Annotated in this window: 58 protein-coding genes and 1 tRNA gene (2 of these 59 only partly in view); 35 read left to right on the forward strand and 24 right to left on the reverse strand. The window is 70.3% G+C overall.

All coding sequences use genetic code 11. The annotated features are described in order from the left end of the window. Window positions 1-467, reverse strand: partial view of a phosphoserine transaminase gene (gene serC / locus JOF37_RS14800; RefSeq protein WP_210007522.1) — the 5' portion only. The gene continues 646 nt to the left of window position 1, outside the view; only the first 467 of its 1,113 coding nucleotides appear in the window; its start codon is at window positions 465-467; its stop codon lies off the left edge, out of view. Window positions 468-600: 133 nt separating this feature from the next. On the opposite strand from serC, the gene JOF37_RS14805 reads away from it, so the two are divergent. From JOF37_RS14805 to JOF37_RS14835, 7 genes are all read left to right on the forward strand, one after another. Next, window positions 601-1,299, forward strand: coding sequence for an iron-dependent transcriptional repressor DtxR (locus JOF37_RS14805; RefSeq protein ID WP_210007523.1), 699 nt, complete (start codon window positions 601-603; stop codon window positions 1,297-1,299). A 253-nt stretch (window positions 1,300-1,552) separates the two neighbouring features. Beyond that, complete coding sequence (locus JOF37_RS14810; RefSeq protein ID WP_271174947.1) at window positions 1,553-2,434, forward strand: M23 family metallopeptidase; 882 nt, start codon at window positions 1,553-1,555, stop codon at window positions 2,432-2,434. Window positions 2,435-2,740: 306 nt separating this feature from the next. Further along, window positions 2,741-3,238, forward strand: coding sequence for an HNH endonuclease (locus JOF37_RS14815; protein ID WP_210007525.1), 498 nt, complete (start codon window positions 2,741-2,743; stop codon window positions 3,236-3,238). Window positions 3,239-3,372: 134 nt separating this feature from the next. After that, a complete protein-coding gene (locus JOF37_RS14820) occupies window positions 3,373-4,176 on the forward strand; it encodes a hemerythrin domain-containing protein (RefSeq protein ID WP_210007526.1) in 804 nt (267 codons plus the stop codon). Window positions 4,177-4,281: 105 nt separating this feature from the next. Further along, complete coding sequence (gene imuA', locus JOF37_RS14825) at window positions 4,282-5,007, forward strand: DnaE2-dependent mutagenesis accessory factor ImuA' (protein WP_245338824.1); 726 nt, start codon at window positions 4,282-4,284, stop codon at window positions 5,005-5,007. Window position 5,008: 1 nt separating this feature from the next. Next, window positions 5,009-6,550, forward strand: coding sequence for a DNA polymerase Y family protein (locus JOF37_RS14830; RefSeq protein WP_210007527.1), 1,542 nt, complete (start codon window positions 5,009-5,011; stop codon window positions 6,548-6,550). Then, on the forward strand, window positions 6,550-9,960 hold the full coding sequence (locus tag JOF37_RS14835; protein ID WP_210007528.1) for an error-prone DNA polymerase: 3,411 nt from the start codon (window positions 6,550-6,552) through the stop codon (window positions 9,958-9,960). The genes JOF37_RS14830 and JOF37_RS14835 overlap by 1 nt, the downstream gene beginning before the upstream one ends. 40 nt (window positions 9,961-10,000) lie before the next feature. Here JOF37_RS14835 and JOF37_RS14840 read toward each other — a convergent pair whose 3' ends face one another. After that, window positions 10,001-11,326 (reverse strand): alpha-amylase family glycosyl hydrolase, encoded by a 1,326-nt coding sequence (locus tag JOF37_RS14840; protein WP_210007529.1) that lies wholly within the window; start codon window positions 11,324-11,326, stop codon window positions 10,001-10,003. A gap of 115 nt (window positions 11,327-11,441) precedes the next feature. Between JOF37_RS14840 and JOF37_RS14845 the strand changes: the two genes are divergently transcribed. Then, a complete protein-coding gene (locus tag JOF37_RS14845) occupies window positions 11,442-12,686 on the forward strand; it encodes an MFS transporter (protein ID WP_210007530.1) in 1,245 nt (414 codons plus the stop codon). A gap of 1 nt (window position 12,687) precedes the next feature. On the opposite strand, the gene JOF37_RS14850 is transcribed toward JOF37_RS14845, so the two are convergent. From JOF37_RS14850 to JOF37_RS14865, 4 genes are read right to left on the reverse strand one after another with little or no spacing between them, the layout of a single operon-like run. Then, window positions 12,688-13,377: a response regulator gene (locus tag JOF37_RS14850; protein ID WP_210007531.1), complete on the reverse strand. Its 690-nt coding sequence runs from the start codon at window positions 13,375-13,377 to the stop codon at window positions 12,688-12,690. Next, entirely contained in the window at window positions 13,374-14,573 is a 1,200-nt protein-coding gene (locus tag JOF37_RS14855; RefSeq protein ID WP_210007532.1) for a sensor histidine kinase, read from the reverse strand. Before JOF37_RS14855 ends, JOF37_RS14850 begins: the two co-directional genes overlap by 4 nt. Then, entirely contained in the window at window positions 14,570-15,412 is an 843-nt protein-coding gene (locus JOF37_RS14860) for a hypothetical protein (protein WP_210007533.1), read from the reverse strand. Before JOF37_RS14860 ends, JOF37_RS14855 begins: the two co-directional genes overlap by 4 nt. Then, window positions 15,412-16,338, reverse strand: a complete 927-nt coding sequence (locus tag JOF37_RS14865; protein WP_210007534.1) for an ABC transporter ATP-binding protein — start codon at window positions 16,336-16,338, stop codon at window positions 15,412-15,414. Before JOF37_RS14865 ends, JOF37_RS14860 begins: the two co-directional genes overlap by 1 nt. Window positions 16,339-16,500: 162 nt before the next feature. Here JOF37_RS14865 and JOF37_RS14870 point away from each other — a divergent pair, with 162 nt between their 5' ends. Together JOF37_RS14870 and JOF37_RS14875 are read left to right on the forward strand one after the other, a co-directional pair. Beyond that, window positions 16,501-16,980 (forward strand): DUF2087 domain-containing protein, encoded by a 480-nt coding sequence (locus JOF37_RS14870; protein ID WP_210007535.1) that lies wholly within the window; start codon window positions 16,501-16,503, stop codon window positions 16,978-16,980. 66 nt (window positions 16,981-17,046) lie between these two features. After that, window positions 17,047-17,385, forward strand: coding sequence for a DUF4333 domain-containing protein (locus tag JOF37_RS14875; RefSeq protein ID WP_210007536.1), 339 nt, complete (start codon window positions 17,047-17,049; stop codon window positions 17,383-17,385). 49 nt (window positions 17,386-17,434) lie between these two features. Here the strand turns inward: JOF37_RS14875 and JOF37_RS14880 are convergent, their stop codons facing one another. The 4 genes from JOF37_RS14880 to JOF37_RS14895 all read right to left on the reverse strand — a co-directional run bounded on the left by JOF37_RS14880 (window position 17,435) and on the right by JOF37_RS14895 (window position 19,515). Further along, on the reverse strand, window positions 17,435-17,608 hold the full coding sequence (locus JOF37_RS14880) for a DUF805 domain-containing protein (protein WP_271174946.1): 174 nt from the start codon (window positions 17,606-17,608) through the stop codon (window positions 17,435-17,437). A 166-nt stretch (window positions 17,609-17,774) separates the two neighbouring features. After that, on the reverse strand, window positions 17,775-18,344 hold the full coding sequence (locus JOF37_RS14885; protein WP_210007537.1) for a hypothetical protein: 570 nt from the start codon (window positions 18,342-18,344) through the stop codon (window positions 17,775-17,777). Next, window positions 18,317-19,042, reverse strand: a complete 726-nt coding sequence (locus tag JOF37_RS14890) for a hypothetical protein (protein ID WP_245338181.1) — start codon at window positions 19,040-19,042, stop codon at window positions 18,317-18,319. The genes JOF37_RS14885 and JOF37_RS14890 overlap by 28 nt, the downstream gene beginning before the upstream one ends. A 191-nt stretch (window positions 19,043-19,233) precedes the next feature. Next, window positions 19,234-19,515: a HesB/IscA family protein gene (locus JOF37_RS14895; protein WP_210007538.1), complete on the reverse strand. Its 282-nt coding sequence runs from the start codon at window positions 19,513-19,515 to the stop codon at window positions 19,234-19,236. 127 nt (window positions 19,516-19,642) lie between these two features. Here JOF37_RS14895 and JOF37_RS14900 point away from each other — a divergent pair. From JOF37_RS14900 to JOF37_RS14935, 8 genes are all read left to right on the forward strand, one after another. Next, window positions 19,643-19,714, forward strand: a tRNA-Arg gene (locus tag JOF37_RS14900). Window positions 19,715-19,822: 108 nt separating this feature from the next. Next, complete coding sequence (locus JOF37_RS14905) at window positions 19,823-20,851, forward strand: restriction endonuclease (RefSeq protein WP_210007539.1); 1,029 nt, start codon at window positions 19,823-19,825, stop codon at window positions 20,849-20,851. A 43-nt stretch (window positions 20,852-20,894) separates the two neighbouring features. Beyond that, complete coding sequence (locus JOF37_RS14910; protein ID WP_210007540.1) at window positions 20,895-21,377, forward strand: DUF6650 family protein; 483 nt, start codon at window positions 20,895-20,897, stop codon at window positions 21,375-21,377. A gap of 123 nt (window positions 21,378-21,500) precedes the next feature. Further along, window positions 21,501-22,052: a LysM peptidoglycan-binding domain-containing protein gene (locus JOF37_RS14915; RefSeq protein ID WP_210007541.1), complete on the forward strand. Its 552-nt coding sequence runs from the start codon at window positions 21,501-21,503 to the stop codon at window positions 22,050-22,052. A 20-nt stretch (window positions 22,053-22,072) separates the two neighbouring features. Continuing rightward, window positions 22,073-22,300: an RNA-binding S4 domain-containing protein gene (locus JOF37_RS14920; protein WP_210007542.1), complete on the forward strand. Its 228-nt coding sequence runs from the start codon at window positions 22,073-22,075 to the stop codon at window positions 22,298-22,300. A gap of 40 nt (window positions 22,301-22,340) precedes the next feature. Next, window positions 22,341-23,984, forward strand: coding sequence for an ABC-F family ATP-binding cassette domain-containing protein (locus JOF37_RS14925; protein WP_210007543.1), 1,644 nt, complete (start codon window positions 22,341-22,343; stop codon window positions 23,982-23,984). 45 nt (window positions 23,985-24,029) lie between these two features. Further along, window positions 24,030-24,485, forward strand: coding sequence for a DUF805 domain-containing protein (locus JOF37_RS14930; RefSeq protein WP_210007544.1), 456 nt, complete (start codon window positions 24,030-24,032; stop codon window positions 24,483-24,485). Between the two features lie 89 nt (window positions 24,486-24,574). Next, window positions 24,575-25,096, forward strand: a complete 522-nt coding sequence (locus tag JOF37_RS14935; RefSeq protein ID WP_210007545.1) for a hypothetical protein — start codon at window positions 24,575-24,577, stop codon at window positions 25,094-25,096. Window positions 25,097-25,138: 42 nt separating this feature from the next. Here JOF37_RS14935 and JOF37_RS14940 read toward each other — a convergent pair whose 3' ends face one another. Further along, window positions 25,139-25,507, reverse strand: a complete 369-nt coding sequence (locus JOF37_RS14940) for a hypothetical protein (protein WP_210007546.1) — start codon at window positions 25,505-25,507, stop codon at window positions 25,139-25,141. Window positions 25,508-25,663: 156 nt separating this feature from the next. Between JOF37_RS14940 and JOF37_RS14945 the strand changes: the two genes are divergently transcribed. Further along, window positions 25,664-26,254 carry a VanZ family protein gene (locus JOF37_RS14945; RefSeq protein ID WP_210007547.1) on the forward strand — a complete coding sequence of 197 codons (591 nt, stop codon included), beginning with the start codon at window positions 25,664-25,666 and terminating at the stop codon, window positions 26,252-26,254. 3 nt (window positions 26,255-26,257) lie between these two features. Here JOF37_RS14945 and JOF37_RS14950 read toward each other — a convergent pair whose 3' ends face one another. From JOF37_RS14950 to JOF37_RS14960, 3 genes are all read right to left on the reverse strand, one after another. Further along, window positions 26,258-26,605, reverse strand: a complete 348-nt coding sequence (locus JOF37_RS14950; RefSeq protein WP_210007548.1) for a LysR family transcriptional regulator — start codon at window positions 26,603-26,605, stop codon at window positions 26,258-26,260. Beyond that, on the reverse strand, window positions 26,602-27,129 hold the full coding sequence (locus tag JOF37_RS14955) for a MarR family winged helix-turn-helix transcriptional regulator (RefSeq protein WP_210007549.1): 528 nt from the start codon (window positions 27,127-27,129) through the stop codon (window positions 26,602-26,604). Before JOF37_RS14955 ends, JOF37_RS14950 begins: the two co-directional genes overlap by 4 nt. 115 nt (window positions 27,130-27,244) lie before the next feature. Next, window positions 27,245-29,440 (reverse strand): MMPL family transporter, encoded by a 2,196-nt coding sequence (locus JOF37_RS14960; RefSeq protein WP_210007550.1) that lies wholly within the window; start codon window positions 29,438-29,440, stop codon window positions 27,245-27,247. A 212-nt stretch (window positions 29,441-29,652) separates the two neighbouring features. On the opposite strand from JOF37_RS14960, the gene ribB reads away from it, so the two are divergent. The 3 genes from ribB to JOF37_RS14975 are packed head-to-tail and all read left to right on the forward strand — an operon-like array spanning window position 29,653 to window position 32,074. Beyond that, window positions 29,653-30,300, forward strand: a complete 648-nt coding sequence (gene ribB, locus JOF37_RS14965; protein WP_210007551.1) for a 3,4-dihydroxy-2-butanone-4-phosphate synthase — start codon at window positions 29,653-29,655, stop codon at window positions 30,298-30,300. Window positions 30,301-30,341: 41 nt separating this feature from the next. Further along, a complete protein-coding gene (locus tag JOF37_RS14970) occupies window positions 30,342-31,523 on the forward strand; it encodes a lysophospholipid acyltransferase family protein (protein ID WP_210007552.1) in 1,182 nt (393 codons plus the stop codon). Then, window positions 31,520-32,074: a hypothetical protein gene (locus JOF37_RS14975; RefSeq protein WP_210007553.1), complete on the forward strand. Its 555-nt coding sequence runs from the start codon at window positions 31,520-31,522 to the stop codon at window positions 32,072-32,074. The genes JOF37_RS14970 and JOF37_RS14975 overlap by 4 nt, the downstream gene beginning before the upstream one ends. Before the next feature lie 417 nt (window positions 32,075-32,491). Here JOF37_RS14975 and JOF37_RS14980 read toward each other — a convergent pair whose 3' ends face one another. Beyond that, on the reverse strand, window positions 32,492-32,848 hold the full coding sequence (locus JOF37_RS14980) for a hypothetical protein (protein ID WP_210007554.1): 357 nt from the start codon (window positions 32,846-32,848) through the stop codon (window positions 32,492-32,494). An 86-nt stretch (window positions 32,849-32,934) separates the two neighbouring features. Then, window positions 32,935-34,911, reverse strand: coding sequence for an ABC1 kinase family protein (locus JOF37_RS14985; RefSeq protein WP_210007555.1), 1,977 nt, complete (start codon window positions 34,909-34,911; stop codon window positions 32,935-32,937). A 102-nt stretch (window positions 34,912-35,013) separates the two neighbouring features. On the opposite strand from JOF37_RS14985, the gene JOF37_RS14990 reads away from it, so the two are divergent. From JOF37_RS14990 to JOF37_RS15000, 3 genes are all read left to right on the forward strand, one after another. Continuing rightward, complete coding sequence (locus JOF37_RS14990) at window positions 35,014-36,822, forward strand: DEAD/DEAH box helicase (RefSeq protein ID WP_210007556.1); 1,809 nt, start codon at window positions 35,014-35,016, stop codon at window positions 36,820-36,822. 143 nt (window positions 36,823-36,965) lie between these two features. Then, window positions 36,966-37,103 carry a hypothetical protein gene (locus JOF37_RS14995; RefSeq protein ID WP_210007557.1) on the forward strand — a complete coding sequence of 46 codons (138 nt, stop codon included), beginning with the start codon at window positions 36,966-36,968 and terminating at the stop codon, window positions 37,101-37,103. Window positions 37,104-37,185: 82 nt separating this feature from the next. Beyond that, a complete protein-coding gene (locus JOF37_RS15000) occupies window positions 37,186-38,088 on the forward strand; it encodes an SDR family NAD(P)-dependent oxidoreductase (protein ID WP_210007558.1) in 903 nt (300 codons plus the stop codon). Between the two features lie 35 nt (window positions 38,089-38,123). Here the strand turns inward: JOF37_RS15000 and JOF37_RS15005 are convergent, their stop codons facing one another. Together JOF37_RS15005 and JOF37_RS15010 are read right to left on the reverse strand one after the other, a co-directional pair. After that, entirely contained in the window at window positions 38,124-38,687 is a 564-nt protein-coding gene (locus JOF37_RS15005; RefSeq protein ID WP_210007842.1) for a hypothetical protein, read from the reverse strand. Window positions 38,688-38,717: 30 nt separating this feature from the next. Further along, entirely contained in the window at window positions 38,718-39,860 is a 1,143-nt protein-coding gene (locus JOF37_RS15010) for a zinc-dependent alcohol dehydrogenase (RefSeq protein ID WP_210007559.1), read from the reverse strand. A 211-nt stretch (window positions 39,861-40,071) separates the two neighbouring features. On the opposite strand from JOF37_RS15010, the gene JOF37_RS15015 reads away from it, so the two are divergent. Genes JOF37_RS15015 through JOF37_RS15025 form a run of 3 tightly spaced genes read left to right on the forward strand, consistent with a single transcriptional unit; the run spans window position 40,072 to window position 42,307 of the window. After that, complete coding sequence (locus JOF37_RS15015; RefSeq protein WP_210007560.1) at window positions 40,072-41,148, forward strand: iron-containing redox enzyme family protein; 1,077 nt, start codon at window positions 40,072-40,074, stop codon at window positions 41,146-41,148. Further along, a complete protein-coding gene (locus tag JOF37_RS15020) occupies window positions 41,145-42,104 on the forward strand; it encodes a glycosyltransferase family 2 protein (protein WP_210007561.1) in 960 nt (319 codons plus the stop codon). The genes JOF37_RS15015 and JOF37_RS15020 overlap by 4 nt, the downstream gene beginning before the upstream one ends. Beyond that, window positions 42,101-42,307 carry a CDGSH iron-sulfur domain-containing protein gene (locus tag JOF37_RS15025; protein WP_210007562.1) on the forward strand — a complete coding sequence of 69 codons (207 nt, stop codon included), beginning with the start codon at window positions 42,101-42,103 and terminating at the stop codon, window positions 42,305-42,307. The genes JOF37_RS15020 and JOF37_RS15025 overlap by 4 nt, the downstream gene beginning before the upstream one ends. Window positions 42,308-42,372: 65 nt before the next feature. On the opposite strand, the gene JOF37_RS15030 is transcribed toward JOF37_RS15025, so the two are convergent. Next, window positions 42,373-43,245 carry a manganese catalase gene (locus JOF37_RS15030; RefSeq protein WP_210007563.1) on the reverse strand — a complete coding sequence of 291 codons (873 nt, stop codon included), beginning with the start codon at window positions 43,243-43,245 and terminating at the stop codon, window positions 42,373-42,375. A gap of 208 nt (window positions 43,246-43,453) precedes the next feature. Here JOF37_RS15030 and JOF37_RS15035 point away from each other — a divergent pair, with 208 nt between their 5' ends. The 3 genes from JOF37_RS15035 to JOF37_RS15045 all read left to right on the forward strand — a co-directional run bounded on the left by JOF37_RS15035 (window position 43,454) and on the right by JOF37_RS15045 (window position 46,449). Further along, window positions 43,454-44,215, forward strand: a complete 762-nt coding sequence (locus JOF37_RS15035) for an MBL fold metallo-hydrolase (RefSeq protein ID WP_210007564.1) — start codon at window positions 43,454-43,456, stop codon at window positions 44,213-44,215. Between the two features lie 98 nt (window positions 44,216-44,313). Continuing rightward, window positions 44,314-45,153: an SDR family oxidoreductase gene (locus JOF37_RS15040; RefSeq protein WP_245338184.1), complete on the forward strand. Its 840-nt coding sequence runs from the start codon at window positions 44,314-44,316 to the stop codon at window positions 45,151-45,153. Between the two features lie 111 nt (window positions 45,154-45,264). Next, window positions 45,265-46,449 carry a glycosyltransferase gene (locus JOF37_RS15045; RefSeq protein ID WP_210007565.1) on the forward strand — a complete coding sequence of 395 codons (1,185 nt, stop codon included), beginning with the start codon at window positions 45,265-45,267 and terminating at the stop codon, window positions 46,447-46,449. A 52-nt stretch (window positions 46,450-46,501) separates the two neighbouring features. Here the strand turns inward: JOF37_RS15045 and JOF37_RS15050 are convergent, their stop codons facing one another. Beyond that, on the reverse strand, window positions 46,502-47,362 hold the full coding sequence (locus JOF37_RS15050) for a helix-turn-helix transcriptional regulator (protein WP_210007566.1): 861 nt from the start codon (window positions 47,360-47,362) through the stop codon (window positions 46,502-46,504). Between the two features lie 123 nt (window positions 47,363-47,485). Here JOF37_RS15050 and JOF37_RS15055 point away from each other — a divergent pair, with 123 nt between their 5' ends. Together JOF37_RS15055 and JOF37_RS15060 are read left to right on the forward strand one after the other, a co-directional pair. Further along, window positions 47,486-47,836, forward strand: a complete 351-nt coding sequence (locus JOF37_RS15055; protein ID WP_210007567.1) for a DUF485 domain-containing protein — start codon at window positions 47,486-47,488, stop codon at window positions 47,834-47,836. Window positions 47,837-47,841: 5 nt separating this feature from the next. Further along, window positions 47,842-49,470: a monocarboxylic acid transporter gene (locus JOF37_RS15060; RefSeq protein ID WP_372445488.1), complete on the forward strand. Its 1,629-nt coding sequence runs from the start codon at window positions 47,842-47,844 to the stop codon at window positions 49,468-49,470. Between the two features lie 67 nt (window positions 49,471-49,537). Here the strand turns inward: JOF37_RS15060 and JOF37_RS15065 are convergent, their stop codons facing one another. Continuing rightward, complete coding sequence (locus JOF37_RS15065) at window positions 49,538-50,059, reverse strand: methylated-DNA--[protein]-cysteine S-methyltransferase (protein WP_210007568.1); 522 nt, start codon at window positions 50,057-50,059, stop codon at window positions 49,538-49,540. 228 nt (window positions 50,060-50,287) lie between these two features. Between JOF37_RS15065 and JOF37_RS15070 the strand changes: the two genes are divergently transcribed. Together JOF37_RS15070 and JOF37_RS15075 are read left to right on the forward strand one after the other, a co-directional pair. Next, on the forward strand, window positions 50,288-53,953 hold the full coding sequence (locus tag JOF37_RS15070; RefSeq protein WP_210007569.1) for an AAA family ATPase: 3,666 nt from the start codon (window positions 50,288-50,290) through the stop codon (window positions 53,951-53,953). After that, window positions 53,940-54,134, forward strand: a complete 195-nt coding sequence (locus JOF37_RS15075) for a hypothetical protein (protein WP_210007570.1) — start codon at window positions 53,940-53,942, stop codon at window positions 54,132-54,134. The genes JOF37_RS15070 and JOF37_RS15075 overlap by 14 nt, the downstream gene beginning before the upstream one ends. Window positions 54,135-54,139: 5 nt before the next feature. Here JOF37_RS15075 and mscL read toward each other — a convergent pair whose 3' ends face one another. The 3 genes in view from mscL to JOF37_RS15090 are tightly spaced (at most 31 nt apart) and all read right to left on the reverse strand, a layout consistent with a single transcriptional unit that may run on beyond the window. Further along, on the reverse strand, window positions 54,140-54,631 hold the full coding sequence (gene mscL, locus JOF37_RS15080; protein ID WP_210007571.1) for a large conductance mechanosensitive channel protein MscL: 492 nt from the start codon (window positions 54,629-54,631) through the stop codon (window positions 54,140-54,142). Between the two features lie 31 nt (window positions 54,632-54,662). Continuing rightward, window positions 54,663-54,941, reverse strand: coding sequence for an FmdB family zinc ribbon protein (locus JOF37_RS15085; protein WP_210007572.1), 279 nt, complete (start codon window positions 54,939-54,941; stop codon window positions 54,663-54,665). Between the two features lie 14 nt (window positions 54,942-54,955). Further along, on the reverse strand, window positions 54,956-55,360 hold the 3' portion of the coding sequence (locus JOF37_RS15090; RefSeq protein ID WP_210007573.1) for a 5-formyltetrahydrofolate cyclo-ligase. It continues 192 nt past the right edge of the window; 405 of the gene's 597 nt are visible here — the last part of the coding sequence; the start codon falls outside the window, past its right edge; it ends in the stop codon at window positions 54,956-54,958.

Here is a 55,360-nt window from a genome sequence, read left to right on the forward strand (position 1 = left end):
ACCGGAGCGGCCACGCCGGTGGAGGTCTCGTTGTGCGGCCAGGCGTAGACGTCGATGCCCTCGACGGCCTCGGCGGCGATGCTCGACCCGGGCTCGGCCTTGCGGATGTCGGGGGCCTCGAGCCACGGGGCGGATGCGGCGGCGCCGAACTTCCCGCCGAACTCGCCGAACACGAGGTTCTGGCTGCGCTTCTCGATGAGGCCGAACGCGGCGGCATCCCAGAAGGCGGTCGAACCGCCGTTGCCAAGGATGATCTCGTAGCCCTTGGGCAGGCGGAGCAGATCGGACAGTCCCGACCGGACCTGGCCGACGAGGCTCTTCACCGGCGACTGCCGGTGCGAGGTGCCCAGCAGGATCGAGCCCGGACCCGACAGAGCAGCGACCTGCTCCGGGCGGATCTTGGCCGGGCCGCAGCCGAAGCGACCGTCGCGGGGAAGGATGTCTCGAGGCAGGGTGACATGCGCCATGTGCCGATTCTAGGGGTCGGCGCGCGGGCTCCCCGTGCCGCGGCGCCGGGGGTATGCCCCTGCGCTCCCGGCTGGTGTGTCGGTGCCAGCGGATAGGGTGGGAACCACTCCACTACGCACGACAAGGGCTGTGATGACCGATCTCATCGACACGACAGAGATGTATCTGCGCACCATCCTCGAACTCGAGGAAGAAGCGATCGTTCCGCTTCGCGCTCGCATCTCGGAGCGTCTCGGGCACTCCGGCCCGACGGTCTCGCAGACGGTCGGACGCATGGAGCGCGACGGCCTCGTCGTCGTCTCGGAGGACCGCTCGCTCGAACTCACCGACAGCGGCCGGCAGAAGGCCGTCGACGTCATGCGCAAGCACCGCCTCGCCGAGCGCCTGCTCAGCGACGTCATCGGCCTCGACTGGGCCTACGTCCACGAAGAGGCGTGCCGCTGGGAGCACGTGATGAGCGAGCTCGTCGAGCGCCGCCTCATCGAGCTGCTGGGCCACCCGACCGAGTCGCCCTACGGCAACCCGATCCCCGGGCTCGACCAGCTCGGCGATGTGCCGGCCCGAACCTTCGATGAGGGCGTCGTCGGCCTCGTGCGTCTGCTCAACGAGAGCGGTGGCCCGGTGCAGGGCACCGTGCGTCGCCTCGCCGAGCCCGCGCAGGTCGATCCCGAGCTGCTGCAGCAGCTGCGTGCCGCCGGCGTGATGCCGGGGCGCGACGGCACGTTCCAGTTCTCCGAGGGGTACGTCCTCGTGCAGATGGCCGGCACCGACGAAGGTCTCGAGCTTCCGATCGAGGTCGCCTCGCACATCTTCCTCACGCGACGCGACTGACGCCGTCGCCGGCCGAATCTGAGTGTCGGGTGGGCATGGCGACCAGAGCGTGACTTATTCGTTACCTTCGGGTAGCCTCGAGAAGTCTTTAGGCGAGAAGCCCGCCCGAGACCGCTGCGTGGATTGCCTCTTCGGCTCGTCGTCCACACGGTGACACCCGAACGTCGCGTGAATCATCGCGCAGTATCGACGAGCCAGCGCGTCAGCGCGGAGGCGCCGGAGGACTGATTTGGCTGAACACAACGATTCGTCCGTGGACGTACCCGAGGTCGACGCGACGAATCCCGACCACACCGGTCGCGCGCTCAACGCCCGGCGGCGGTTCCCGATGGCGAAGAAGCAGAGCCGAGAGCTCGCTACCGCTGACAACCGCGCCACACGTCGTCGCCGCGGCACCGTGCACCCCGTCCGCAGCACGTTCACCGTTGCGGCCGTGGTCGGTCTCGTGGCGACCGTCGCGATCCCGGCATTCGCCGCTGTGCGCAGCACGTCGGCCGAAGCGATGACGCTGCAGCAGGTGGCCGCCGACAACGCGCAGTCGCTCGTGGTCGGATCCGAGTCGACGCCCGCCGCGCTCGACCGCAGCGGCTTCACGGCGACCACGCCGGAGGAGATCCAGAAGAAGAAGGACGAGGAGGCCGCCGCCAAGGCTGCCGCCGAAGCCCTCGCGAACCGCATCTCCGCGAGCAGCTCGACCGCATCCTCGTCCACCGTGAACAACTCCATCCCGCTCGTCGCGCCCGGCTCGGGCCTCGTGCGTCGTCCGCTGATGTCGTTCAACAACTTCGGCACCCCGTACGCCGGTCACCGCGGCACCGACTACATGGCCGACCGCGGCACGCCGATCTACTCGGTCGCCGACGGCACCGTCGTGGCATCGAGCGAGAGCGGTCCCGGCTGGGGCGTCTACGTCAAGGTCGCGCACAACATCAACGGCACGAACGTGACGAGCCTGTACGCCCACATGGACTGGGGCACGCGCGCCGTCCAGGTCGGCGACACGGTCTCGGCCGGTCAGCTGCTGGGCCAAGTCGGCGACACGGGGCGCGCGTTCGGAACGCACCTGCACCTCGAGATCGTCATCGACGGCACGTACGTCAACGCCGAGTCCTGGCTCGTCGCGAACGCCGGCTGACGACACGCGTCATCCGTTCACCTTCCGTCGACCTTCATGGCGCGGGGGTGGGTTACCCTGATCCCGACGCTCGCGCACGCCGAGGGGGAGCCATGGGACAACTGCCACGCATTCGAACCGTGAATGCGATCGGTCGCTACGTCCTGCGGCATCACGTGCACCACTGCGGCCTCGGCCGTGAATCAAGGCGCTGTCTTCATGACGGCGCCTTTTTTCGTGTCCGGACCCGTTCCGCCCGCTCGGTGCGCGCGGCGTCGATGATCGAACATCCGCTGAAGCCGTCAGGGCAGTTCGTGAGGACAGGTAATGCGCACTCTGGTACTGAACGCCGGGTATGAGCCACTCGCCGTGGTGTCGTTCCGCCGGGCACTCCTGCTCGTGTTGAACGACAAGGCGACGATCGTCGAGCACGTCGTGCACGATCCCGTCGTGGGGATCGACGGGATCTACGAACGCCCGGCGGTGATCGTGCTGACCCGGTACGTGCGCATCCCCAGCGCACGGCGGGTGCCCGTGACGCGGCGCGGAGTGCTGCGCCGCGACGGTCACCGCTGCGCGTATTGCGGGAAGGCGGCGGCGACCATCGACCACGTCCTGCCGCGTTCGCGCGGAGGCAGCAACTCGTGGGAGAACCTCGTCGCGTGCTGCTTGCGGTGCAACAACCACAAGAGCGACCACACCCCGCAGGAGATGGGGTGGGAGCTGCGGTGGGCGCCGAAGCCGCCGCGCGGCCCGCAGTGGACGGTGCGCGGCACCGAGCGCACCGATCCGACGTGGGAGCCCTACCTGGGCCTTGCCGCCTGAGCGCGCTGACGTCGCGGCAGCACGTATACGCCGCGTCCGACCGTGTCCACCCCCTGAGGTGACGCTCACGCGCCTGCTTATCGTGCGCGCGACGACGAGCGCCGCCCGTCGGTCACCGACGGGGGAGGATGACGATGACGATGAGATCGGTCGCCGATCAGAGCGTGCGCGAGCTCGGGGGACGCATGAGCGTTCTCGTCCGGCAGCGCGATGATCACGTCGAGTTGGACTCGCTGCTCGATCGCCTCGCGTTGTCATCGCATGAGGAGCAGCTGCCCGTCCTCCTCGATCTCTACCGGCTGGTCTTCCCGCATGCGTTCGCCGAAGAGTCCGTGCTGTGGCCCCTCATGCGGCGTGTGCTGCCCGATGGCGAGCAGCTCACGCTGCAAGTCGAGCAGGAGCATCAAGAGGTCAACGAGCTCGTCACCCGTCTCGAGCATCTGGAGCGGGGAACGCCCGAGCGCGAGGCGGCGCTCGGGCGTCTCGCGGAGGTGTTGCGCGAGGACGTCCGCGATGAGGAGGACGAGCTCTTCCCCCGCCTGCAGGAACGCGTGTCGGCGCGACAGCTGCGGATGCTCGGCCTGGCGTGGGAGATCGTGCGTCGGGTGGCCCCGACGAGAGCGCACCCGATCGTCGCCCGGCGGCCGCCGGGGAATGTGCTCGCGGCGCTTCCGCTGTCGGTTCTCGACCGGTCACGCGATCGCCTCGACGCTGCCCGGTTCGCCCGAGGTGCCACCGATGGATCTCTCCATGCGCTCAGCGAAGGACTGTCGCGTGTCTCGCACGCCGTCGAGCGCCTGCCGATCATGCGGCGGGGCGAAGACCCGTCCACCAGCCGCGGAGCCGGCGGGAGGTCCGCGCCGGTCGTCGTCGTGATCTTCGCGCTCGGCGCGGTCGGCGCGGTCGTCGCGGCTGGGCTGGCGCGGCGGCGTCTCTGACAGCTGACGCGCCCGGCCGCGCGGATGTCGGAAGTCGGTCGTATCTTCGATCTCGACGTTGATGGACTAGAACGTATGTTCTACCCTTGATGAGTGAGGTCGATCATGCGCAACCCTGCTGCCGCCGAGGACGTGCAGCGACTGCGCGCGCAGATGGAACGGATGCAGGGGCGCCGCCTCGACGCTCCCGTGCTGCCGACCCATCCGGCTCTGGCGAATCTGCTCCCGGGGCGGGGGCTGCGTCCGGGGACGGCCTATTCTCTCGGCTCGTCCTCCTCGCTGCTGTTCGCGCTGCTGGCTCAGCCGTCGCAGACCGGGTCGTGGTGCGGGGTCGTCGGCATGCCCGGGTTCGGCGCCGAGGCCGCCGAGCGGGCGGGCGTCGACCTGTCGCGGGTCGTGCTGATCCCCGACCCCGGGCCGCGGTGGCTCGCGGTGACGGCGACGATCGCCGATGTCCTCCCGGTGATCGCGGTGCGGCCGCCCGAACGGGCGAAGGACTCCGACATCGCCAAGCTCGCCGCCCGCCTCCGCGACCGCGGTGCGGTGCTGCTCGTGCAGGGGCCGTGGCCGCAGACCGAGGCGATGCTCGATGTGACCGACCCGCGCTGGTCGGGCCTGGGCGACGGTGACGGCTACCTCAGCGACCGGGAACTGACCGTCACCGTGTCGAGCCGGCGCTTCCCCGTGCCCCGATCGGCGCGGATGCTGCTGCCGGCACCCGACGGTGCCCTCTCGGCCGCTCCGCAGCACCAGCACGGCGGACGCATGGCTCCGGTGCCGTTCGAGGAGCAGCCGCTGGTCGAGCCGATCCCGATGCGGCGGGCGGTCTGACGTGGCCGAATCGACATCGCGCGCGCCCGTCCGCAGCCTCGTGGTGTGGGTGCCCGACTGGCCGGTCGTGGCGCTCGTCCGTGAGAGCGGCGGGAACCCGGGCGAGCCGATCGCCGTGTTCGACAAGGGGGTGGTCGTGGCCTGCTCGCCCGCGGCCCGCGCCGACGGAGTCGCCCGGGGGCAGCGTCGGCGCGATGCCCAGGCGCGGTGCCCGGCGCTGCGTGTGGCCGATGCCGACGCCGCCCGTGACCACCGGCAGTTCTCGCCGATCGTGGCGCGTCTGGAAGAGATGGCACCGGGCGTGCAGGTCCTCGAAGCGGGGCTGTGCGCGCTGCGGGTTCGGGGGCCGGCCCGCTTCTACGGTGGCGAGACCGAGGCCGCCGGCGCTCTGCTCGCCGCCGTCACCGAGGGCGACCTCGATGCCCGGGTCGGTGTCGCCGACGGTCCGTTCACCGCGCAGCAGGCGGCGCGCATGAGCACCCGGGCCGACCGGCCCATCCGGGTGGTCGACGCGGGCCGCTCGGCCGAGTTCCTCGCGCCGCTGACGATCGCCGTGCTCGAGGACGAGACGGTCGACCTCTTCGCGCGGCTCGGCGTTCAGACGCTCGGAGACCTGGCCGCGATCGAGCCCGAACGGCTGGTCGAGCGCTTCGGCACCCGCGGCGCCCGGTTGCACGCCCTCGCCGCCGGCGCCGACTCCCGCCCCGTCACCCCGCGGACGCCGCCGCCCGAGCTGCACCGCGAGGTGGCCTTCGAGCCGCCCCTCGAGCTCGCCGACCAGGTTGCGTTCGGCATGCGGGTCGCGGCCGAGGAGTTCATCGCCGGCCTCGGCGCCGTCGACCTGGTGTGCACCGAGCTGCGCGTCATCCTCACCGGCGACCGCGGTGAGACGAGCAACCGGGTGTGGCTGCATCCGGGCACCTTCGACGCCGCCGCCGTGGTCGACCGGGTGCGGTGGCAGCTCGCTGAGAGCGGCAAGCTCACCAGCGGTGTCGCGCGGGTGAAGATCGAGCCCGAAGCGGTGGATGCGGCATCCCATCATGCGGTCTCGCTCTTCGGGTCGGGTCCCGAGCAGCGGGTGCACCACGCTCTGTCGCGCGTGCAGGCGATGCTCGGGCATCGCGGCGTCGTCACGCCTGTCGTGGGCGGTGGGCGCTGGCTCACCGAGCGGCAGGTGCTCGTTCCCTGGGGTGATCGCCCCGTCACGAGCGACCGGGGCCGGCCGTGGCCGGGAAGTCTGCCCGATCCACTGCCGTCGACGGTGTTCGAGCGGGCGCTGCCCCTCGCGGTGATCGACCGTGAGGGCGACATGGTGGCCGTCGACGGTCGAGGCGAGCTGACCGCGACCCCCACGGCGCTCGTGTCGGCGAACGGCTCGCGGGGTATCCGGTCGTGGGCCGGTCCCTGGCCGGTGATCGAGCGCGAGTGGGATGCCACGCGCGCGCGGCGCGCCTACCGCTTCCAGATGGTCGATGCCACGCAGACGGCCTGGCTGCTCGTGTGCGACGGCGGCGAATGGCTGGCCGAGGGGCGGTACGACTGATGGGGTTCAACAACCCGTCCGTGTCGTGGTCCGAGATGGAGCGGCTGCTCAGCGGCAACCGCGCTCCGAGCGCGCCACCGGGAGCCGACGGCGGCGACAGCCCCGCCTGGTCGCGCAAGCGCGGGAAGTACTCGGCACCCCGGATCGAGCGGCCCGACAACGCCGTCCCGTACGCCGAGCTTCACGCCCACACGTCGTACTCGTTCCTCGACGGCGCCTCATCTCCCGAAGAGCTCGCCGAAGAGGCCGAGCGGCTCGGGTTGCACGCTCTCGCGGTCACCGATCACGACGGGTTCTACGGCATCGTGCGCTTCGCCGAGGCGGCCGAGCAGCTCGCCGTGAAGACCGTGTTCGGGGCCGAGCTCTCGCTCGACCTGCCGCAGCGGGTCGGAGCGTCGCGCAACGAGGCCGACCCTCCCGGCGAGCACCTGCTCGTGCTCGCCCGCGGCGAAGAGGGCTACCACCGGCTCGCCGGCGCGCTGACGCAGGCGCAGCTCGCCGGGGCCGAGAAGGGCAAGCCGCGATACCGGCTCGACGACCTGGCCGACGCGGCCGATGGGCACTGGAGCATCCTGACCGGTTGCCGCAAGGGCTCGGTGCGGCGGGCGCTCCTCGAGCGCGGAGCGGATGCCGCGGCGGCCGAGCTCGACGCGCTGGTGGCACGCTTCGGTCGCGACGCGATCGAGGTCGAGCTGATCGACCACGGCGAGCCGCTGGACTCGCGGCACAACGACATCCTCGCGGGCCTCGCCCGTGAGCGCGGGCTGCCGGTGCTCGCGACGAACAACGTGCACTACGCCGTTCCCGAGCGGGCGCACCTGGCCGCGGCGATCGCCGCCGTCCGGGCGAACCGGGGGCTCGACGAGCTCGACGGATGGCTGCCCGCGCACGCGGGCGCCCACCTGCGATCGGGAGCCGAGATGACGCGACGGTTCCGCCGCTATCCCGGCGCCGTCGCCCGCACCGTCACCGTCGCCGACGAGCTGGCGTTCCCGCTGCGTCGGGCCAAGCCCGCGCTGCCGAAGCTGCCTGTGCCCGAGGGGCACACCCCGATGTCATGGTTGCGGCACCTCGTGTGGGAGGCCGTTCCGCGCAAGTACCCGGGCCTGCCGCCGAAAGACCGCGACCGCATCGAACGCGAGCTGGCGGTGATCGAGCAGAAGGACTTCCCGGGCTACTTCCTCATCGTGCACGGCATCGTGCAAGAGGCGCGGCGGCGCGGCATCCTGTGTCAGGGACGGGGATCGGCCGCCAACAGCGCCGTCTGCTACCTGCTCGACATCACCGCGATCGACTCGATCTACTACCAGCTGCCGTTCGAGCGCTTCCTCTCCGCACTGCGCGAGGAAGAGCCCGACATCGACGTCGATTTCGACTCCGACCGGCGCGAAGAGATCATCCAGTGGGTGTACCAGACGTACGGACGCGAGCGCGCGGCGCAGGTGGCGAACGTCATCCAGTACCGGCCGAAGAACGCCGTGCGCGACATGGCGAAAGCGCTCGGGCATTCGCCGGGTCAGCAGGACGCCTGGTCGAAGCAGGTCGAGCGCTGGGGAGCGACCCTCGACACCGGCCCCGACCACGACATCCCCGAACGCGTGCTGATGTACGCCGCCGAGCTGCTGAAGGCGCCGCGGCACCTCGGCATCCACTCCGGCGGCATGGTGCTGACCGATCGTCCCGTCGGCGAGGTCGTGCCGATCGAGCACGCGCGCATGGAGAACCGCACCGTCATCCAGTGGGACAAGGACGATGCCGCCTGGATGGGGCTGGTGAAGTTCGACCTGCTCGGACTCGGCATGCTCGCCGCCCTGCAGTACTGCTTCGACCTCATCGAGGGTGCGACGGGGGAGCGGTTCGAGCTGTCGACGCTGCCGAAGGAAGAGGCGGCGGTCTACGACATGCTGTGCCGGGCGGATTCGATCGGGGTGTTCCAGGTCGAGTCGCGTGCGCAGATGGGGCTGCTGCCGCGCCTGCAGCCGCGCCGGTTCTACGACCTCGTGATCGAGATCGCGCTGATCCGGCCGGGACCCATTCAGGGCGGCGCCGTGCACCCGTACGTCCGGCGCAAGCTCGGCCACGAGAAGACCACCTATCCGCACGAGAAGCTCAAGCCCGTGCTCGAGCGCACGCTCGGGGTGCCCGTGTTCCAGGAGCAGCTCATGCAGATGGGCATGGTGATCGGTGGGCTCTCCGGTGAGGACGCCGACCTGCTGCGCCGCGCGATGGGGTCCAAGCGCGGCGTGGAGCGCATCGACTCGCTCAAGCAGAAGCTCTACGACGGCATGGCCGAGAACGGCCTGGTGGGGGATGCCGCCGACGACATCTACGCGAAGATCCAGGCGTTCGCGAACTTCGGCTTCGCCGAGAGCCATTCGCTGTCGTTCGGGCTGCTCGTGTATGCCAGCTCGTGGATCAAGCTCCACTACCCGGCGGCGTTCCTGGCGGGGCTCCTCCGCGCGCAGCCGATGGGCTTCTACTCACCGGCGACGCTGTCGGCCGATGCCCGGCGCCACGGGGTCGAGGTGCGCCGCCCCGATCTGCAGCTCTCGGACGCGGAGGCGCTGCTCGAACCCGTGTCGGGAGGCGAGGGGCGTACGGCGCCGACGGGGCGCGACAGCTGCCTCGGCGAGCAGCCTCCGGTGCCGGTCTTCGACATCAACGCCCCCGACGAGTCGGCGGAGCATCGACGCGACGGCGCCTTCGCGGTCCGGCTGGGCCTGGCGGCCGTCACGGGCATCGGCAAGAAGTTCGCCGAACGCATCGTCGCCGAGCGCAAGGCATCCGGTCCGTACCGCGACATGCGCGACCTCGTGCGCCGCACCGGCGCCGACACCACCCAGCTCGAAGCCCTCGCGACCGCTGGCGCGCTCGAGTGCTTCGGCCATACCCGGCGAGAGGCGATCTGGCTGGCGGGCTCGGCCGCGCAGGACCGCATCGAGTACCTGCCCGATTCGCTCATCGCCGTGCAGCCGCCGCTGTTCACCGACCAGTCGAGCTACGACGTGCTGGCCTCCGACCTGTGGGCGACGGGGATCTCGCCCGACGATCATCCGATGACGCACTACCGCTCGCAGCTGGATGCGCGCGGCGTGCTCACGGCCAACGATCTGCGTCAGCACGAGTCGGGGCGCCGCGTCGAGATCGCCGGACTCGTCACGCACCGGCAGCGCCCCGCGACGGCGTCGGGCATCACGTTCCTGAACCTCGAGGACGAGCACGGGCTCATGAACGTGATCTGCTCGACCGGCATGTGGCACCGCTACCGGCGCGTCGTGCGCGACAGTCCGGCGCTCATCGTGCGCGGCATCCTCGAGCGTTCGAACGAGGGTGTGGTCAACATCCTCGCCGACGCCTTCGAAGACCTGCGGGTGGCGGGGATGCGGCACCAGTCCCGAGACTTCCGGTGACCGTGCCGCCCGGACCAGCCACCGCCCAAGTCGCCGCTCGCTAGGAGGAGAAGACCGCGAAGCCGCCGGCCGGGATCTCGGCCTCGGCGCTCAAGAGCCGGGCGGTACCGGCGAGCACGCGACGGGCGTCGGCCACCGGCACCGTCACGGGACCGTCGCCGAGGTTCAGTGCCGTGATGATGGCCTCCGTCCCCGTGGCGGTGCGCAGCACCATCGACGTGTTCTCGAGGTGAACGGCATCCGTGTGGGCGCGGTGCAGCCACGGATGCTGCCGGCGCAGCGCGATCAGCTGCTGGTGGGTCCGCAGGATGCGCTCGGCGCTCGCCGACAGCGCTTCCGGCGACGGCGGCGCGTCGGGGAACTCCGGGCGGACGGCGTCGTCGCCACCGAGACGCTCCTCCTTGACCGCTTCGTAGCCGAACTCGTCGCCGGCGTAGACCGAGGGCACGCCGGCGACCGTGAACAGCACCGCGAGGGCATGCGGCACGCGGTCGACCCCGATGGCCGAAGCGATGCGGGTGACGTCGTGGTTTCCGACGAACGTCTGCGGCGCATAGACGGCGAGCAGCTCGTTGTTCCGCTCGATCGCGTGCGCGAGCTCGAACAGGTTGCCGTCGCTGATCGCGTGCCAGATGCCCTGCCACAGCTCGTACTGCGTCAGCGAGTCCATCGTCGACTCCCGCACGATGCTCGCGGCGTCGCCGTGGATGACCTCGCCCACGAACCAGGCGTCGGGGTGCGCGGAACGCACCCGGGGGAGCACCCGCGCCCAGAACTGCGGGGGCACCGCGTACGCGGCATCCAGACGCCATCCGTCGATGCCCCGGTTCAACCAGTGCGTCATGACGTCGACGACGAAGTCCTCCACCGCGGGGGACGCGTGGTTGAGCGCGACGAGCGCGTCGTGGCCCTCGAAGACGTCGGCGTCGACACGGTCCCCGGGCGACCAGCCGTCCCACCGCACGCGGAACAGGTCGGCCGTGTCGGCCTCGGGCCCGTGGGTCTCGAGGGCGCGGAAGGCGGGGTGCTCGCGTCCGACGTGGTTGAAGACGCCGTCGAGCAGAATCCGGATGCCGCGGTCGCGGGCCGCCGCGATGAGCCGGTCGACGTCACCGTCGTCACCGAGCCGCGGGTCGATGCGGAAGTGGTCGGTGGTGTCGTATCCGTGCGTCGTCGACGCGAACACGGGCCCGAGCAGCAGACCGTTCAGCCCGAGGTCGACGAGATGGTCCAGCCAGCCCTCGATCCGTGGCAGTCGGTGCACGACGCCGCCGTCACGCTCCTCGTCAGTGGGGCGGATCGGCGCGCCGGTGAACCCCAGCGGGTACACGTGCCACCACATGACGGTCTCGGTCCAGCTGCTCATCCCAGCAGTCAACACGACCCGGGCGGTGTGGGGGAGCGGCGTGCGGACCGGCCCGTTCGGGCCTAGGGTGTCGGCCCGCGGCCCCTAGAGTGGTCCGGCACCCTCGGAGATCCTCTTGTCGACCCCACCCCCGTCTTATCGCGCCGTTCTGCGCACGCCCGGCGTGCGTCCGGCGTTCCTTCCGAGCATCATCGGGCGGCTCTCGCTGGCGACGTCCGGCCTCGCGCTCGTGCTGATGCTCGAACAGTCGACGGGATCGTTCGCGATCGCAGGCGCCATCACGGCCGCCCTCGGCATCGCCAACGTCATTGCGACGCCCGTGCGCGCGCGCCTGATCGACCGTCGCGGACAGCTGGCGGTCATGACGGCGCTGGGCGCCCTGCACGCCCTCTCGCTCATCGCGTTCGCTGTCTTCCCCGCGGCGCCGCTGCCGGTGCTGCTCGTCCTGAGCGTCGTCGCGGGGGTGTCGTCGCCGCCGTTCGGCGCGACGATGCGCGTGGTCTGGTCGCATGCCCTGCCCGCCGGCGCGCTGCGCACCCGCGGGTTCAGCCTCGACGCGGTCGCCGAGGAGGTGACGTTCGCGGTCGGGCCTCTCGTCGCGGCGGCGCTCGTCGCGCTGTCGGGGCCGGTGGCCGCGCTCGTGCTGTCGGCCGGCTGCGTCGCCGTAGGGACGGGGCTGTTCGTGGCGAGCGGGCTGTCGCGTCAGCAGCGCGGGTCGCATCGGATCACCGCGGACGCACCTGCGTTCCCGAGCGCGCGGACGCCGCTGCGCAGCCGCGGGTTCCTCCCCGTCGTGCTGGCCATGACCGCGCCGGGGCTCATCCTGGGGGCGGTCGAGCTCGCCGCCCCGGCGCTCGCCGTCGAAGCGGATGCGCCGTTCATGGCCGGCATCCTGCTCGCGCTGTTCGCGTCGGCGAGCGCGATCGGCGGGCTGCTCTTCGGGCGGCTGCGGCTTCCCGGATCGCACGCCGCGCAACTGCTCGCGATGCTGGGTGTGCTGGTCCTGTGCACGGGTGTCGCGGGCACCGTCGGCGGTCTCGTCGCGGGAGCCGTCGGGCTCGTGCTCGGCGGGCTGTGCCTGGCGCCGCTGCTCATCGTCGGCTACCTCTCGGCCGACGAGCTGACCGACCCGCGCGTCCGCACCGAGGCCAGCAGCTGGATCAACACCGCGGTGAACCTCGGCGCCGCGGTGGGAGCGCTCGTCTTCGGCGCGATCACGGATGCCGCCACCCCGGGCTGGGCGCTCGCGGCCACGGCTCTCGTCGCGGCCGGCATCGGTGTCGCCGTCGGTCCGGTTCTCGTGCGACACGCCGCCCCGCCGGACGCGGCTCCGGACGGCGCCGCCGAGGCGACCGGCTGACTCAGCGCTCGACGCTGACCACGCCGAGTTCGTAGGCGCGGATGACCGCTTGTACGCGGTTCGCGAGGTCGAGCTTCACGAGAATCCGGCCAAAGTGCGCCTTCACCGTCGATTCGCTCAGGTGCAGGGCCTCGGCAATCTCCGCGTTCGTCAGGCCCTGTCCGACGCAACGGAACACGTCGCGCTCGCGCGGCGAGAGCGCGTCGAGGGCACTGTCGGATGCCGGTGCGTCCGGCCGCGCGAGGTGGGGCATCGCGATGTCGATGAGTTTCGCCGTGATCCGTGGTGACACCACGGCGTCGCCCGTCGTGACGGCCCGCACCGCGGCGACGAGCTCGTCGGGCCGCGTGTTCTTGAGCAGGAAGCCCGCGGCTCCCGCACGTAGCGCACCGAAGGCGAACTCGTCGAGGTCGTACGTCGTCAGCACGAGGATGCGGGTGTCGGGCAGCGCGGCGGTGAGCTGCCGCGTCGCCTCGATGCCGTCGACCCCCGGCATCCGCACATCCATCAGGACGACGTCGGGTCGCAGGCGCTGCGCGGCCCGGACGGCCTCCGCTCCGTCGGACGCCTCGCCGACCACGACGATGTCGGGCTGCGCCTCGAGCACGAGACGGAGCCCGTACCGGATCAGCTCCTGGTCGTCGACGAGCAGCACCGCGATGCGGTCCTCGTGCGTGCCGGGCTGGCTCATCGGTCCTCCGTCGAGAGGCGCACGAACACCCGCCAGCCGCCTCCGGCGACCGGCCCCGCCTCCACCGACCCATCGTAGAAGGCGGCCCGTTCGCGGATACCGACCAGCCCGCGGCCCGCGCCCGCGGCTGCGGTGGCGGGCGCCGACACGTCCTTGACCAGGATCGTCACCTCGGAGCGGTCGAACACCAGCTGCACGACCACGTCGCGCACGTCGCGGCCGTGACGCAGCACGTTGGTCAGCGCCTCTTGCACGATGCGGTAGATCGTCAGGCTCACCGCGGCGCCCTCGGGCAGCGTCCCGGTCTGCTCCAGGCGCACCGGGATGCCGGCGCCCCGGAACTCCTCGACGAGCGCGGGGATCCGCTCCACCCGCGGCGCTTCGGCCGGCGGTGCGGCATCCCGCTCGTCGCGGACGGCGGTGAGCAGCCGGCGCACCTCGCCGAGCGTTCGGCGGCCCGTTTCGCTGACACGGCCGATCGCGCGGTGCGCCTCGTCGGGACGGGTGTCGACCGACGCCTGTGCGCCGTCGGCGAGCGCGACCATCACCGCGAGGCTGTGGGCGATGACGTCGTGCATCTCGCGTGCGATGCGCTCCCGTTCGGCCGCGGCGGCGATGCTCGCCTCCTGGTCGCGCTCGCGCCGCAGATGCTCGGCCCGCTCGGCGAGCGCCGCGGCCTGGCGGCGGCCGTGACCGGCGTTGATGCCGAGCAGCGTGGCGATCAGGGCCGCTGCGAGCACGACCACGGTGATGCTGAGCCAGTCGATGGGCCAGGCTGCGGCATCCGCGCGCGGGGCCAGCCCGAGCAGCGGCGGTCCGGAGCGAACCCGCAGCGCGAGCACGAGCGCCGCGACCGTTCCGCCGACAGCAGCCCACCCGAACGCGATCCACGCGCCGCGGCTGTCGCGCACCCCCGCCCGGTACAGCGCGACGATCACGAGAGCCGCCTCCGCGCCCGAGCCCGCGGCGAACGACGCCAGCATCAGGATGACGGCCGCCCCGAACCCGGCGGTGGGATGCTGACGCCAGGTGAGGACGACGGCCGTCCCGGCGATGGCGAGCAGCACCAGCGGCCACGGGGGAGTGGCGATGGTGGACTCGACCGACAGGTATGCCAGGATCGCCGCGATGGCCAGGTAGCAGGCCAGGAGGACGGCGTCGGCGGCATCCGGTCGTCGCCGGGACGGCGCCATCATGCGTCTTTCGTCCGCAGCGCGATGGCGCCGATCACGAGGGCGCCCGCGGCCCAGATCGCCGCGATCATCCAGCCGGCGCCGACGCTGATGTGTCCGCTCCACAGGTCGATGAACGGGCCGCCCTCGATGCCGACCCGGCCCATCGCATCGCCCGCGTTGCCGAGCAGCGCCAGGCGCAGGACGCGCGAGAGCAGACCGAACGGCAGCAGCGAGCTGAGCACCGGCAGCAGCAGGGTCGCCGCGAAGACGATGATCGATCCCGCCGTCGTCGAGCGCACCAGCGTCGTCACACCGAGCCCGAACACGGCGCAGAGTCCCAGGTAGACAGCCGAGCCGACGAGGGCGAGCATCACGCCGGCAGCGGTCAGCGGGGCGTCGAGGCCGAAGCTCGCGTAAATGGGGTTCGTGAGGGCCCAGGCGGCGAACACCGTGACGAGCGCCACGACGGTCACGGCAGTGAAAGCGACGAAGGCTTTCGCGGCGAGCACGCGCATCCGGTGCGGGACGGCGGTGAGCGTCGTCTGCATGGCGCCGGAGGAGTACTCGGCGCCGATCAACATAACGCCGAAGATACCGGCGATGATCTGCCCGAGCACGACCGTCGGCACCGTGACGTCGGCGAGGGTCCGCTCGATCGAGGGAACCGAGGGCACCCCCGACGACTCGAGCGTCACCCCCAGGAACAGACTGCCACCCGCCCCGATGGCGAGGATGCCGGCGAGCGCGAGAACGGATGCCGGCAGGCTCAGGGCCTTGATCCACTCCGAATGCACGACGGCCGCGAACGGCGGGCGCTGTGTGCGGGCGTCGGCGCGGTGCGGTTTGGTGGTGAGGGCCATCACTGGTTCTCCTTCGTGCTGGTCGGTGCGGAGCGGTACTCGGTGGCTTGCGCGGTGAGGGCCAGGTAGGCGTCTTCGAGCGAGCCGGCGACCGAGGTCACCTCGTAGAGCACGACCCCCGCGGCTCCCGCGATACCGGCGACCTCTTCGGCCGAGAGGTCGGTGATGTCGAGCGCTCCGTCGGCGCGGGTGACCACCGTCACGCCGGGGCGGGCGATCGCGGCGCGCAGGCGGTCGGGGTCGTGCGTACGCACCCGCACCACCGGCTGCGTCACACCGGCGATGACCTCCTGCAGCGGGCCGTCGGCGAGGATCGCACCGCGCCCGATCACGATGAGCTGCTCGGCGGTCTGCGCCATCTCGCTCATCACGTGCGACGACAGCAGCACCGTCCGGCCCGCCGCGGCAAGGTCGCGCAGCAGACCGCGGATCCACAGGATGCCGTCGGGGTCGAGCCCGTTGATTGGCTCGTCGAGGATGATCGTCTGCGGGTCACCCAGCAGCGCCGCCGCGATGCCGAGCCGCTGGCCCATGCCGAGAGAGAACCCGCCCACGCGCTTGTTCGCGACCGCGGCGATGCCCGTGCGTTCCATGACCTCGTGCACCCGCCGGGCACGGATGCGGTGCGTCGCGGCGATCGCGAGCAGGTGCTTGTAGGCGGTGCGTCGCTTGTGCGCGGCGCGGGCGTCGAGCAGCACGCCCACCTCACGAAGAGGTGCCGGCAGGTCGCGGTAGGCGCGGCCGTTGACCTCGGCGGTGCCGGATGTCGGCCGGTCGAGCCCGACGATCATGCGCATGGTCGTCGACTTGCCGGCGCCGTTCGGACCGAGAAACCCGGTCACCTTGCCCGGCTCGACGGTGAAGTCGAGGCCGTCGACGGCCACCTTGTCGCCGTACCGTTTCGACAGCGATTGAACACGGATCATGTGTCACCCTTTCGTCGTCGTCGACGCTACGAAGGGGCGCGGGATGCCACATCGGCCCCGGGTCCGGATCTGCTGGCGCGACCAGTACCTGGGTCTATACCGCCTCCGCGCGCTTCGGTGTCACCGCTTGCCTGATCATCGGCGGCCCGTGAAGATCGACGCATGTCCGACTCCGCGCTGCGCCCGCTCCGCTCGCTCGTCGCGATGCTGCGTAACCCTCAGTTGCGCGCCGCGTTCGCCCAGGTCGTCGGCTCGTCGCCGTCCGACTCCGACGACGCTCGGCTCGACGCCTTCGTCCGCAGCGGCATCGCGGAACGCGCGGAGGGACGGATGCTGCTGAGCGCGACTTTCCTCGACGCATCGCTCGCCGCGCTGGACGCGCAGCTCGGCCCGCTCGCCGTCCTGCAGGGGCAGCGCATCTCCATCGGCGACCTCGCGTCGGACGAGCTCGACGCGACGGTAGCCGCGGTGGCGCGTCGGGTCGTCAGTGCGGGGGAGCGGGTCAGCGAGACTGCGCTCAACGAGCGCCTGAGCATGTTCGTCTCGGATGTCGCGTTCTTCCGCCGTCACGCCGTCGATAACGGGGTGCTCGAGCGGACCGCCGACGGAGCGCTGTACTGGCTCACCGGACACGCGGTGTGAGCCGACCGATCCCTCCACGCACGCGAATCGCCTCTGACCTCGTCACCTCTTCGGAAGAAGGAACCTATGCCCACCAGAACGGCCGCCCGTGCGGCATCCCTCATCGGTGGACTCGCGCTCGCCGCGGCGCTCGCCGGGTGCTCCGTCACCGCGAGTGCGAACCTCACCGTGCCGGCGTCGCAGGTCGCCGACGTCGCGGCCTCGGCTTTGGAAGACGAGGTGGGAATCCGTCCGGAGATGGACTGCGGCGACGAGGCGGTCGACCTCGTCGACGGTGAGGTCGTCGAGTGCGTGCTGACCGACCCGACGACGGGCAGCGAGTTCGATGCGCCCGTCACGATCGAGGACGTCGACGGCTCCGACTACCGCGTCGACGTCGAGGTCGCTGACACACCGCGCGGCTGAGTCTGGTCAGGGTCGGGGGCGATCCGTCAGTTCGTGAGGGCCGGTGCGCTCACTTGTCGAAGCGGGCGCCCGCCGGGTTGCTCGGAAGCACGCAGAGGACCAGGACGACGACGCCGCCGATCGGGAACACGAGGCCGAGGAGCCAGAACAGGCCGGAGAGGATGGCATCGTGCAGCCGGCGCCATGACAGCGCGATCATCGGGATGGGCGTTGTGCGAATCACGCCGTGCGGTGTGTGTGGCGGGCACGGCTCGCGTAACGCGTCGCACGGGGGTGAGGCGTCGAGCGGGCTTTACACGGTCTTCCGAACAGACGAGACCTAATGACTGGGGCCAGGTCGACAAAGATCCGCCGGCGTGAGCGTGGACGACCTCGACGCGCGTGAGTGCTCACCAGGTGAGGGATCGGTCATCCGTCTCCGGCTCCCCAAAGCCTGGGGGACAGGGAACCACGATTGCCGAGACCGTCGCTTCGTCTGAGAACTTGAAACTGCGGCAGGCGACTCCCCACGGTGTCGGGTGGGGGAGCAGAAATCCGACGCTCTCTCCTTCGTGGTACTTGACGCCGATAGTGACGGTAGCCGAGCTTACGTCGATGATGCTCCAGGAGATTCCGGGGCGGACGGGGTCGCTGGCAGCTGACTCGAGCCTTCGCGCGTTGGCGGTAGTGGGAGCTCCCGGGTTGGCGGCGGCCACGGCGCGTGCGTGATTCAGCAGGTCTTGGTCAGCGAAGGCGCCGGCGATCTCCTCGTTCAACGTGAGCACTTCGCTCGACCATTCGCTCGTTGCGCTGACCGAGATGCTGAGGGCGACGAATGCTGCTGTCGCGACAAGCAAGCCCGTGGTGCGTCTCTGGGCTCGCGCAAGCGACGAGCGGACCGCGTCGGGGAGTGAGCGCTGAGTGCCCCGCAGCGCGCTATTGGCCGAACGCGTCACGGCGTGGTGGCCGGCGGTTGCCACGGGAACGGATTGTGGACGAGGTGCTCGTAGTCCGCGAAGTCGCCCTCGCGCATCGGTCCGTAGACGTTGTCGTACCACTCGGATGCGGGGAGGTCAGCGTAGTTGTTCGGGAAGACGGCCGAGAGGTAGCCGTCGCGGATGACGTCGAAATACGCGGTCGCGGTCTCGGCGTCGCCGTGCGAGAGCGCCGTGCGCGCGGCATCCACGTTAGCGAACTCCCAGTACCAGAAGATGCGGTTGGCCGTCACGATCTCGGACCAGTTGGGGCCGTCTTCGGGCCGGTCGTAGTAGCCGGGGTCGACCGGGAACGTGTAGCCGTCGGGGAGAGGCAACGGGAACGCGATCGCGGCCTCGGTGTAGTAGTCGAGGATGCCGTCGAGGTGCCGGTGCTGGGGGTTGTTCGGGTTCGCCTGCATGAACGTTGCTGCGTACTCGTCGGGCGAAACCGGGTGCGACGGGAGTCCGTCCCAGCTGGGCAGATCCGGCTCCCAGGCGGCGGGGTCTGGCGTGGTCTCCGTGCGAGTTTCGGATGCCGCTGGCTCGCCGCCTGAGGTGACCGACGCGCATCCGGTGAGGAGCGTTCCGGCTAGCGCCAGGGCGACGGAGGCGGTGATGCGGATGCCGGGCGTCGAGCGAGTGCTGCGGAAGCCGGTCCGCAAGGGGCGCGCCGGGGAGTCGGTATCGAGCTGAGGGCGCATGGTCGAACGTTAGTGGTGGTCGGCGGGCGCTCGCCAGTGCGGGGGTTGTGGTGCTGCCCGCGGTTCGTGCGGAGGGCCACCGCACGAACGCTCCGGCTGTGTCGGCGGTTCTCGGCGCGCACGGGCCGAGCAGACGAAGGCCCCGGCCACCGCGCTCGAGCGGGTGCCGGGGCTCTCGAAGACTGCTGGCGTCAGGCGCGGACGCCGAGCGCGAAGCTGATCGCGCCTTCGCCGTCGACCTGCGCGTCGAGGACGCTCTCGTCGAGCGCGAGCGCTGCGGCCGGGTCGACGAACACGCGGGCACCGTCGGCCTCGACAACGGCATCCTCGCTCTGCGGTGCCTCGGCGAGGGAGAGCGCGAAGCCGGTCTCGGGGGAGCCGGTGTCGGCGATGCGGACACCACCGGCCTCGGCGGGGATCTGAGCGGTGAGGTTCTTCACCGCGGTGGCGGCGTTCTCGGTGAGCGTGAGCATGAAGCTCTCCTTCCGTGGATTGCTGCGGAACCGGCCACGATTCCGAGAATCCCGGCGCGACGCAAACGCAGGCGATGACTCCCAGGGGATTCGGAAGGTCGAGGACGCTTAGACTCGGAGGTGCCTAGCCTCTGTAGCTCAGTGGAAGAGCCACTCCGTCCTAAGGAGCGGGTCGGGGGTTCGAATCCCTCCAGGGGCACATTCTTAGCGCGAAGCTGTCCGCGGAGCGAGCGGCCGACTTAGGGATCCGCTCATCTGCGCCGGAGGGGTCGCGAAGAGGCGCCGGCGAGGTCGTAGGTTTGATCAGGTGAACGTATGGGGGATCCACAACGACTCGCTCACCACTGAACTCGTGGAAGACGGGTTCATCAGCATCGGCTGGGATGACCAGCCCGATCTGCGGGGGATTCGAGACGGACGCCAGGGGTTGAAACGCGCGCTCGCGGAGCAGCATCCTGATGCGAAGCCGGGGTCGATCGCGGCTCGTGCGGGCGTTCTGCTTCGATTCCGCGACGAGATGAACGTCGGTGACCTTGTCGTGGCGCCATACAAGCCCGACTCGACCATCAATCTCGGGCTGATTTCGAGTGACTACTACTTCGCGCCGGACGCGCCGACCCACCGACACCGGCGACGCGTCGATTGGATTAAGACCGGGCTACCTCGAACAGTCTTCACCCAACCCGCTCTCTTCGAGATCGGGTCGGTGCTAACGGTCTTTCGAGTGCGTCGGCACGTAGACGAGTTCATGACCGCGCTTCGAAGCGAAGATGACAGTATCGACGGGCTCACACGCGCCGTCGACGCGGCTGCTGACCGATCGTCCGAGGACGATGCCGCGGGCGATGAGCCCCGCGCTTCACGCATCGACCGGCATACCAGGGACTTCGTGCTGGAGACCCTGCACCGCCGCCTCTCGCATCAAGACTTCGAAGAATTTACCGCCGAGTTGCTGCGCGCACTCGGCTACCAGGCGCGAGTGACTCAGTACTCGCAGGATGGTGGCGTTGACGTTATCGCGCACCGCGACCCGCTGGGCGTCGAGCCCCCGCAGATCAAAGTGCAGTGCAAGCACCACACGGGGACGATCTCGGCACCTGAGGTGCAGCAGCTTGCCGGGGCCCAGGGGCCGGGTGAGCTGTCCATCTTCGTCACGCTCGGTACGTACACGAAAGACGCACGGTCTATCGAGCGTCAGCGCACGGGGTTGCGGTTGCTCTCTGGCGAGGATGTTGTCGGTCTTGTGCTGGAGAACTACGACAAGCTTCCTGAGAAGCGCCGAGCGCTCATACCCCTCACGCGCGTTCTGGTGGTTTCGGACAGTGCCGATCTTTGACGAGAGGATTCTGATACGGGCACTGACCTGACAGGATCCGAGGGTGTGGGAAACCTTCTGGCCAGACGTTCTCGTGGCTGTCATCGGCGCGGCGCTCGGCGCCGTCCTAACTGTCTTGATCGCTGCCATCACCTACGTGATCTCAGTGCGACGCCAAGAGCTTCGGTCGTTGAACGATCTGATTGACGATCTCCATCACCGACGCGCGTTCGACACGGGCCCCGGATTGATTCCCGGCGCCCGAGCGAGCGAAGACTATGCGCGCGCGAATCGGAGCGTCATCTCTGCCCGCAACGAGATCCGACAGGCGCGGCGTGGCGTGCGGTTCAATGCGAAACTTCGGGAACCGCTGAAGCGCATGACGCAAGCGTGCAACGAATACCTGGATGCGGCCGAGTGGGAGCCGGATGCTTACGCACTCCACGTCGTCGAGCTGCGCGCCGCGTTGATGGACGATATACGGAGGATCGCGGCTGCTCGTCGGGGCGTGCGCGCGCTCGAGCCGGGGGGCGGAGCGTCGCGCTGACAAATGCGATGAGGATGGTCGCTCTCAGTAAGGGATCCGCAGGGCAGCATCCGACGAGTCCGCTTGAGAAGCTGATCAGTCGGTGCTCTCCTCTTGACTCCCGATGCCGATAGCCTCACAGCAGTGAATAGGCGCGAAGGTTTCTTGCTCGGCGTTTCCGGTTTGGCGGTCGCCGGTCTCGTCGCGCTGGCAATGCCGGCAGTCGCATCGCTCGCTAATTCGGTTGCGCTTGGTCCCGAGATGGCAGACGGCCGTGCCCCAGAGGCCGTCGCGACGGAGAGCCCATCACGGGACCGTGGCGCCGAAACGACGTCGCCCGTCGACGCCGAGGGTGGCATGGTCGGGTATCAAGACGTCGGCGGTGGTGTCAGCATCGCCGCGAAAGGACCGGGCGACTGCCCGACGTGGGCGATCGTCACTCCGTACGATGCATGGAATCCCGCGGCTCGGCTGTCTGGAGCGATGACGGACCTCGGCCCGACGGCCTACGCGTCCGGAGAGGTCGGGCTTGACGATGAGGGTGAGATCGCGACCTACACCGTGGCGTCCGGCGACACCGGGTACGGCATTGAGGACCGCTTCTGCCTCGACTACATCGCGATGTTGTCGTACAACGACAAGTCATTCTCTGAGCCGGAGCTCCAGCCGGGCGAGATCCTGATCCTCCGCCCCTAGCGCTCGGCTAACATCTCCGCATGGCCAAAGCACCCCGGATCACCGACGTCTCGATCGGGAGCGACGGCATCCGCCTCGGCCAGTTCATGAAGTTCGCGGGCCTGCTCGACTCGGGCGGCGACGTCAAGGAGGCCATCATCGACGGCTACGTGACGGTCAACGGCGAGGTCGAGCGGCGGCGGGGTCGTCAGCTGCAGGTCGATGACGTCGTCAGCCACGAGGGCCGCACCGTCCGCGTCCGCCCTTAGACATCCGACGCCACGGCCGCCAGATGGAAGAATCGTCCGGGTGACCGCAACTCTCGTCGCTCAGGGCCTCGCCGGCGGATACGGCCACCGCACTCTCTTCGACGGCCTCGATCTCACCGTCAGCCCGGGTGACGTCGTCGGTGTCGTCGGCGCCAACGGCGCCGGCAAGTCCACGCTGCTCCGCATCCTCGCCGGGCGTGACGCGCCACAGGCGGGCACCGTCAGCCTCGCTCCCGCCGACGCCTTCGTCGGCTGGCTGCCGCAGGAGCACGAGCGCGTCGAAGGCGAGACCGTGGCCGCGTACATCGCCCGCCGCACGGGATGCGCGGAGGCGACGGTCGAGATGGATGCCGCGGCATCCGACCTCGGTGATCCCTCCATCCCCGGCGCTGACGACCGGTACGCCACCGCGCTCGATCGCTGGCTCGCGAGCGGTGCTGCCGACCTCGACGAGCGCCTGCCGATCGTGCTCGCCGACCTCGGGCTGGAGCTCGACGCCGACGGCATCCATATGACCTCCCTCTCGGGTGGGCAGGCGGCGCGCGTCGGTCTCGCGGCGCTGCTGCTCTCGCGCTTCGACATCGTGCTGCTCGACGAGCCCACGAACGACCTCGACCTCGACGGGCTCGAGCGCCTCGAAGCGTTCGTGCGCGGGCTGCGCGGGGGAGTCGTGCTGGTCAGCCACGACCGCGAGTTCCTCGCGCGCAGCGTGACGCGCGTGCTCGAGCTCGACCTCGCGCAGAACTCGCACCGCATCTACGGCGGCGGCTACGACGCCTACCTCGAAGAGCGGGCGACTGTGCGGCGTCATGCGCGCGAGAAGTACGACGAGTTCGCGGGCAAGAAGGCCGACCTCGTCGCTCGGGCCCGCGTGCAGCGCGAGTGGTCGAGCCAGGGCGTCCGCAACGCGATGAAGAAGAATCCCGACAACGACAAGATCCGCCGCAAGGCCGCGACGGAGTCGAGCGAGAAGCAGGCGCAGAAGGTGCGTCAGATGGAAAGCCGCATCGCCCGGCTCGAAGAGGTCGAGGAGCCCCGTAAGGAGTGGCAGCTCGAGTTCACGATCGGCGCCGCGCCGCGGTCGAGCTCCGTCGTGTCGACGCTTAACGGCGCCGTGGTCCGGCAGGGCTCGTTCACGCTCGGACCCGTGTCGCTGCAGATCAACGCCGGCGACCGCATCGGCATCACCGGGCCCAACGGGGCGGGCAAGTCCACGCTGCTGCGAACGATCCTCGGACGGCAGCAGCCCGACGAGGGAAGCGCCAGCATCGGCTCGAGCGTGAGCATCGGCGAGATCGATCAAGCGCGTTCTCTGCTGGTCGGATCGACGCCGCTCGCCGACGCCTTCGAAGCGCTCGCGCCCGAGATGGCGTCGGGTGAGGTGCGGACGCTGCTCGCGAAGTTCGGGCTCAAGGCCGACCACGTTCTGCGTCCGGTGGGCGAGCTGTCGCCGGGGGAGCGCACCCGCGCCGGCCTCGCCCTGCTGCAGGCGCGGGGCGTGAACGTCCTCGTCCTCGACGAGCCGACGAACCACCTCGACCTGCCCGCCATCGAACAGCTCGAGCAGGCCCTCGAGTCGTACGACGGCACGCTGCTGCTCGTCACCCACGACCGGCGGATGCTGGATGCCGTCAGCACCAACCGCCGCTGGCACGTTGAGGATGGTCGGGTCACCGAGAGCTGAGCCGCGAGGCTGGCGGGGTTGCCGGTACGCCCCTAGGCTCGCGGGATGACGAGTGACGCGACATCCCGACCGAGCCGTCTCGCCGAACCGCCGCTGACGCAGCCCTTCGAGGGGGCTTCGTTCCCGGCAGCGATTCGGCGCTTTCTCCAGAACTATGCGACGTTCCGGGGCCGCGGGAGCCGCTCGGAGTTCTGGTGGCCGACGCTCGTGATCCTGCTGTTCCCGTATGCGGTCATGGCGATCAACGGGCTCGTCACCGGTGAGTGGCGTCTGATCGATACGCGCGTCGTGCAGGACGTCCCCGAAGCCGTTGTGGTCCTGTTCTCCCTCGTCACGCTGCTGCCGCTGCTGGCGGTGACCTGGCGTCGCCTGCACGACACGAACCGCACGGGTGCGTGGTTCTTCCTCGTCTTCCTGCCGATCATCGGATGGATCGCCCTCGCAATCCTCCTCGCGATGAAGGGCGTCCCCGGCGCGAATCGCTTCGACGTCGCGAGGTGACGCTCCGCGTCGGGTGGGGTCGGGGAGTTTCGTCTACTCTGGCGTCGAGGTCTCGAGATCTCGTCGAGGACCGGACCGAGGTACGCATCATGCAGCGCAATGAAGCGTCCGCAGATGATGCGCTGCGAGAGGTTCGGCGTGCGCTGCGCGCGGTCGGGCGCGTGCCGAGAGTGATCAGCTCGATCGTTGCGCTCGTCATGCTCGCGGCATCATCGGTGCCGGTCATGGCGGATCGTGACATGACGGGGCTCATCGTGGTGGGCGTCCCCAGCGTGATCAGCGTCATGCTCGCATTCCGAGTGCGAGCAGCTCTCGGCGAGGACGATGTCCTGCTCATCACTGGATACGTTCGATCCAGCCGCATCGCTCTCCGCGAAGTCCACGCCTTTGTAGACGTCCCCTACGCCGGATGGTGGAACGGTTTCGCGGGATCGGACGGTTGGACGAACTTCGGTCTTCGCATGCTCGAGATCGAGCTGCGCGGTGGGCGCGCCGCTTCCCTTCCGGAGTCCATCTGCAGTGGCAGGCGAACCACGAGCATCGCCGACCTCCTGAACTCATGGGCAGATGAGCGCAGCCCTCTCAACCGTCGCGCAGCAGTCGAGGATTGATCGTCTGCGATCGGCGTCGCGCGGTGAGGGCCCGCTGACGCGTTATCCGCGTCGGCTGATCAGCACCGCGGCGATGGCGACCGCCGAGATGACGGCGGCGAGGCGCACGGCCTTGCCGGTGCCCCGCGAGACGGTCAGTACGCGGTCGGCGATCTTCGTGTTGGCGTCGATGCGGGCGGTGGCGAAGCCGGCGGCGGCATCCACGATCTTGTCTGCGACGTCGGGGACCGCGTTGGGGATGGCGTTCTTCGCGACATCCTGCGCCTTGTGAATGACGCCCTTGCCGGCATCCGCCACACCATGGACGGCACGGGATGCTGCGCGGGTGAGGCCCTTCTCGGACTTCGGGGTCTCGGTGGCGGACGCGCTCTGCTCGTCGTTCGTCGCACCGGGGGTGTTTTCGTCAGCCATGGCGGCTCCGTTCGGTCGTAAGGCGGAACGTCGCCACTCTCGCACCGGCGGTGCCCTCGAAAGAGCCCCTAGCCGAGCCGACGGATTTCGCGTATGTCCGGGTGAGCGAAGGCGACCACCCGAGCAGCGCCCGGCCTCACGGTAGCGTCGGGTGCGATGAACAACCCGTTCGGCGAAGTGCCGGCTCTCCCTGTCGTCGGTCCCTTCGGCATCGCGGTCTTCGCCGTGCTGCTGATCGTGCTGCTGATCCGCCGCATCTTCTCGCTGCCGCGGGCGGCGGTGGCCGCGGCGGTCGCCGTCTACGCCGCGGGCATCGTGGGCAACACGATCTTCCCGATCTTCCTCGACAAGCCGGACTCCGGAGCGCCGTGGACGCCGGGCCTGGCACTGCTGCCCTTCGTCGACTACGAGATCGACGACGCGCTGATGAACGCGCTGGTCTTCGTGCCGCTCGGCATCCTCATCCCGCTCCTGCTCGCCCGGCCGAGCTGGTGGAAGGTGATCGTGGCGGCTGCCATCACGAGTCTGACGGTCGAGTCGCTGCAGCTCGGTGCGCAGGCGTTCTTCGCGGGCGGGCACATCGCCGACATCAACGACCTGCTCTCGAACGTCGCCGGCGGCGCTTTGGGCTACGGTCTGCTTCTGCTGCTCGCGCGGGTCCCCGTTCTCGCGCGGCTGATCGACCGGTTCCGCTGGAGCCGCCGCCCGCAGCAGAGTCCCCTGGAACCGGACGTCGTCCGCGGCTGAGGGTCAGCGGCCCTGACGCTTCTTGTAAGGCTTCGGCTGTCCCTTGACGATGGGCGCGCGGCCGGCACCCTTCGATGCCTTGGCCTTTCCGCTGCCGGTGGGCTTCTGCTTCGGGTCGCGCTGCGGCACGTCGGCGATCTCGGCGCGCGCATCGGCGAGCAGCAGGGTGCCGGCCGGGGTGAGTCGCGGTTTGCTGCCGTCCTTCGCGAACAGCGGGTGCCCCACCTCGTCCTCGAGCCGCTCGATCGACGAGTACAGCGCGGGAAGCGAGATGCCGAGACGTTCCGCGGCGCGCGGGAAGTGCAGTGTCTCGGCGGCGGCGACGAAGTGCACGAGGTCGCGGGTCTTCATGAGTCACCGTCCTGCAGTGTGGGTCGGTCGGCGCCGAAGCGGCGATCGAGCACGGCGCCGTACTCGCTGCCGGCCAGGTAGTGGCGCAGGGCACGGGCCAGGCCGGCAAGGTCGTCCGGGTCGAGCTGTGTGTGCGCGCCGTCGTCGACGGCGCGGTCGATCTCGCGCAGCTGCGGGACGAGAGCCTTGCCCGCCGCCGTCAGCTGCAGCGCGACAGCGCGGCGGTCGGTCGGGTGCGTCGCCCGTTCGACGAAACCGCGACGCACGAGCGTGTCGACGATGCGACTCGGGCTGCCCGTCTCACAGACGATGAGGCCGCCGAGCTCCTTGAGCGTGATGGGTCCGTACGAGTCGAGCACGAGAACGATCTCGAACTGCGACGACGTCAGCCCGAGCGGCGCGAGCTGCCGGCTGAGAGCGCGGTTGCCCTCGCGCTGCGCGGCCAGCACGAGATAGCGCAGCTCGAAGGGTGCCAGGCCCGATGCGCGCGGGTCGGTCGTCGTCGAGGTGGCGGTATCGGTCATGCGGGTTCCAGCCGTTCGGGAGCGGTGGGGCGGAGGGTGTGCGCCCATTGTGTCAGCAACTACCGAGCGGACCGCCGCGTACCGAGGGGTACGGCCGGTCCGCTCGGCTCCGGGGTCAGGTGAGCACGGGCGCAGGCGTCGACGCACCGACCTCAGCGGCCGCCGGAGGTGCGACCGACTCAGCGCGGCGTCCGAACGAACGCGGGCCGAGGGCGCGAAGGATGCTCGGCATCACCAGCATCCGGATGACGACGGCATCCAGGGCGACCGCGACCGCCAAGCCGATGCCGATCTCGCGGACGATACTGATCTGCGCCGTCGTGAACGACAGGAACACCGCGATCATGATCAGCGCGGCGCTGTTGATCATCGCCCGCGTGCGCGCCGCGCCCTGCAGGACGGACTGCTCGAACGGCATGCCCGCCCGGTACAGCTCGCGCATGCGCGACATGATGATCACCATGTAGTCCATGCTGAGTCCGAACATGACGGCGAACAGCAACACCGGCGTGACCGAGTTCAGCGGATCGTCGCTCATCCAGCCCTGCAGCAGGGTCAATACGCCCAGGCTCGCGCCGACGACGAGCAGGTTGAAGACGAGGGCAAGCGCCGGCAGGATCACCGACCGCCACGCGAAGGCGAGCATCAGGAACGTCAGCGTGAGGACGATCGCGGCGATGAGCGGGATGCTCTCGATGATGGTCTCGTCGAAGTCGAGCCCTTGCGCGGTCGCGCCGGTGACCGCCACTCGCGCGCCGTCGGGGAGCTGATCCGCGAGGCCGGAACGGATGTCGCTGACGAGGGCGTGGGCGCTGACGGAGTCCGGTCCGTCGGCAGTCGTCGCCAGCAGCCGCACTGCGATGCCCGCGTCATCGGCGTGCCACAGGCGCTGCAGCTGCGGGGGAGTCTCACCCGCTTCGAGCGCGGTCGCCGCCGGACTGCCGACCGGCGCGAAAGATGCCGCGTCGAGCACTGAGTCGGCGCCGGCTCGGTCAGCGACCCACGAGCTCGCCGTCGCCGTAGCCACGAGCGCATCCGCCGGCTCGGTGCCCGGGGGGAACGTCACGATCACGTCGACGGGGAACAGTCCCTCCTGTCCGATGTTCCGCTCGAGCAGTTCGAGCCCTTGCCGCGCGGGGTCGTCGGACGGCAGCACCGTCGCGCTTGCGACCGGGGATTGCAGCGACAGCCCGAAGACGGGAATCGCTGCGAGGGCGAGCACGGCCACGCCGGCTGCTCCGACCAGGCCGGGACGACGAATGCGCGAGGTCACGATGGTCCGCCCCGGGCCGGGTGTCCGCCGACGGCGCAGGAGGGGGATGCGGCCGGCGTCGATGCGCGGGCCGAGCAGGGCGAGCCCCGCCGGCAGGACGAGCATCGTGACGCCGAGGGCGACGAGCGAGACGACGACCCCGCCCAATGCGATGCTCGTGAGCGCCATGACGCGCGGGACGAAGAGCGCTGACAGAGCGAGCGCGACGGCGATGCCGCTGAAGAGCACGGAATGGCCGGCGGTGGACATGGTCGCGGTGATCGCGTCGGGCGTGCTGCGGCCCGCGGCGAGTTCTTCGCGGAATCGTTTGATGATGAACAGCGAGTAGTCGACGGCGACTGCGAGGCCGATCATCGACACGATGTTGGAGTAGAGGTTCGAGATCTCTGTCACGCCCGTCGCGAGGGTTCCGAATCCGAGCGAGATCATCAGCGCCGACCCCGCCACCAGCAGCGGGAGCAGCGTGGCCACGACCGAACCGAAGACGAACAGCAGGACCACGATCAGCACCGGGAACACGATGATCTCGGCGCGTAGTGCGTCCGCCTTTGAGTGCGCGTTCAACTGATAGTCGAGCGCCGGCTGTCCGGTGACGAAGGCCTCACCGGCGATGTCGGATTCGTCGAGCGCGGCCTGCAGCTTCGGGACGATGTTCTGCACCGTCGTGCTGTCCTGGGTAAACCCGGCGATGATCGCCATGGTGCGGCCATCATCCGATCCGAGCTCGGGCTGATCGAACGGGGTGGTGATGGTCTCGGCCCCGGCGTCGGTCGTCAGGTCGGCCGCGCGTGCGACATCACTCGGCGTGAGTGGGGCGTCGGCATCCACCACGATGACCAGCTGATTCGGTGCCTCGTCGAACGTCTCCTCAATAGTCTCCTGCGCCAGCAGCGCCTCGGCCCGTGGGTTGGTGAACCCGCCGCCACTCAGGACGCCGTCCAGGCGAAGAGCGAGCAGCGCGCCCACCACGAAGAGCAACGCCCAAGCGATGAGAACGGTACGTGGTCGTCGGATCGCGAGCGCGGTGATGGCTTTCATGAGTTCCCCGATCTGAATGCTGTGTCATCCGTGTTGTGACATGTATACAGCAGATTGCGGCAGATGAACATCAGAGGTCGCGTCTAGTCGATGCTTGCGCCTCCGGCGGAGGTGACCATAACTTCGATCTACACGACACGCATGCTGGGGCAATATATGCGACGTCATCAAATTGATCACCGTCTCGCAGACGGTTTCGCAAGGGGGATACCATGACCATCCAGATCGAACACATCGCTACGGGGACCGTTCTCGACCCCGCTGTTGACGCCATCGCCGCCATCGCACGCGGCGAGATGGTGGTGGTCGTCGACGACGAGGATCGCGAGAACGAAGGCGATCTCGTTGTGGCGGCCGACCACGCGACCGCGGGCGTCATCAACTTCATGATCACGCACGGACGGGGACTGGTGTGCCTGGCACTGCCGGCCGCCCGCGCCGCGGAACTCGAACTTCCTCCCATGGTGCCGCGCAACGAGGACCACATGGGTACCGCCTTCACGGTGTCGATCGACGGAACCCCGGCGTGCGGCGTGACGACGGGCATCTCGGCGGGCGAACGTGCGACGACGATCAGTCTGGCTCTCTCCGGCACCGCTAGCGACCTTCAGCGTCCCGGTCACGTCTTTCCGCTCATCGCGCGCGAAGGGGGAGTTCTCACTCGCACTGGTCACACCGAGGCGTCGGTCGACATCGCGCGGCTGGCGGGATGCACGCCGGCCGGCGTCATCGTCGAGATCATCGGCGAGGACGGCGAAATGCTCCGGCGTGATGCCCTGCGCTCGTTCGCGGACCATCACGGGCTCGTCATGACGAGCATCGATCTGATCCGCCGTCACATCCTCAACGGAGCGCGCTGATGCGCAGCGAAGTGGTCGTGCGTCGGATCTCGGGAGCCATCGTGCGCCGGCAGCTGCGCACGCACCTCGCCGGGATCGATGGGCTGCACCACCTGCCGGCGACCGGATCGTTCGTGCTTGTCCCGAATCACCGCAGCTACTTCGACCACTTCGTCATGGAGCTGCTGGTCGGGGCGGCGGTGGGCAGGCCGGTGTGGTTCCTGACGAAGCAGGAAAGCTTCGAGGGTGCTCTATCCCGCGTGTGGACGAAAGCCTGGTACGGCATCCCGGTGGATCGGCACCGGCCCAGCCCGGCAACCCTTCGCGCGATCCAAACGGTCTTCGCCGCCGACGAAGTGCTGTGCGTCTACCCCGAGGGCACTCGCAACGTCGCCGATGAGATGCTCCCGTTCCAAGCAGGAGCTTTCCGGTTCGCGTTGACAGCCGGCGTTCCGGTCATCCCGGTGGCACTGACCGGAACTGAGTCCGTGCTGCCGAAGGGCAGCCGCCGCTTTCGCCGCGGGGGGCGCGTCCGCGTGTCGTTCGGTGAACCGATCCTGCCGGACATGAGCAAAGGCAAGCAGCACGCCGCGCAGCAGTTGTCAGCGGACACAAGGGCAGCCATCATCGGCCTCCTTTCGACCGGATGTCGCGCCGCGGACGGCCCGGCCACAACAGGTGCGGTCGACGATCTCGTGACTGCCGCGCTAGACCCCGAGGGACGGCTGGCCGTCGCGGACGAGCGTCGTCTCCGTTTCGTGCTGCGGTTGCTGTCGTCGTCGGGTGTTCGGTCGGTCGACCTCGAGGTCCAACGTGCGCGGCTGCGCGGCTTGGCGATTCTGCGTCGCCCTGCGCCGCTCCGAGCTCTGCCGGCGCTGTCGGTGCGGCGCCGCTTGGAGCGTGTACTGCGAGCCGACCCCGCGAACTCGCTTGCGAACTACCTGCTCGCGCGCTGGCACCTGGCTATGCCGGCGGTGCTCGGCGGTGATCCTGCCCTGGCTGAACGATTGTTCGCTCTGAGCGCGCGAACCGCCCCTGGGGGTGACACGCGGGCTCTAGCAGGTTTGGCCGAGGTGCAGTTGGCGGACGGGCGCGTGGAAGCCGCACAGGCGACGCTGCAGCGGATCGCCGACACGCCCGCGGTGGCGGGCTCCCGGGCGGAAGCACGCGCGGCGCGCGCCCGTCTGCAGCTCGTGACGCTGGCGGACGTCGTCGACCCCTCGCAGGCTGGGGTGCTCGCGTGACTGCGGCCCTGCGGAGCGGTCCGATGACCGTGCTCGGCGATGTCGCGGTGGTGTTCGACGATGGGTCCCGTATCCGGTGGGCTCGCACCGGCGGTAACCAATGGACCCTCGCGGAGCACTGGCCGAATGCCGAGGAGGTCGCAGCTGTCGAACGGCACCGCGAGCGAGGCGGCTGCTTGCTCGTCGTCTCGGATGGTCGACCGATCACCGCGGACGCGTTTGTAAGCGAGGTGCCGTCGGGTGCCACGAGCTCTGAAGGCTCCGATGTCGTCGAACTCAGGGTGGACCATTTCGACTGGCTTCCCGAGCTGGTGTGCGCGCGCGGGACGGCCTTCCTCCGTGAACAGGCAGAGCGATGGGACGCGTTGCCGGCTCTGCTCAGGCCTGCCGTCGTGCTCGACACGGCGATCGACGAGCCGCTCGCCCCGGGCCAGGTCACGTTCGCGCTCCTGGCGCCCGGGATCAGCCGCAGTCGCATCGAACGCGAGCTCGTTGACTATCTCGCCTTCGTGCGAGCCGGCGGCGCCACGACCGGACGGCACAGCGCATGACATACGGCGGACAGACAGTCATTGAAGCGTCGGCGGCCGAGATCGTCGATGTTCTTACCGACGTGGGTGCTCTCGCCTCGTGGAATCCCGCCTTCGGAGCGATAGAGGGGTCGGGGCCAGCCGCAGTCGGCCTTCGATACCGCACGCGTGTTCGCGACCTTGTGCCGGCCTCGATCCGTTTCACGGCTATTTCCGCTGCCGAGGTACGGTACGAGCTTCTTGCGCCGGGGGCGCAAGAGCGAGGCGTCTGGTATCTGAGGCCCGGTTCCTTGCCCGGGCACGAAACTATCGTCGTGCACGAGTTCACCCACGCCGGGGCCAGCCTCGCGATCATGAGGCGCGCGTTCCGACCGGTCGCGTCGTGGCGCCTCGCACGCCTGCGTCAGGAAGTTCTACGACGCTGAGACCCGCGAGCCGTCAGAGGTTGTCGAAGTCGCTCCAGGGCTGGGGCGCTCCGCCGAACTCCGGGTCCTCGCTGGCGACGGCCGCCGAGGTTCCGCGGTCGCGCAGTTGCTCGGACTGACGGCGCAGGCGCGCGACGAGCACGTCGTCGCGAAGCTCGGGGCCATCCCAATCGGTCTCGCGCGAGGTGATCTGGCTGGCGGGACCGACGAGGACCTCCCAGCGGACCTCGGTTCCGTCGGCATTGACGATGGGAATGTCGACGGTTGCCGAGCTGCCGACGTGAGCGAGGGCCTGCGCATAACCGAGGAGGGCTCGGGCGATGTCGGACCCCGTCACCACGGAGTCGCCCGCGTAGTGAATTCTGTCCATGCGTCCGGCTTACCCGAGGCCTCCGCGCACTCGGGCGGGGGTGGCGTGGAGCGGGCGTGTGCGCTACGGCTCGTGGACGTCCGAACTCAGCCGCCCGAGCTCTCGCGCCGCACGAGCGCGGAGCGCAGCGATCGCAGCAGCAGAAGCAGGCCGCCGAGTCCGACGATGCTGCCGAGGAACGGGAACACCGAGACCGTCTCGGTGAGAAGCGGGCCGTGGTCGGCGACGCCCAGCATCACGCCGACGATCACCAGCGTCGCGCCCACCACGGTCGTGGTGAGCCGGCCGGTCAACGACTCGACCCACGAGCGGTCGTCGGGCGATTCGAGGGCGCGCAGGCGAACGGTCAACTCGCCCGACTCGAGGTCGTGCAGGATGCCGTCGACGCGGCGCGGCAGGTCGCGCAACCGCTCTCGGCCGAGTTGCAGCTGCACCTGTGCGCTCAGGGCCGCGGTGCGCGGATCGCCCATCCGCAGCGCGTAGTGCGGTGCGCGCGAGAGGGCGCGCTTGATCATGTCGTAGCCGGGGTCGAGGCGGCGGAGCGTGCCCTCGACGGCGCCGAGGGTGCGGAACGCCAACAGCAGCCCCGGCGGCAGCGCGAGCCGGTGGTGTCGCAGCACGTCGATGAGCGCCGAGAACAGGTGCTGATCGGCGCGCGAGTTGTGCAGCCGCGTGAGGAGGACGCCGATGTCGTGCTGCAGCGCGGCGACATCCACGGCGCTGCCGGACCGCGGCTTCACGAGCATCAGCACGGCGTCGGTCGCGCCGGAGTCGTCTTCGTTGTGCAGGGCCACGAGCAGCGGCAGCAGCAGCCGGCGCAGGCTCTTCTCGACGATGCCGACCGAGCCGAAGTCGATCAGCGCGACGATGCCGTCGGGCTGCAGGATGAGGTTGCCGGGATGCAGGTCGGCGTGGAACACCCCGCGCAGTGCGACCTGCCCGACGATGACGTCGAGCACGGCGTCGGCGATGGCCGTGGCGTCCTCGGGCGCGACGGAGCCGGGCTCGCCGGGCGCGGGCAGGCGGCTGAACGGGATGCCGCGCACGTGCTCCATCACGATGAGCTGCTCGGTGCACAGCTCGGGGTAGACGTCGGGGATGCGAACGGCTCGGGCGTCGGCCGCGGTCATCGAGTCGCGCAGCATCTCCATGTTCGCCACCTCGACGCGATAGTCGAGCTCTTCGCGCAGCGCGACGGCGAACTGCGCCGCCAGCGCCGACGCGCCGACATCCTTCGCCCACGTCGTGCGCCGCTCGAGGTCGGCGGCGGCGCGCTCGATGATGTCGAGGTCGGTGGCCACTTCGGCACGCGCCTTCGGGCGTTGGATCTTCACCACGACATCCGTGCCATCCCGCAGCTGCGCGGTGTGGACCTGACCGACGGATGCCGCCGCGAGCGGCGTCTCGTCGATGAAGGTGAAGACGAGGTCGAGCGGGCGCCCCAGCTGGGTCTCGATCGCGGACTTGGCCTCGGGCCAGGGGATCGGCGTCGTGTCCATCTGCAGCGTGGCGAGGGCGCGGGTGATCTCTGCGGGCAGCAGGTCACTGCGCGTCGAGAGAATCTGCCCGAGCTTGACGAAGGTCACCCCGGCGTCGTCGAGGGTCGCGGCCAGCGCCCGGGGGAGCTCCGCCCGCGCCGACTCGCTGCGCATGCCGCCGAGGCCGTGACGCGACGCGATCGCGACGATCCGGGCGTATCGCATGGCGCGTCGCCGACGGTGCAGCGCTCCACGGATGGCGCGGATGGGCCCGACGGGAACGCGGGCGGGCCACATCAGCTCGAGCGCGATGAGGACGATCAGCACGATCGCGAACATCCACGCCAGCACCAGGAGGACGAACCCGATGGTGATCGGGTTGTCGACCAAGACGCCGGACCCGCGCATGATGCCCGCTTGGCGCAGCACCCAGACGCCGAGCGGCGCGAAGACGACGAACACCACCAGCGAGACGAGCGGTCCGCGCACCCAGCCCACCCGGGCCTCGAGCGCGCGTTTGGCCAGCCACGTGGCCGCGACGGCGAAGACCACCGCTCCGATCGCGAAGAGCAACCATTCCGGCATCCGAACCCCCGAGCGCGTCGACCTTCCTCCGAGGCTAGGCCACAGTCCGCGGCGTGTCCGAGCGGATCGCGCGATCGGGCGATGGGCGGACTACCCTGAAGCGTGTCCACTTCTGCTGAACCCACCGCTGTCGAGGCTCCCGAGGAGCCTGCCGTCATCACCTTCCGCGACCTCGGGCTGGGGGAGCAGGTACTGAAGGCGCTCTCCGACGTCGGCTACGAGACCCCCTCGGCCATTCAGGCCGCGACCATCCCCACGCTGCTCGAAGGGCGCGACGTCGTCGGGTTGGCGCAGACCGGTACCGGCAAGACCGCGGCCTTCGCGCTGCCGATCCTCGACCGCCTCGACCTGACGCAGAAGACCACGCAGGCGCTCGTGCTCGCGCCCACCCGTGAGCTCGCCCTGCAGGTGTGCGAGGCGTTCGAGAAGTACGCCTCGCGGACCCGCGGTGTGCACGTGCTGCCCGTCTACGGCGGCCAGGGGTACGGCGTGCAGCTGTCGGCGCTCCGCCGCGGCGTGCACGTCATCGTCGGCACGCCCGGCCGCATCATGGACCACCTCGACAAGGGCACGCTCGACCTGTCGGAGCTGAAGTACCTCGTGCTCGACGAGGCCGACGAGATGCTGAAGATGGGCTTCGCTGAAGACGTCGAGACGATCCTCGCCGACACCCCCGACACCAAGCAGGTCGCCCTGTTCTCGGCGACCATGCCCGCGGCGATCCGCCGCATGTCGAAGCAGTACCTCAACGATCCCGAAGAGATCACGGTCGCCTCCAAGACCACGACGTCGTCGACGATCACCCAGCGCTACCTGATCGTGTCGTACCAGCAGAAGATCGACGCGCTCACCCGCATCCTCGAGGTCGAGAACTTCGAGGCGATGATCGTCTTCGCCCGCACCAAGAGCGCGACCGAAGAGGTCGCCGAGAAGCTGCGCGCCCGCGGCTACTCCGCCGCCGCCATCAACGGCGACGTCGCGCAGGTGCAGCGCGAGCGCACGGTGAACCAGCTGAAGTCGGGCAAGCTCGACATCCTCGTCGCCACGGATGTCGCCGCGCGCGGCCTCGACGTCGAGCGGATCTCGCACGTCGTGAACTTCGACATCTCGACCGACACCGAGTCGTACGTCCACCGCATCGGTCGCACCGGCCGTGCCGGCCGCACGGGCGACGCGATCAGCTTCGTCACCCCGCGCGAGCGGGGCCTCGTCTCGGCGATCGAGCGCGCCACCCGCCAGCCGCTGACGCAGATGCAGCTGCCGAGCGTCGACGAGGTCAACGTCACGCGCCTGTCGCGCTTCGACGACCGCATCACGGCCGCGCTGGAAGAGACCGACCGCATCGAGCGCTTCCGCGACATCATCGCCCACTACGTCCGTCACCACGACGTGCCCGAGGTCGATGTCGCCGCCGCGCTCGCGCTGGTCGCTCAGGGCGAGACGCCGCTGCTGCTCGAGCCCGATCCCGAGCCCCGCGCCCGGGCCCCGCGCGACGACCGCGCGCCGCGTTCCTTCGATCGCGAGGACCGCGACGGCCGCCCCGAGCGCCGCCCGCGCGCGAGCAACCCGAACATGACGACCTACCGCATCGCGGTCGGCAAGCGCCACCGCGTCGAGCCGCGTCAGATCGTCGGCGCCCTGGCGAACGAGGGTGGACTGAGCCGCGGCGACTTCGGCGCGATCCAGATCCGTCCGGACTTCTCGCTCGTCGAGCTGCCGTCCGACATGCCCCAGTCGACGCTCGACCGCCTCGCCGACACCCGCATCTCGGGCAAGGCCATCGAGATCCGGCTCGACACCGGCGGCCCGAGCCGGCGACCGCGTGACCGGCTCGACCGCGACGACCGCTCGAACGACCGAGACGACCGCCCGGCCCGCAAACCCCGCCACCGCTCGGACGCTCGCGACTGACGCCGTGTGACCCCCGCGGCGGACGCAGACGGTACGCACGCATCCGCCGCGGGGCAACCCCGGTTCGCGGCATCCGTTCCGCGTGCACAGTGGAGACCGTCCCGCCACTGCGGGGCATCACACGACGCGATCGGAGGCAGCACATGACTGCGGACCACCACGGACGAGACGACGACGGTCAGCACGAGAGCGACGACGCGGCGGCATCCGCCGGCTCCGAGTCGCCCGAAGAGGGCGCGGAAGCCGAAGAGGCCGCGGAGGACGCGCGGACCGACCGCTGACCTGTCGGCGGTGCCCGTAGCGCCTCGGATGACCGGGCGCAACGGGCATCGCCGGGCATCCGGTCGGCGCGATGCTTCGGGGATGAGCAATCTCTCCCGTCTTGCGAATCTGTCCGGGCGCACCGTCGTGGTCGTCGGCGCGTCGACCGGCATCGGACGGGGAACCGCGCTGCGGGCAGCCCAGTTCGGCGCGGACGTCGTCGTGTTCTCGCGTCGGGCCGACGCGTTGGCCAGCCTCGTCGAGCGGATCGAGGAAGCGGGCGGCAGAGCGCACGCCGTCGTCGGCGATGTGGCCCGGCCCGGTGACGTCGAGCGTCTCGCCGACGAGGCCGAAGCCCTCTTCGGAAAGATCGACGTCTGGATCCACAACGCCGGCGTCGCCACGATCGCGCCGTTCTGGGAGGCGCCGATCGACGAGCACGTTCGGGTCGTCGAGACCAACCTCGCGGGGGCGATGCGCGGCGCTCACACGGCCCTGCGCCGCTTCATCGCGCAGGGGTCGGGTGTGCTGGTGAACACGGCGTCGGTCGAGAGCGTCGTGCCGCTGGCATACCAGGCGTCGTACGCGGCGACCAAGGCCGGGGTGCTCAGCCTGACCCGGACGTTGCAGCAGGAGCTGCGGCTGACGCAGGTCCCGGGCGTCTCGGTGGCCGCGGTGCTGCCGTGGGCGGTGCGCACGCCGTTCTGGCGGCACGCCGGCAACCACGCCGGCCGGGCGCTGCGCATGCCGCTCATGGACGAACCGGAACCGGTCGTCGATGCGCTGCTGTCGGCCGCCGTCGCGCCGAAGGTCGCGCAGCCCGCCGGGTGGAAGGCTCGGGCCTCGCTCATCGGTGCGCGGCTCGCTCCGCGCCTGACGACCCGGCTCGCGGCCGACCTGACTCACGCCCGGCTTCGCGGCGGCAAGACCACACCGCCGAGCTCCGGCGCGGTGCTCCGGCCCCTCGGCGATCCCGCGACGGTCGCCGAGACGCCGCGCCGCTGAGCGGTCGGCGCCCGCGGGCGCCGACCGCCTCTGGCTCAGCGTCGGGAGACGATGCGGCGCAGCACGCGGAACGCACCCCACGCGGCGAGCACCCACGGCCCGGCGACGAGGATCGGGTCGAGCCAGGTGTGGTGCCGATCGACGCGTCCCCGCCCGAACCGGGACCGAATGGGATGCCGCCGTGCCTCGGCCAGCACACCCGTCTCGGTGATCGGGTTGTCGGGACGCGCGCTCGCGAACGACCGCAGGTGCGCGCCGATCGCTTCGACGCGGTCGCCCACGATCAGCAGCAGCCAGTGGGCGGCGCGCCCCTCGCTGAAGCGGTCGTACGCCAGCTTGCGGATCCGGCCCGATACACCGTGCAGTGGCTGCGCGGTACCGAACACGGGCGTCAGGAACGCGTGCTCGATCGAGCGTTCCCGATCCGAATCGAGTGCTTGCCGCGGCGGCATCCCGCGTCCGACCGCCGCGTCGTCGATCTTCTCGACGACGCCCGAGGGGCGGTCGGCGGGATCCAGGTCGACGCCCCAGCCGGGGATCCGCGCGCGCAGCGCCGCACGGTCGGGGGCGGGCCGGGGGACGCTCGCGGTGTAGGGGATGGGCGTGTTCGAGGAGTTCGAGCTCATGGATCAGCCTTCCGACGGGACGACGACGGTCTTGACGCAGTCATCGAGCTTGGACGAGAACATGTGGTACCCCTCGGCGATGTGCTCGAGCGGGACGCGGTGCGTCACGAGGTCGCCGGGGGAGATGTAGCCGGCGCGGATGTGCTCGAACAGTCGCGGCCACTGGCGCTTGACCGGCGCCTGGTTCATCCGCAGCGTCAGGCCCTTGTTGAGCGCGTCGCCGAACTTCACGGCGCTGAACAGCGGACCGTATGCACCGATCACCGAGACGCGGCCGCCCTTGCGGGCGCCGTCGATGGCCCAGTTCAGGGCGATGGGCGACCCGCCCTGCAGCTTGAGCTTGGCCGAGGTGATGTGCTGCGTGACGTTGCCGTCGGCTTCGGCGCCCACCGCGTCGATGACGACGTCGGCCCCGAGATAGTCGGTCATCTTCTTCATCTGCACGACGATGTCCTTGTGCTCCGAGAAGTTGACCGTCTCGGCGTGCGCCAACGTCCGCGCCTTCTCGAGGCGGTAGTCGAGGTGGTCGATGGAGATCACCCGGCCCGCGCCCATGAGCCACGCCGACTGCGCCGCTGCGAGACCGACCGGACCTGCTCCCAGGACCACGACCGTGTCGCCCTCGACGATGTCACCCAGCTGCGCGCCGAAGTACCCCGTCGAATACGCGTCGGTCAGCATGAGCGCGTCTTCGTCCGACATCCATTCCGGGATGACGGTGGGCCCGACGTCCGCGAAGGGGACCCGCACTCGCTCGGCCTGGCCGCCGTCATACCCGCCGGCGGTGTGCGAATAGCCGTAGATGCCGCCGACCGCGTTGGCGTTGACGTTGTGGCAGTTCGAGAACAGACCGCGGGCGCAGAAGTAGCACGAGCCGCAGTAGATGTTGAACGGCACCATGACGCGGTCGCCGACGGCGAGGTTGGTCACGGCCCCGCCGAGCTGCTCGACGACGCCGATGAACTCGTGGCCGAACGTGTGGCCGATGCGGGTGTCGGGCATCATGCCGTGATACAGGTGCAGGTCCGAACCGCAGATCGCCGCGAGGGTCACGCGGATGATCGCGTCATGCGGATGCTCGATGCGCGGATCGGGCTTGTCCTCAACCCGCACTTTGTACGGACCGCGATAGGTCATGGCTTTCATCGATCGCCTCTCTGCCAGTGATCCCGATACCTTGCGGGGCGTCGTCCGCTGTGGCACACGGGGTGGACGCGGCCGCATGCGCGGGCTATCGTGCCGTTCACTCGGCGCGGTCGTCACGGCGCCGGCTTGCACACCGCGCCGACGTCGGTCAAGGCGCTCGGAGGATGCTGCGTCACGCCCCTAGCGTCTCGTCGTACCCCCGAGGAGTTGTATGAGCACCGCCACCGAGACCGTTCCCGTCGGCCACGCCATCGGCGAGGCCCTTCCCTTCTCGCCCCGCGGCCCGGTCAGCGCCATGCTCATGCGTGAGCTCGTCGAGCCGGTGACGGTGGGCCTCCCGCCCGACACGGGCGATATCGTCGGCCGCGCGCTCGCCGAGACGTCCGACATCCTGCACGACGACGACCTGCAGCTGAGCCTCTTCCTGATGTACGCCCTCAGCTACGGCTCGCTCGCCGCGCTCGATGCGACGTGGGAGTGGGAACCGTCGCTCCTCGCGGTGCGGGCGCGCATCGAACGCGCTCTCGAGGCAGCGGTGCGCCGCATCGCCGATGTGGCCGACGCGCCGGCGCCCGAGCGGGATGCCGTCGCGCGCTGGCTGTTCGAACTCACCGCCCCCACGGCCGGCCCGGGGATGTCGCGCTACGTCGCGAAGAAGGCGACGCTCGAGCAGCTGCGCGAGTTCCTGATCCACCGCACGGTCTACACGCTGCGTGAAGCCGACCCGCACTCGTGGGCGATTCCGCGGCTGACGGGGCGCCCGAAGGCGGCGCTGGTCGAGATCCAGTCCGACGAGTACGGCGCGGGCGACCCCGAGCGGGTGCACGCGGCGATCTTCGCTCGGACCGTGCGCGGCGTGGGCCTCGACGACACCTACGGCGCCTACATCGACCAGGTTCCGGCGATCGTCATCGCCAACCACAACGTGATGTCGATGTTCGGTCTGCACCGCCGGCTGCTCGGGGCGGTCATCGGCCACCTCGCCGCCTTCGAGATGACCTCGTCGATCCCGAACCGCTCGTACGGCGACGGATTCCGCCGTCACGGGTTCGGGACCGACGTGACCTGGTATTTCGACGAGCACGTCGAGGCCGACGCCGTCCACGAGCAGATCGCCGGACGCGATCTCGCCGGCGCGCTCGCCGAGGACGAGCCCGCGCTGATGCCCGACATCCTCTTCGGCGCACGCGCGTGTCTCGCGCTCGACGACCTCATGGGCGACCACATCCTGGGCAGCTGGGAGGCGGGGCACAGCTCGCTTCGGCAACCGGTCACGGCACCGGCATGACCGTACGGCAGGCAGCCGAGTACGTGCTGCCGCTGCGGTGGGATGACGCGACGGAGGCCGTCGCCGCCGTCGAGCTGGGGGAGTACCTCGCCTGGCTCGCCTCACGCGTCGATGTCACCGTCGTCGACGGCTCGCCGCCGCAGCTGTTCGCAGCGCATCGTCGCGACTGGCCGGCCGTGCGGATCATGCCGCCGTCCGTCCCCGGCAGGAACGGCAAGGCGCGCGGTGCGATGACGGGGATCCTCGTCGCGCGACACCCGCGCATCGTCATCGCCGACGACGACGTGCGCTACGACCAGCCCGCGCTCGACGCGGTGCTCGACGCCCTCGAACGGGCCGACGTCGTGCGGCCGCAGAACGTGTGGACCAGACGCCCCTGGCACGCCCGGTGGGACACCGGCCGGACGCTCCTCAACCGCGCGTGCGGGGGCGACTACAGCGGCACCGTGGGCGTGCGGGCCGAGCTCGCGCGCCCCGGCTACGACACCGACGTGCTGTTCGAGAACCTCGAACTCGAACGCACCGTCCGTGCCCGCGGCGGACGCGTCGTCGTCGCGCGCGGGCTCTACGTCGGGCGCCACCCCGCGTCCGGTCACCGCTTCGGCGAGCAGCGCGTGCGCCAGGCCTACGACAGCTTCGCGCAGCCCCAGCGCCTGCTGGTGGAGCTCGCGCTCGCACCGGTCGCGGTGACGCTGGCACGGCGGCATCCGTTCGGTCTCGCTGTCGCTGCGGGCGCGATCGTCGCTGCGGCGGAGGTGGGGCGACGCCGCGACGGCGGAGCGGAGGTCTTCGGGGCGACCGATGCGCTGTGGGCGCTGCCCTGGGCAGGCGAGCGGGCGATCACGAGCTGGATCGCGGTGTGGTGGCGGCTGCGCGGCGGCGTGCCCTACCGCGGAACGAAGCTGCGACGAGCGGCGAACTCCCTGCGGCGACTGCGGAAGAAGGAGAGACGATGACCGAGCGCAAGAGCGAGACGACGAGGATCACGGCGTACCCCGACGGGCCCCTGATCGTGCGCGGCGAGATCGATCTGCGCGACGACGCGGGCAACCCGATCCCGTGCACCCGCCGGACGGTCGCCCTCTGCCGGTGCGGAGTCAGCGCGATCAAGCCGTTCTGCGACGGCACGCACAAGCTCGTCGGGTTCACCGCCGACTGATCCCGGAACGCCGCAGCGGGCGGGATCCGAAGACCCCGCCCGCCGCTGGTCGTACGCCGCGACGCTCAGAGCTTGTCGCGGATGACGCCCTCGGCCTTGTCGATGATGTTCGGCTTCGCGTCCGTCCCGTAGAGCCGGGGGTCGGGCTGCGTGGGCGGCGGCATGGGAACCGACGTGTCGGGACCGTCGAGGTACGTGAACTCGCCCTTGCCGTCCGGCGTCGGGCCCGAGGCCCACGAGCCCTCCGCAGCGGCGGCGCCGTCCGAGAAGTTGATGTACTTGTACGAGTGCTCGCGCGCCTCGTTCGACAGCGGGAAGTTCAGCGGCACGGGAATGTCCTCCACGCCCTCTTCGCGCAGCTCCTGAGCGGCACGGATCCACTGGTTCTGGTGCATCGTGTCGCGCGCCAGGAGGAACGAGAGCATGTCCCGGACGCCCTTGTCGTCGGTCATGTGGTAGATCCGCGCGACCTGCACGCGGCCCTGCATCTCCGCGTTCGCGTTGGCCGTGAAGTCGGCGAGAAGGTTGCCGCTGGCCGTGACGTACGAACCCTGCCAGGGGTTGCCGTTGGAGTCGACGGGGCGTGCGCCGGCACCGGCGACGATCGCGGCCTGCACGTCCATTCCGCCGATCACGGCCCCGAGCACCGGGTCGGACTTCGCCGCAGCCTCGGACTGCTCGGCGGGGGCCTTCTCGAGCAGCTGGGCGATCATGATCGCGAGCATCTCGACGTGGCCGAACTCCTCTGCGCCGATGCCGTAGAGCAGGTCGCGGTACTTGCCCGGGATGTGGGCGTTCCAGGCCTGGAACCCGTACTGCATCGCAACGGTGATCTCGCCGTACTGACCGCCGAGCACCTCCTGCATGCGGCGCGCGAAGATCGCGTCCGGCTTCTCAGGGCGGGCTTCGAACTGCAATTCCTGACGATGAAAGAACATGTCACCTCCTGGGGATTGCCGAACGCCGAAATGCGCCGACGCCGCGAACGTATGGCGGGCAGCGGACGCCTGCCACGGGCCTTGACGCGTCGCCCTTCCGGTGCGACCATCACGCCCGCGCGCATCCGTGACCGGCCCTGCGCCGCTGTCAACCCCCGGGTGTTCCGCCGCTCCGCTTCAGAGGATCGGCGCGACCGAAGGAGAAGCCATGACCGATCATCGCCCCCGGGTGACCGCAGTGGCGGAGGGTGTGCTCCAGCTCGAGCGCGGCGGCGTCAACGCCTATCTCATCGCCTCGGACGACGGGCTCGTGCTCGTCGACGCCGGGTTGCCGCGCACCTGGCCGCTGCTCGAAGAGGCTCTCGCGTCGATCGGCGCGCGCGTCGCCGACATCGATGCGCTGCTGCTGACGCACGGTCACTTCGACCACGTCGGCATGTGCGACCGTCTCGTCGACGAGCACCACCTCGTGCCGAGGGTGCACGCCGGCGACGAGGAGCTCGTGCGGCATCCGTACCGCTACGCGCACGAATCGGCGCGCTTCCCGTACCCCTTCCGCTATCCCAGTGCGCTGCCGATCCTCGCGCGCATGGTCGCCGGCGGAGCCCTCGGGGTGAAGGGCGTCCAGGCCGAGCCGACGATCGTCGCCGGTGAGACGATCCCGCTCGCGGGCGGCATCCGTCCCATCTTCACTCCCGGCCACACCGACGGTCACTGCGCGTTCCTGCTCGAACGGCAGGGCATCCTGCTCACGGGCGATGCGCTCGTGACCCTCGACCCGTACACCGGCCGCACCGGGCCGCGGGCCGTCGCCCGGGCCGCCACGGCCCGCAGCGAGGAAGCGCTCGCGTCATTGCTGGTGCTGGGGGAGACGAACGCCCGTCTCGTGCTGCCCGGTCACGGTGCCGCGTGGGACGACGGCGGCATCCGCTCGGCCGTGACGATCGCGCGCTCCCGCGGCGTCGACTGAGGCGCCCGCGCGGTGCCTCGCCGCCGGGGCGGTGTCAAGCCCCGTGAGGCCGCGTCGCAGACCGGGTCGAGTGGACCCAACGACCACGACAGAAAGGGATGACCATGGAACCCCAGCAGCAGAACGTCCCGGGAACCGACCAGGAGATGACGCCCAAGCCGGACTACGGCGAGAGCAGCTACCGTGGCTCGGGTCGACTGGCCGGCAAGCGCGCCCTGATCACCGGAGGCGACAGCGGCATCGGCAAGGCCGTCGCCCTCGCGTACGCCCGTGAAGGTGCCGACGTCGCGATCAGCTACCTCAACGAGCACGAGGACGCCGAAGAAGCCCGTCGCTTCGTCGAAGAAGCCGGGCGTCGCGCGGTGCTCATCCCCGGCGACATCTCCGACCCCGCGCACTGCCGCGAGGTCGTGCGCCGCACCGTCGAGGAGCTCGGCGGACTGGACATCATCGTCAGCAACGCGGCCTACCAGATGAACCGCGAGACCCTCGAAGAGATCCCCGACGAGGAGTGGGACTTCACGTGGGCGACGAACGTCGACGCGTACTTCCACATCGTCAAGGCGGCGCTTCCCCACCTCGGACCCGGTGCATCGATCATCGGCTCCAGCTCGGTGCAGTCCGACCAGCCGTCGCCGAACCTGCTGCCGTACGCCGCGACGAAGTCGGCGATCGCCAGCATCACGGCATCGCTCGCGCAGATGCTGGGCGAGCGCGGCATCCGGGCCAACAGCGTCGCGCCGGGACCGATCTGGACGCCGCTGATCCCCGCCACCCTGCCGGAGGAGGCCGTCGAGAGCTTCGGCGAGCAGACCCCGCTCGGACGCGTCGGACAGCCGGCGGAGCTCGCGCCCGCCTACGTGCTGCTGGCCTCGGACGAGGCGTCGTACATCTCGGGAGCCCGCCTGGCGGTCACCGGCGGCAAGCCCATCCTCTGAGCGCAGCGGCCGTCGCCGTTCGTTCATCGAACGCTCGCCCGTGGTTCACACGCCACGGGCGAGCGGGGCCCGACGATGGATCGCACCCGTCGCCGTCCCGGAAGGCCCGCCATGACCGCTCCGCTTCGCGTCCTCACCCTGACCGAGGGCTTCTTCGCGGGAGGAGCGCGCATCCTCCACAGCGACGTCGTCGCGGGGCTGCATGCGAGCGGAAGCCAACGTCACAGCGTGCTCGCGATCGCGTCGCGGGCTCGGCGCGAGGCGACGGTGCAGCCGATGGCCGCCGACCCCCGCTACCGCTCGCTGCGGGCGTCGGGCGTGAGCATCACGTCGCTCGGCAAGACCGCCGGCGGCGTTCCGCACGCACCGCATACGTTCTCGTCGCGGCAGCTGCGTACGGCGTCGCGAGCGATCGCCGCCGCCGATGTCGTCCTCTCGCTCAAGGAGCAGCCGCTCGGTCTGCTGCTGGCGCTCGACGAGGCGATGATGCTGCCCGACCGCCCCGTCGTCGCGTGCCTGCACCGCTCCGATCCGGAGCACTCGGGCGAGGCGCTGACCTGGCTGCGCACGAGCGCGGAGCGGGGCATCGTCACGGCGTCCGTCTCGTGTGCGCACGCCACCGACGCCGCGTATGGTCCCGCGCTCGCCGGGGCCGCGCGCCACACCGTCGACAACGGCATCGATCTGACGCGGTTCCGCCCCGCTCTCACCCGGGGCGCAGACCCGATCCGACGCGAGCTGGGGATCCCGGATGCCGCCTCCGTCGTCGTCTACGCGGCGCGGTTCGACGACATGAAGGACCCCGAGCTGTTCTTCCGCGCCGTCGCCGCCCACGTCGAGATGGCACCTGACGCGCACTATGTCGTCTGCGGCGCGGGGATGACGCGTGACAACGCCGCGCTGCGGGCGTTGCTCGCTCGGGTCGACGGGGCCCGCGTGCACGCCCTGGGCATCCGCGACGACATGCCGGCGATCTACCGCGCGGCGGATGTGGTCGCCCTGACGAGCGCCTACGGCGAGGCCGCGCCCCTGTGCCTGCTCGAGGGCGCCGCCTCGGGTGCGGTGCCGGTCACCACCGACGTCGGCGACGCGGCACGCCTCGTCGCGGGCTTCGGCATCGTGACCGGGCGCGACCCGCGCGAGATCGCCGCGGCCTGGCAGCGCGCGTGCACTGACCGTGCCGGCTTCACCGCGGCGCTGCTCGCCGCGCGGCCGGGACTGGGCCGTGACCGGATGGTGCGTGAGTACGGCGCGGTCATCGCGGCCCAGCGACGCGCGCTGCGTCTCGCAGCCTGAGTCCGCTGCCTCCGGCCGCTGCCTCGGGGCGCTGCCTCGCCGGATCGGCGGGTCAGGGCAGGATGCCGAGGCGCCGGGCGCGTGCGACGGCGGCGTGCCGGGTCGAGGCGTCGAGCTTGGCCATCGCCGCCTGCAGGTAGGACTTCACGGTGCCCTCCTTCAGGTTCAGCGTGAGGGCGATCTCGGCGTTGGTCGAACCGAGCGCGCAACAGGCGAGCACGTCGAGCTCGCGGGGCGACAGCTGTACGTCCGTTTCGGCGCCGCCACCGGAGCCTTCGCGAGCGACGGCCGCGAGGCGCTGCTCCACCGCCGCCAGGCGCTGCCGGAGTGCGGCATCGTCGACGGTGGCCGCGATGCTGCGCAGCTCGGCGAAGCTCTCGCGCAGGTCCTCCTTCGCCGCGGGCGACAGACCCGCCGCCGCCTCGGGCGGCGGTGTGAGGGCCACGAGGCGCCGCTGGACCTCGTCACGGATGCGCAACTCCGCTCCGACGGCGTCGGCGGCGCGGAACGCGGGGCGTGCGACGAGGTCGCCGACGGGTGCTTGCGACCATGACCCGCAGTACAGCACGCCCCGGGCGCGCCCGTCGGTGACGATGGGCACCGCGAACAGCGTGGCGATGCCCTCGCCGAGGATCGCCCGGTCGTAGTCGTGCGTGATGGTGCGTGCCGTGCGGTACTCCAGCGCCAGACGCGGGCGCTTCTCGATCATCGCGGCCCCGCCGAGCCCGCGGCCGACCTTGACCACCAGGTCGTCGATCGCGTGCGAGCGGGCGCCGGCGATCGCTGTGACGCGCACCGACCCCTCGGTCTCGAGTCCGCCGAAGACGACGGGAAAGCGTGTGCTGCGGGAGAGGTCGTCGACCGCGCGAGAGACCAGCTGCGCGTCGCTGTCGGGTGCCGCCAGTGCCGTCACGCACTACCTACTTCCGGGGGTGACGGCCTCGTTGCCGCCTTTCGTAGCGTCGACCCTACCATCGCGGTCCGTCGTCGACGACGGTCGTGCGAGCAGTCGCTCACCATGAGGCAAGGAGGCCACATGACCGCATCGAACCTTCCCTCGTCCCCGCCAGGACGGGTCGATTTTGTCGCCGTCGAGGAGTCGGCGCCGTTCCGCGAGCTCAAGCGGAAGCACCGCAGTTTCGTCTGGCCGCTGACGGTGGTGTTCCTCGTCTGGTACTTCGTCTACGTGCTGCTGTCGTCGTTCGCGACGGACTTCATGGCGCAGCGCGTCTGGGGTGACGTCACGGTCGGGCTGCTGTTCGGTCTCGGGCAGTTCGTCACGACGTTCGCGATCACCATGGGCTACGTGCGGTACGCCAACCGACGCCTCGACCCGATCTCGTCTTCGATCCGCGCCGACCTCGAGCGCACGGAGGGAATCTCGTGAACGGCGTGTGGGAGGCCGTGACCGGCCTGGGCTCCGCGATCGTCGCGGCGGGGGAGACCGTCGACAACAACCCCGTCTTGAACATCTCGATCTTCGGCGCCTTCGTCGCGGTGACGCTGTTCATCGTCATCCGCGCCAGCCGCAACAACAAGACCGCCGCCGACTACTACGCCGCCGGACGCTCGTTCACCGGACCGCAGAACGGCTTCGCGATCGCGGGCGACTACCTCTCGGCGGCATCCTTCCTCGGCATCTGCGGCGCCATCGCGATCAACGGGTACGACGGGTTCCTGTACTCGATCGGGTTCCTCGTCGCGTGGCTCGTCGCCCTGCTGCTCGTCGCCGAGCTGATGCGCAACACCGGCAAGTTCACGATGGCCGACGTGCTGTCGTTCCGGCTCAAGCAGACGCCGGTGCGGATGGCCGCGGCGATCACGACCCTCGCGGTGTGCTTCTTCTACCTGTTGGCGCAGATGGCCGGTGCCGGCGGGCTCGTCTCGCTGCTGCTCGGCATCACCGAGCAGGTCGGCCAGTCGATCGTCGTCGCGGTCGTGGGCGTGCTCATGATCGTCTACGTGCTGATCGGCGGCATGAAGGGCACGACGTGGGTGCAGATCGTCAAGGCGTTCCTGCTCATCGGCGGCGCCCTGGTGATGACGGTCTGGGTGCTCGCCATCAACGGGTTCAACCTCAACACCCTGCTCGAGAGCGCCGTCGCAGCGTCGCCGAAGGGCGAGGCCATCCTCGGGCCGGGGCTGCAGTACGGCGCGAACCCGTGGGACTTCATCTCTCTCGCCCTCGCCCTGGTGCTGGGGACGGCAGGTCTGCCGCACGTACTGATGCGCTTCTATACGGTCCCCACGGCCAAGGAGGCGCGCCGTTCGGTCGTGTGGGCGATCTGGCTCATCGGCCTGTTCTACCTGCTGACGCTCGTGCTCGGCTACGGCGCGGGAGCCCTCGTCGGGCCCGAGCGCATCGCCGCGGCGCCGGGTGGGGTCAACTCGGCGGCTCCGCTGCTCGCGCTCGAGCTCGGTGGACCGCTGCTGCTGGGCTTCATCTCGGCGGTCGCCTTCGCGACGATCCTCGCGGTCGTCGCGGGCCTGACCATCACCGCAGCGGCGTCGTTCGCCCACGACATCTACGCGAACGTCGTGAAGAAGGGCGATGTGCCGCCGGACGGGGAAGTGAAGGTGGCCCGCCGCACGGTGATCGTCATCGGCATCCTGGCGATCCTCGGCGGGATCGGCGTGCAGGGACAGAACGTCGCGTTCCTGGTGGCGCTGGCCTTCGCGGTCGCGGCCTCGGCGAACCTGCCGACGATCATCTACTCGCTGTTCTGGCGCAAGTTCACCACTCGCGGCGCGGTATGGAGCATGTACGGCGGTCTCGCGGCTGCCATCATCCTCATCGTGCTGTCGCCGGTGTTCTGGGGCACCGAGACCAGTGTGTTCAAGAACGTCGGCGTGGCGATCTGGCCGCTGAACAACCCGGGCATCGTCTCGATCCCGCTCGGCTTCTTCCTCGGCTGGATCGGGTCGGTGACTTCGCGGACGAAGGAGGATCCGCTCAAGGCCGCCGAGATGGAGGTGCGCTCGCTCACCGGTCACGGCGCCGAGAAGGCCGTCGACCACTGACGGAACGCTGACGCACAGGCGGCCCCGGGCATCACTGGCCCGGGGCCGCCTCGCGTTCCGGCGCGGCCTACTCGCGCGCGGGACCCTCCCGGCTCTCGAGGTCGAGCAGGAAGCGTTTGCGCTCGGGATGCCCGCCGTACTCGCCGATCGAACCGTCACTGCGCACGACGCGATGCGCCGGGATGACGAGCGAGATGGGGGTGCGCGCGCACGCGGAGCCGACGGCGCGGTGCGCGCGCGGCGAACCCGCCGCAGCGGCGACCTCGCCGTAGGTCGCGGCTTCGCCGTACGGGATGTCGCACACGGCGCGCAGCGCAGCAGCGGCGAAGCCGCCGGGGGCGAGCCGCCAGTCGATCGGGGTGGCGAATCGCTGCAGGCGGCCGGCGAAGTAGGCATCCAGCTCGGCGGCGACGCCCCGCGCGGCGGCAGGGTCGGGCACGGGAGCGTCGCGGAGAGCGACGGCGAGATCGGCGACGGCGATCTCGGCGGGGCGATCGAGGATCTCGAGGGCGGCGAGGCCCGCATCGGTCACCACGATGAGGGCCTCGCCGATCGGTGTCGGGTGCACCGAGAACGCTGCGTCGGTCATGGCTCCATCATCCCGGCGCGCCGCTCGCGGCCCGGGTCACGGATGCAGAAATGGGGACGGTTCGTAGCCGGGACACGATGGGGAGGAAGCGCCGGTGATCCGGCGTGTCGGCAATAGCGCGAAACTCGGCAGGGCTGAACCCCGGATGCCGACGGGCCGCTTAGGGTGTGTGCTGTGTGGCGTGGAGATCGAGGAGCCGTCCGACCGGACGCGACCGACGAGGTTCGGGTGGATTCGGTGACCCCCGCGCAGCTCAGTGTCGCCGACGAAGACGTCAGTATCGCGCACGTCGCGGAGCCCGAGCGCGAGCGCATCCGCCTGCAGGCGGCGAAGCTGGGCGGCCGCTCGACGCTGCTGCACTACATCGCCTCCGACGACGTCGGCATCGACATCACCAAGGCCCACCCCGGCAGCCTGCCGCAGTTCATCACCGGCCGCTCGACCCTGCTGTCGAACCTCTTCCGCGACGAGGTCGCGCTGCGCACGGCCCGACTCGCCGCCGGCCGCATCACCGCCAAGGACGTCGAGCTGCGCACGACCCGCGGACTCGACACCGTCCACCTCGGCGTGGGATTCGCGTCATGGCGCGCCGGCGGACTGACCTACAACGCGCCCGTGCTGCTGCGGCCGCTGGCGATCCGCCGGCACCACGGCGACTTCGACCTTAAGCTGCACGGCTCGTTCGCCGTCAACCCCGAGCTCGTCGAGGTCGCCCGCACGCACTTCGGCATCGACCTCGATCGACGGGGCCTGGCCGCGCTCGCCTACGACGGCGGCGTGTTCAAGCCGCAGCCCGTGATCGATCATCTGCGGGCCCTGACGGCGCACGTCGACACCTTCACCGTCCAGCCGCGCCTGATCGTCTCGACCTTCGCCGACGTTGCCGCGCGCGCCGAGCGCGATGCGGCTGACCTCGACGTACCCGTGCTGAATGCGCTCGCCGGCCACGACGACGACCGGGCGCTGGTCGCGATGCGTCACCCGGTGCCCGACGCCGTGCCGGCGGACGACCGCCCGCCGGCATCCGACCGCCTGCTGCTCGACGCCGACGCCGAGCAGGAGGGCGTGCTCGACCGCATCGTGGCGGGCCAGTCCCTCGTCGTCCACACGCTGCCCGGAACCGGCGGCACGCAGACGGTCATCAACGCCGTCGGCGAGCTCGTGCGCCGCGGCAAGCGCGTGCTGGTCGTCAGCGCCCGCCGTTCCACGCTCGAGGGCGTGCGTCATCGCCTCGCCGGCATCGGCCTGCCCGGCCTCGCCGTGTCGCCGCGCGGCGTGCACCGCGACCTGATCCGCGCGATCGCGCGCAACGAGAAGGCCGAGCACCCGAAGATGGGTGAGATCGACGACGCCCTCGTGCGGTTGCGCAGCGTTCTGCGCGACTACCGCGCGGCCCTGACGCAGCGGCATCCGATGCTCGGCGTCTCGCCGCTCGAGGTGCTGCAGAAGCTCACGACGATCGCGGCGGAAGACCCGCAGCCCTCCGCAGCCACCCGTTTCGACGCGCCGACGCTGCAGCGCCTGTCGACCCGCCGTGCCGAGGCCGCCGGGAAGCTGGCGACCGCCGCACGGCTGGGGGAGTTCCGCTTCGGCCCCGACGACTCGCCGTGGTACGGCGTGGCCTTCGAGACAACCGAGCAGGCGCGGGCCGCCCACGCCCTCGCGGGGCGGCTGCACCGCAGCGAGGTGCCCGAGATCCTCGAGCGCGCCTACGAGCTGATCGGGCAGACGCGCATGCGTCCGTTCACGACGCTCGCCGAGCTCGGCGCCTACATCCGCCTGCTGCAGGGCATCCGCGCATCGCTCGACCGGTTCAGCCTCACCGTGTTCGAACGGCCGCTGGCCGACCTCATCGAGGCGCACTCGACGCGCCGCGACACCCCCGACATGAACGGAGCGACGCGCCGCCGGCTGCGCCGCCTGTCGAAGGAGTACGTGCGTCCCGGCATGCACGTGACCGACATGCACGACGCGCTCGTGCGGGTGCAGAAGCAGCGCGAGCAGTGGCAGCGGGTCGCCGAGGCGGGCGTCGTGCCCGAGATCCCCGCCGGCCTCGACGCGGTCGCGACGTCGTGGCAGCGCGTCGATGCCGACCTCGCCGAACTCTCGCGCGTGCTCGGCCCCGGCAACGACCTGCTGGCCACGCCCATCCCCGATCTGGTCCGCACCCTGGCCGGCCTCGCCGCCGACTCCGACGTATTCGACAACCTCGTCGAGCGTGCCACCCTGCGCGGCGAGCTCGCGGCGCTCGGACTCGACCCCCTGCTCACCGAGCTGTCGGTGCGCCACGTTCCGGAAGAGCGTGTGGCGTCGGAGTTCGAGTTCGCGTGGTGGCAGTCCGCGCTCGAGGCGATGCTGCGCGGCGACCGCGCGCTGCTCGGCGCCAACACGAGCGTCGTCGACCGGCTCGAGCGCGACTTCCGACTCGTCGACGAGGCGCATGCGGCGTCGGCGGGTCAGCAGCTCGCCGCCGAGCTCGCGACCCGCTGGAAGATCGCGATCGTCGACGAGGCCGACGAGACGGCCGCGCTCAAGGCCGCGCTGCGCGAGGGGACGGCCTCGGCAGCGGAACTGCTCGCCGTGGCGCCCAAGCTCCTGCGCACGCTCGCCCCCGTCTGGATCGCCTCGCCCTACGAGGTGTCGGCACTGCCGGCCCGCCCCGCGTTCGATGTCGTCGTGATCGCGGATGCCGCTGCGCTCAGCGTCGCCGAGTCGGCCTCGGCGCTGCGCCGTGGCCGCCAGATCGTGGCTTTCGGCGATCCGGTGACGCAGCGACCCACGCCGTTCGCGATCGCCGCCGACCGCGACCCGTCCGACGAACCGCTGGTCGACCCCGAAGAGCCGAGCGTCTTCGAGCGTCTCGCCGAGATCGTGCCCGTCGAGACCCTCACCCGCAGCTACCGCGCCGGCGGCGAAGACCTCGCCGAGCTCGTCAACGAAGCCTTCTACGGCGGCGAGATCGTCTCGTTCCCCTGGGCGGGGTCGTACCTCGGTCGGGGCAGCCTCAGCGTGGACTACGTCGAGGGTGGAGTCGGCGCGCCCGATCCGGACTCCGGTGCCGTCGAGAGCCCCGATGCCGAGGTGGCCCGCGTCGTCACCCTCGTGGTCGAGCACGCCGTGAACCGGCCGAAGGAATCGCTCATGGTGGTCACGGCATCCACCAAGCACGCGCTGCGCATCCGCGCAGCGGTCGAGGCGGCCTTCGCCGGACGCTCGGATGTCGCCGAGTTCGTCGGTCGCGAAACGGCCGAGCCGTTCGCCGTGCTGGGCCTCGAGGAGTCGGTCGCCGAGAGCCGCGACCGCGTGGTGTTCTCGCTGGGCTACGGACTGACCCGGCACGGACGCGTGCTCAGCGACTTCGGTGTGCTCTCCGAGCCCGACGGTGAGCGCCTGCTCACGGTGGGCATGACCCGAGCGCGCCGTTCGATGGTCATCGTGTCGTCGATCCGGCCGTCGGCGTTCGACGACGGACGCCTCGAGAACGGCGCCGCGACGCTCATGTCGATCCTCGGCAACCTCGCGGCACGTTCGCGCGAAGCCCGCCTCGAAGACCTCGCCGACCCGCTGACCCTGGCGCTGGCCCAGAACCTGCGGCGCCTCGGCGTCGCCGTGGACGTCGCCTACCGCGGCATCCTGCCCCTCGTCGCCCAGCGCGACGGCAAGGCCGTCGTCGTCGAGGGCGACCCCGAAACGATCGGCCAGTCGCTGCGCGAATCGCTGCGTCTGCGTCCGCAGATCCTGCGGCGACTCGGTTGGCACTACATCCGGGTGCACTCGTTCGACCTCTACAGCGACCCCGCCGGTGTCGCGGCGCGCGTCGCGGCGATCCTCGGGGTCGAGCCCGAGGCGCCGACGGCCGACGCGAGCACCGAACCCCTCGATGTCATCGAGTGATCGGCAGCGGGTCGAGCGCGTCGGGCGACGCCGTGCCCGCCTGACAGCGGCGCCGGGGACGACCCCCGAGCCGATCCCGGCCGATGAGACGACGGATGCCCCGGCCGGCGCTGAGGGCGCGGCCGGGGCATCCGGTCCGAACGATGCGCGCATGCGGAACGACGTCCCGCCGCACTACTGACGGCGTCAGGCGGAGGGTGCCGCCGGGGGAGTCGTCGGCTGCGAGCGGCGCAGCGGCCCGTCCGTCGGAGCGGCTGCCGCAGCCGGCGCCTCGGTGCGGTTCTGCTCGAGCAGATCGCGGATCTGGATGAGCAGCTCCTGCTCGGTCGGCAGAGGCGCGGCCTTCTCGACGACGCCGGCCTTCGCTGCCTGTCGCTCCTTCCACTTGTTCATCGGCACGACGAACACGAGGTAGACCACGAGGGCGACGGCGAAGAAGCTGATGACCGCGCTGATGAGGTCACCGAGGGGGAACGGCACCGACTGTCCGTAGATGCCGGTCAGCGTCGGGCCGGCGACCCCGTCCGCGTTCGGCTGGTAGAACAGTGCGACGAGCGGATTGATGACACTCGACACGATCGCGTTGACGATCGCCGTGAACGCACCGCCGATGACGACGGCCACGGCCAGATCGATGACGTTGCCGCGCATGATGAAGTCGCGGAAGCCCCTGATCATGCCTCTCCTCCTTCTCCGGCGATGCCGGACTCTACGAGCCCGCTGCCGCGGGCGAGGACGTCGCCTCGGACTTCGATGATGCCGAGGAGGATGCGTCGCCGCCACCGCTTGACCCGCTCGAGGCCGAGCCGGTCGAACGCGAGTCCGTGCGGTAGAAGCCGGCGCCGTTGAAGGTGACGCCGATCGAGCCGTACTCCTTGCGCAGCTCGCCGGAGCACTCGGGGCAGACCGTCAGCGTGGGATCGGCGAACGACTGGACGGCATCGAAGCGGTGCCCGCAGGACTTGCAGGCGTAGGCATAGGTGGGCATGGTTCCTCGGGTGTTCAGTGCGCCTCGGAGGCGAGGACGACGGTGCGGGTGGGGGTGACGACACCGGTCACCGGCTGATCGTGGAGGTCGCGGGGCACTTCGTCGACGAGCTCCGAGTCGAACACGACGGCGTACACCGGGGGACGGTTCTCCATCGAGCCGAGCGTCTTGTCGAAGTAGCCGCGACCCCAGCCGAGCCGCATACCGGCGACGTCGACGGCGGCGGCGGGGATCACGAGCAGGTCGACCTCGCCGACCGACATCGGGCTGAGAACTTCGCCCACCGGCTCGGGCAGGCCGAACATGCCGTCGGCGATGGCGCCGCCCGGCTCGGCGACGACCCAGTCGAGCAGCCCGTCGTTGCGTGTCACCGGCAGCAGCACGCGCAGCCCCGCGGCGACCGCCTCGTCGACGAACGC

This window comes from Microbacterium imperiale (genome assembly GCF_017876655.1).
In the GTDB taxonomy this organism is placed as follows: domain Bacteria; phylum Actinomycetota; class Actinomycetes; order Actinomycetales; family Microbacteriaceae; genus Microbacterium; species Microbacterium imperiale.

Coding starts and splice junctions, on each gene's coding strand:
- JOF37_RS14805 (WP_210007523.1), top strand. CDS start 601: ATGACCGATCTCATCGACACGACAGAGATGTATCTGCGCACCATCCTC.
- JOF37_RS14815 (WP_210007525.1), top strand. CDS start 2,741: ATGCGCACTCTGGTACTGAACGCCGGGTATGAGCCACTCGCCGTGGTG.
- JOF37_RS14820 (WP_210007526.1), top strand. CDS start 3,373: ATGACGATGAGATCGGTCGCCGATCAGAGCGTGCGCGAGCTCGGGGGA.
- imuA' (WP_245338824.1), top strand. CDS start 4,282: ATGCGCAACCCTGCTGCCGCCGAGGACGTGCAGCGACTGCGCGCGCAG.
- JOF37_RS14835 (WP_210007528.1), top strand. CDS start 6,550: ATGGGGTTCAACAACCCGTCCGTGTCGTGGTCCGAGATGGAGCGGCTG.
- JOF37_RS14840 (WP_210007529.1), bottom strand. CDS start 11,326: ATGAGCAGCTGGACCGAGACCGTCATGTGGTGGCACGTGTACCCGCTG.
- JOF37_RS14850 (WP_210007531.1), bottom strand. CDS start 13,377: ATGAGCCAGCCCGGCACGCACGAGGACCGCATCGCGGTGCTGCTCGTC.
- JOF37_RS14855 (WP_210007532.1), bottom strand. CDS start 14,573: ATGATGGCGCCGTCCCGGCGACGACCGGATGCCGCCGACGCCGTCCTC.
- JOF37_RS14860 (WP_210007533.1), bottom strand. CDS start 15,412: ATGGCCCTCACCACCAAACCGCACCGCGCCGACGCCCGCACACAGCGC.
- JOF37_RS14865 (WP_210007534.1), bottom strand. CDS start 16,338: ATGATCCGTGTTCAATCGCTGTCGAAACGGTACGGCGACAAGGTGGCC.
- JOF37_RS14870 (WP_210007535.1), top strand. CDS start 16,501: ATGTCCGACTCCGCGCTGCGCCCGCTCCGCTCGCTCGTCGCGATGCTG.
- JOF37_RS14875 (WP_210007536.1), top strand. CDS start 17,047: ATGCCCACCAGAACGGCCGCCCGTGCGGCATCCCTCATCGGTGGACTC.
- JOF37_RS14890 (WP_245338181.1), bottom strand. CDS start 19,042: ATGCGCCCTCAGCTCGATACCGACTCCCCGGCGCGCCCCTTGCGGACC.
- JOF37_RS14895 (WP_210007538.1), bottom strand. CDS start 19,515: ATGCTCACGCTCACCGAGAACGCCGCCACCGCGGTGAAGAACCTCACC.
- JOF37_RS14920 (WP_210007542.1), top strand. CDS start 22,073: ATGGCCAAAGCACCCCGGATCACCGACGTCTCGATCGGGAGCGACGGC.
- JOF37_RS14930 (WP_210007544.1), top strand. CDS start 24,030: ATGACGAGTGACGCGACATCCCGACCGAGCCGTCTCGCCGAACCGCCG.
- JOF37_RS14935 (WP_210007545.1), top strand. CDS start 24,575: ATGCAGCGCAATGAAGCGTCCGCAGATGATGCGCTGCGAGAGGTTCGG.
- JOF37_RS14940 (WP_210007546.1), bottom strand. CDS start 25,507: ATGGCTGACGAAAACACCCCCGGTGCGACGAACGACGAGCAGAGCGCG.
- JOF37_RS14945 (WP_210007547.1), top strand. CDS start 25,664: ATGAACAACCCGTTCGGCGAAGTGCCGGCTCTCCCTGTCGTCGGTCCC.
- JOF37_RS14950 (WP_210007548.1), bottom strand. CDS start 26,605: ATGAAGACCCGCGACCTCGTGCACTTCGTCGCCGCCGCCGAGACACTG.
- JOF37_RS14955 (WP_210007549.1), bottom strand. CDS start 27,129: ATGACCGATACCGCCACCTCGACGACGACCGACCCGCGCGCATCGGGC.
- JOF37_RS14960 (WP_210007550.1), bottom strand. CDS start 29,440: ATGAAAGCCATCACCGCGCTCGCGATCCGACGACCACGTACCGTTCTC.
- ribB (WP_210007551.1), top strand. CDS start 29,653: ATGACCATCCAGATCGAACACATCGCTACGGGGACCGTTCTCGACCCC.
- JOF37_RS14980 (WP_210007554.1), bottom strand. CDS start 32,848: ATGGACAGAATTCACTACGCGGGCGACTCCGTGGTGACGGGGTCCGAC.
- JOF37_RS14985 (WP_210007555.1), bottom strand. CDS start 34,911: ATGCCGGAATGGTTGCTCTTCGCGATCGGAGCGGTGGTCTTCGCCGTC.
- JOF37_RS14995 (WP_210007557.1), top strand. CDS start 36,966: ATGACTGCGGACCACCACGGACGAGACGACGACGGTCAGCACGAGAGC.
- JOF37_RS15000 (WP_210007558.1), top strand. CDS start 37,186: ATGAGCAATCTCTCCCGTCTTGCGAATCTGTCCGGGCGCACCGTCGTG.
- JOF37_RS15010 (WP_210007559.1), bottom strand. CDS start 39,860: ATGAAAGCCATGACCTATCGCGGTCCGTACAAAGTGCGGGTTGAGGAC.
- JOF37_RS15015 (WP_210007560.1), top strand. CDS start 40,072: ATGAGCACCGCCACCGAGACCGTTCCCGTCGGCCACGCCATCGGCGAG.
- JOF37_RS15020 (WP_210007561.1), top strand. CDS start 41,145: ATGACCGTACGGCAGGCAGCCGAGTACGTGCTGCCGCTGCGGTGGGAT.
- JOF37_RS15025 (WP_210007562.1), top strand. CDS start 42,101: ATGACCGAGCGCAAGAGCGAGACGACGAGGATCACGGCGTACCCCGAC.
- JOF37_RS15030 (WP_210007563.1), bottom strand. CDS start 43,245: ATGTTCTTTCATCGTCAGGAATTGCAGTTCGAAGCCCGCCCTGAGAAG.
- JOF37_RS15035 (WP_210007564.1), top strand. CDS start 43,454: ATGACCGATCATCGCCCCCGGGTGACCGCAGTGGCGGAGGGTGTGCTC.
- JOF37_RS15040 (WP_245338184.1), top strand. CDS start 44,314: ATGACCATGGAACCCCAGCAGCAGAACGTCCCGGGAACCGACCAGGAG.
- JOF37_RS15045 (WP_210007565.1), top strand. CDS start 45,265: ATGACCGCTCCGCTTCGCGTCCTCACCCTGACCGAGGGCTTCTTCGCG.
- JOF37_RS15055 (WP_210007567.1), top strand. CDS start 47,486: ATGACCGCATCGAACCTTCCCTCGTCCCCGCCAGGACGGGTCGATTTT.
- JOF37_RS15065 (WP_210007568.1), bottom strand. CDS start 50,059: ATGACCGACGCAGCGTTCTCGGTGCACCCGACACCGATCGGCGAGGCC.
- JOF37_RS15075 (WP_210007570.1), top strand. CDS start 53,940: ATGTCATCGAGTGATCGGCAGCGGGTCGAGCGCGTCGGGCGACGCCGT.
- mscL (WP_210007571.1), bottom strand. CDS start 54,631: ATGATCAGGGGCTTCCGCGACTTCATCATGCGCGGCAACGTCATCGAT.
- JOF37_RS15085 (WP_210007572.1), bottom strand. CDS start 54,941: ATGCCCACCTATGCCTACGCCTGCAAGTCCTGCGGGCACCGCTTCGAT.